We start from the raw sequence: 57,671 nt of genomic DNA, 5'->3' as shown, positions 1-57,671 counted from the left end.
CAACATTATCTTGCATTATTTTTACAGTATTAAGAAATTCAATCATAGTATATTTTCTCTTTTGATGGGCAACATGGTCGCAATCATGACAATCTTTTATGTTGCCGGCAAAGGGATTCCCGTAAAAAGTTCCATATTGCAAGCTATCTGTTTGCTTCATAAACGCAACCGCTTCCGGTATCTTATTTACAAAAGCGGCCCTTACCGCCTGATAATCATTGATATCTTTTAATTGTAAACTATAACTATTTGCGGCTATTTTTTCGATGTCGGATTTATGTTCTTTAGATAAAAAAGCCTTCATCAGTTTTAAATCGGCTTCATTATCGTAAAAATCATTATTTCTGACAAATAGCTCTGCCATAACGATGTTTTTTTCTGACCTGTATAATGCCGATAAATAATTTTTACTCCATTGCGATGCATTTTCGTAACGAAAATTTTCAATATTCTCCCTTGGCAATTCTGTGTACAACCATACCAAATCCTGCAAAATTGTTTTTTCGTTCTTAGGATTCAATTTGTCTATTTTACTTAGATTATTTACAAAACGAAGTAAGCGAAGCTGATTTAATACTAATGGGGTTTTAGGCATCGTGCTTTCAGTTTTATCAAAATAACTGTCCGCCTGATCAAAATTCCCATTGAGGGTCTCTAAATATCCGGCAGCAACATTCCATAAATAAGGCTTTGACGTATTCTCGGATTTTGCAATTCGGCTGACCAAATTAAGTGTCGATAGATGGATACTGTCTCGGGTACTTTTCTTGTTTTCCTGAACTGTTCTATCTTTAAATGACTGATCAATTTTAATTTCCTGATGATTGATTAATCGTGTCAATAGATAATCTAAATGCTCACTTTTAGGTTTCAATCTGTAAATTTCTTCAATGGCTTGCTCTTCATCTCCGTAATACCCCTGCACCGCCCAAAGCGCCGCTTTCTCATCACTATTCTTGGCCATTGCCAGTGATTGCCTCCAGTCTTTCTCTTCTTGCGGGTTAAAACAGTCTGCAGCGACTATTCTCATTTTTGGACATTTATCAAAAACTACCCCATAGAGATAATTAGACTTAGCAAAGTTCTTTTTCTGAAATTCGATTCCCGCCAGATAGGCAACCGCTCTGTAATACAAAGTATTTTTAGGCACTGCTTTTTCGGTTTTATAAAAAAAGCTAATGGCGTTCTGTTTATTATTACTGTAGAAATAAGCTTTTACTGTTTGAAACCAATACCGGTTTTTAAGGAAACTGTCTTTCGTTGTATTGTATTTCTTCTCTATGTTCTTAATCCATTTTAAATCAGTTAAAACATCAGGCTTTACAGCTTCGTCGTAACTCCAATAATCAACTGTTTGCGTAGCATAATATTCTATCGTTTGAGCATCACTCAAGAAACCTACAAAGTCTTTTACTTTATTTTCCTTTAAGTTGATTCTACTTTTCCACCTCTCAGAAGTACGGTTTGGTTTTTTGGTTGTATAAAAAGCATGCAATTCGTCGACATCCAATCTACTGGAGTCCATCAAAAAATACTGCACTTCTTTTTTATCCATTTTCCCATTTAGATATTGCGTCCAGTCCGCAATAATTTCATCATTGAACCGAGAGGTTTGCTCGGTATCGAAACCCAGTCCGTAAAAAACATCTTTAGACAGAAAAAGAGGGGAATACGATTTATCTACAAAAGCTTCCGGAGTAAAATTCGAATCAAAAATCCAACCCCAATCATCCCCGCCTCCGCAGGCATAAATGGTTCCGTAAATAAAAAGAACCGTCGCGCTAAAAACAACTGCTAACTTCTTCAAAAATGTTTTTCTCATATTTCTTTATATTGAACTCATCTAAATCGTAAAAAATAATTTCTTCGGGTTTTTCTTTTGAATTATCGTTTAAATCATCTGCCATCTGCAATAAATCCTTCCCGCTAATTGCTTCCTGTTTTAAGAAATCATTTTTCCGATAGTAAATTCCATTTTTATAATTTGACTTCCGAACTCGCAGCCAATTATTATTTGTAAGAACAAAGCTACTATCTTTTTTTAAATTATCGAAAGTAATTTTATTTCTGAGTCCAATTACTTTTCCCTCCCTGATATGAATTCCCCAAGAATATATTGGCAAAGCAATATTTATTCGTAAAGGATAATGCTTGAGACTTGATACATATTTAAGGGCAATATTTCGGTCATAAATAGAATTGAGTGAATCTGGAGCAATTTTCCCCATGTTGTAATACATCAAAACCCCTTTGTCAACATTTGGGATTTTAGTTTCTTCGAAATATTTTATTTGGTGCAAACGGATAGTTGCAGAAAGTTTTTTTTGAGACACTTTCTTCAAACACTCTATAAATCTTAAATAGTTATCCCTGCTGGATAAGCTCCAATCACAATCTATTTGAATTTCTGAAATTCTAATATGATTCTTTTCATTGATTTGCTGAATTAAATTATTCGTTTTTTTAGCCAAATCCTGAACATCGACATTTTTTTTTAGCAGGACACTATTCGTAATGTAGACTACTGGCACAACTGTAAAATAAGTCGCTTTATGAAGGAACCTTATCGGACTTTTGGGTACTGGCTCTTTAGTTACAAGATGCAAATCAATATCAAAATAACGGATGTAGAGTTTCTTCACCTCATTCTCCTGCAAGATATTTTTCTCTCTTGCAGAAAGAGTAAAGATTGTTTTCCAATAATAAAAAGATATAACGGGTTTTTCCTTTCGCTGACAAGCTGAGAGCAACAGAAATAGAATACTGAGAAGAAAAAAATTTTTCAAACGAAAATATTAATTTATCGTCCAAAAATAAGTTTTTTATTATAAAAACTGAATTTTTTTAGCCCCGATTGCAGCGAAAAGCCTTTGGTTCTGAAAGCTACTTTTTTCATGACTGAAAAGAGCAACCATAGGAAGCTCCTTTGATGTCCAGAAAAAAAGCTTTCAGAGCCGGAGCTTGAAGCAAAAAGCGGGATTAGCTCCTTATTATGAGCACATTATTCAAAAGAACTCTTAGTCAATTTACAGATTTAATGAAATTATAACAAAATAGTACTTTATATTATAAAGTTAAATGTCTAATTTTGAATAAATTTATAAATCATTAAAAAGATATATCATGGCTTTTGAACTACCAAAATTACCTTATGCATACGATGCATTAGAACCTTATATTGATGCAAGAACAATGGAAATTCACCATACAAAACATCACAACGCCTACATTACCAATCTGAATGCTGCGATTGCAGGCACAGATATGGAAGGAAAAACAATTGAGAACATATTAATCAATCTTGATATGAAAAATGCTGCTGTTCGCAATAACGGTGGTGGATATTACAATCATAACTTATATTGGTCAGTTATGTCTCCAAATGGAGGAGGACAACCAACTGGCGAATTGCTAAATGCGATTGAAGCTGCTTTTGGTTCTTTTGAAGAATTTAAAGCTAAGTTCTCTAAAGCTGGTTTGACTCAATTTGGTTCTGGCTGGGCTTGGTTATGTGTACAAAAAGGAGGTAAACTTGATATTTGCGGAACACCAAATCAAGACAACACTTTAATGCCTGGTGTAGGTTGCGGTGGAACTCCAATCTTAGGAATGGACGTTTGGGAACATGCTTATTATTTGCATTACCAAAACAGAAGACCAGATTACATTGAGGCTTTCTTCAATTTAATTAACTGGACAGAAGTAACCAGAAGATACGCTTTAGAAAAATAATTTTTCTCATTATAAAAAAGAGCCGATTTCAGAAATTGAAATCGGCTCTTTTTTTATGACTATATTTTAAAATCCTTGACTTTATTCCAATAAAAAAGGTGGAATTCCTTCCACCCTTTTTGCCCCAAATCTACCATAAACTTAACCTACTAATGTTAATGGTTCACCAAAACTATGGCGGTTATTTCTTAAAAACAAATATTTTGGACGAACGACACAAAAAACCGATTAACGGTATTTTTGACACTTTAATTAGTATGCTCTTGCGTCTTTTCCTTCATAAAAATTCATGAATGCACGATTCACAACACGATTACCACCCGGCGTAGGATAGTCTCCTGTAAAATACCAGTCCCCTAAGTTCTTAGGGCAGGCAACATGTAAATCCTCAACAGTTTGGAAAATAATTTTCACTTCGGCATTAATCTCAGGTGAACTCAACATCTCCGCGATCTTATCTGAAATTTCCTGTGGTTGGAATGGCGCATATATAGCTGTCACATAATTCACAACATCATTATCTTTGAAATTTTCTTGTGCTTTACATTTAGTATACACTTCATCGACGATATGATACAAATTTCTTTCTTTCAATAATTCCAATGCTGCTCTAAACGCCACTAAACCTTCCAGTTTAGCCATATCAATTCCGTAGCAATCAGGATAACGGATTTGCGGCGCCGATGAAACGATAACGATTCTTTTAGGTTTCAGACGATCCATCATTTTGATGATACTCATTTTCAAGGTAGTACCACGAACAATACTATCGTCAATAATTACTAAATTATCCGTTGGTTTTATCACACCATAAGTAACATCATATACGTGGGCAACTAAATCATCACGGCTACTGTCTTCTGTAATGAACGTTCTTAGTTTCGCGTCCTTAATAGCAACTTTTTCGGTACGTATCTTTACTGCAAGCAGTTCCTGTAAGGTCTCTTTAGTTAATGAATTTCTATTTTCGAGTATATAATTATTCTTTCTTTGGTTCAAGAAATCCTGAGCTGCTTCCACCATTCCATAGAATGAAGTTTCGGCCGTGTTTGGAATATAAGAAAACACCGTATTATCAGTATCCTGATCTATCGAATCTAAAACAGCCGGCAAAATTAGCTTTCCTAAATTCTTTCTTTCCTGATAAATCTCAGCATCGCTACCTCTAGAAAAATAGATACGTTCAAAAGAACAAGCTTTTTTAACTGTTGGAGGAAGAATTTCTTCCATCGAAACAGTTCCTGCTTTCTTAATTATCAATGCTTTCCCTGGCTCTATTTCTTGTACTTTCTCAAATGGCACATTGAAAACTGTTTGTATTACCGGTCTTTCAGAAGCAACCACCACCACTTCATCATCCTGATAAAAATATGCCGGACGAATTCCTGCCGGATCTCTAAACACAAATGCATCTCCGTGACCCAGAAGTCCTGCCATAGCATAACCTCCATCTAAATTTTTAGATGAACGTCTTAAAATTTTACCGATATCCAAGCGTTCTGCAATTACCGGAGAAGCTTCTCTTTTGGACAAGCCCATCTCTTTACAGTCCTGATACAATTGCATCACTTCTTTATCAATAAAATGTCCAATTTTCTCCATGATAGTAACTGTATCGGCCATTTCTTTCGGATGTTGCCCCAGTTCTACCAGATTTTCGAAAAGTTCTTTCACATTGGTCATGTTGAAATTCCCTGCCAAAATCAAATTTCGGTGCATCCAATTACTTTGACGTAAAAAAGGATGTACACTTTCAATACTGTTTTTACCAAAAGTACCGTAACGAACATGTCCTAAGAACAATTCTCCCAGATAAGGGATATTCTTTTTCTGTAAAGCGACATCATTAGCATATTCAGGATTTGAAGTCATTTCTTCATTTATTCGCTCATTTATTTGAGCAAAAACATCCTGAATTGGTTGCGCATGATTGGAACGTACACGACTTATGTATCGTTCTCCAGGCTCAACGTCCATTTTTATACTTGCAAAACCTGCCCCATCCTGACCACGATTATGCTGCTTTTCCATGAGGAGATACATTTTTTGTATCCCGTAAAAAGCAGTTCCGTATTTCTCTTTGTAAAATTCAAGCGGTTTTAGAAGCCTAACTAAGGCTATTCCACATTCGTGTTGTAAAGCGTCGCTCATTGTGTTGTTGTGTTGTATGTTGTGTATTGTAATTTTTTTCTAACAAAAGATTCAAATTAACCGATTATCAAAACCTGAAATTTGCACCTGCTTTTAAATAAAAAATGCCTCGGAACTTCGAGGCACAGTTTATTATAATTCTACGTCAAACTGTGTCAAAGACTTAAATTGCTTCAGTCTAGCCATAACTTCACTTTTCTCTAAATCAATCATTCTTTCTGTTCCGAATTTCTCCACACTAAATGAAGCTAAATTAGAACCATATATAACAGCATTTTTCATATTCTCAAAAGAGATGTTTTCACTCTGCGCAATATAACCTGAAAACCCACCTGCAAAGGTATCACCTGCACCAGTTGGATCAAAAACTTCTTCCAACGGTAAAGCTGGAGCAAAAAAGACTTCTTTATCATGGAACAAAAGTGCGCCATGCTCTCCTTTTTTAATCACTACATATTCAGGTCCCATTTTATGAATTTTTGCAGCTGCTTTTACCAAAGAATATTCTCCAGAAAGCTGTCTTGCTTCTTCATCATTAATAGTAATTACGTCGATACGTTTCATTACATCAAGCAATTCAGGTAAAGCGCAATCCATCCAAAAATTCATAGTATCCAAAACCACTAATTTTGGCTTCACTTCCATCTGATCCAAAACACTGCTTTGTACTAACGGATGCAAATTACCTAACATTACTACTTCGGCATCTTTAAAATTTTGAGGCACTTTTGGCTGGAAATCTCCCAAAACATTCAGTTCTGTTACCAAAGTATCTCTTGAATTCAAATCGTTATGATAAAGACCACTCCAAAAAAAAGTTTTCCCTCCCTTAACTACCTCCAGACCAGAAATATCAATATTTCTATCCGTTAATAAATCTAAATATTCTTGTGGAAAATCATCGCCAACAACAGAAACTATGGCAGATTGTAAATTGAAAAAAGAGGCAGAAAGTCCTATATATGGTGCAGCTCCACCTAAAATTTTATTTGTTTTGCCAAACGGGGTCTCTATGGCATCAAAAGCAACGCTTCCAACAATCAATAATTTATTCATTTTTTGAGTTTCGAATTAAGGCGCAAAGATAGTTTATAAGTTACAAAATTGCAATGGGTCAGAATTGTAAAGTTTTCATAATTTACAACACTTGAAATCAACCATTTACAACAACTTATTTTCTTCATTTTCATAAAAAGAATCAACAGAAAGTTGCTTTTGCGTCGAGGCCATAACGGCAAGCTCGTCACATCTTTCATTTTGGGAATGATTATTATGTCCTTTTATCCATTTGAAATCAACCTGGTGTTTTCTGTAAACAACGAGAAAACGTTTCCACAAATCAGAATTTTTTCTATCGGCAAATCCCTTTTTCTCCCAGCCTAAAACCCATTTTTTCACCACAGAATCGACAACATATTTAGAATCTGAGACCACTAAAACTTTTGTGTTTGGGTTTTTAAGCTTTTCGAGACCTACAATAACAGCTAATAATTCCATTCTATTATTAGTAGTATGACGAAAACCTTCATAGAATTCCTTTCTATAAGTCTTCCCCACCCATTCCATCACGACACCATAACCACCAGGTCCCGGATTTCCTTTTGCAGCACCATCTGTGTAAATATGTACGTCGTGTTCCATTTTAGATTTATAGACTCGGAGATCTTTTATATTATAAGATTTTTTGTGATTATATACTTAGTCCTTTAAGAAGTCCTATTTTCTAACAATTTTTCAATTACCTCCGGAAAATACTTCTGTTCCAGTTCATGGATTTTCGCCGCGACATCCTCTGGAGTATCGTTTTCTGTCAAAGCAACCTTTTGTTGAAAAATGATATTCCCTTCATCGTAGTTTTCATTTACATAATGTATCGTAATTCCGGTTTCTTTTTCATTATTTTCAACAACAGCTTTATGTATATGCATACCATACATGCCTTTACCACCATACTTTGGCAACAAAGCAGGATGTATATTTATTACTTTATCAGGATAGGCTTCAATTATATTTTGAGGAAATTTCCATAAAAATCCAGCTAGAACTATCAAATCCGGTTGAATTTCATTAACAGATTGTAGTACTTTGCCTTCAAATAAATCTTGTTTATTGAAAATTTCGGTTGGTATTTGATGATTTTTTGCCCTTTCAATTACTTTTGCATTCGGATTGTTTGTAAAAACATTTGTAACAATTCCAGTTTTTGTTGCAGCAAAATATTTTATGATATTTTCGGCATTAGTCCCCGAACCAGAAGCAAAAACGACTATTTTTTTCATGACACCATCTATTTTTATAGTGCAAAAAAAGGCATAAAAATTGAAAATAAATAACATTCCCAAGTCTTTGTTAAAATAAATTTCATAAATTAGTTGTCACATTTATTAACTAAATAGTTGTTTTAAAATAAAGTTTTTTATTTTTGCCAACAAATTAAATTCTAAAATTAAAGATTATGTCAGACATTGCATCAAGAGTAAAAGCGATTATCGTAGACAAATTAGGTGTTGACGAAAACGAAGTTGTAACAGAAGCAAGCTTCACTAATGATTTAGGAGCTGACTCATTAGACACTGTAGAGCTTATTATGGAATTCGAAAAAGAATTTGATATCCAAATTCCAGACGATCAAGCAGAAAACATTGCTACTGTTGGTCAAGCAATCTCTTATATCGAGGAAGCTAAAAAATAATAAACTCGCACCCGAATACATTCCTGCATTCGGGTGTTATTATTTTTTTTAAAAATTAAATTCGCGATTGAATTTCAATCAAAAAAATATATATAATTCAATGCCCATGGCTCTTTTGTAGGAATACTACAATACAGAAAGCATGGGTTTTATTTGTTTAAAGATAACAAAATATAGAAGTTATGGAATTAAGACGAGTTGTTGTAACAGGTTTAGGTGCGCTTACTCCTATTGGAAATAACATTCAGGAATTTTGGGATGGTCTAATTAACGGAGTTAGTGGAGCTGCACCAATAACTTATTTCGATGCTTCAAAGTTCAGAACCCAGTTTGCCTGTGAAGTAAAAAACTTTAATGTCGAAGATTTTATCGACAGAAAAGAAGCTCGAAAAATGGACCGTTACGCACAATATGCTATGGTAGCCTCAGACGAAGCTGTTAAAGATGCTGGTTTCGATTTAGAAAAATTAGATAGAGACCGCGTAGGTGTTATCTGGGGATCAGGAATTGGCGGATTAGAAACTTTCCAAATAGAAGTTCTTAATTTTGCAGCTGGCGACGGAACACCAAAATTCAATCCTTTCTTTATACCAAAAATGATTGCCGATATAGCTGGTGGTCACATTTCAATGAAATATGGCTTTAGAGGACCAAATTTCACAACCGTTTCCGCTTGTGCCTCTTCAACAAATGCCATTATTGATGCATTCAACTATATTCGACTAGGTCATGCTGATGCAATTGTAACCGGTGGTTCAGAAGCAGCAGTAACTATTGCAGGAATGGGTGGATTTAATGCTATGCACGCGCTTTCAACCAGAAATGACGATCCAAAAACCGCATCCAGACCGATGGACAAAGAAAGAGATGGATTTGTTTTAGGCGAAGGAGCCGGCGCTTTGATACTTGAAGAGTACGAACATGCTGTTGCACGTGGTGCAAAAATCTATTGCGAAATTGGCGGTGGCGGAATGTCTGCTGACGCATACCATATTACTGCTCCACATCCTGAAGGATTGGGTGCTAAAAACGTAATGTTAAACTGCTTAAGAGATGCAGGTTTAAAACCAACTGATGTTGATGGTGTAAACATGCACGGAACTTCAACACCGCTTGGTGATATTGGAGAATCTAAAGCAATTCTACATGTTTTCGGCGAACATGCTTATACCATGAACTTAAATTCAACAAAATCCATGACAGGCCATTTACTTGGCGCGACTGGTGCAGTTGAAGCCATTTCATGTATACTTTCTTTACAACACGGAATTGTTCCTCCTACAATAAATCATTTCACAGATGATGAAAACATTGACCCAAAATTAAACTTCACCTTCAATACTGCTCAAAAAAGAGACGTAAAAGTATTGATGAGTAATACTTTTGGTTTTGGTGGACACAATGCCTGTATATTGGTAAAAAAATTAGACCTATAAGATATCGTCTATGCGTTTAATTAGAAAAATATTTTCGAAATCCCGTTCTCAAGAAGACGGGATTTTTTTTGATTCTATCCAAAAAATTTTGGGTTTTGCCCCAAAAAACATCGATAATTATAAAAAAGCTTTTACGCACAGGTCTTCAAATCGTCTTGACGAAAAAGGAAATCCAATCAATTACGAGCGATTGGAGTTTCTTGGCGACGCGATGCTGAGCTCAGTAATTGCAGCCCATCTTTTTAGTAAAGCCCCTGCAGGAGACGAAGGGTATCTAACAAAAATGCGATCAAAAATAGTTAGCAGGGAACATTTAAACGAATTAGGAAAAGATTTAAATCTGGTTCGGTTTATAGAAAGTAAAGTTCCTGTTCAACATTTTGGAGAAAATATCCACGGAAATATATTTGAGTCCCTTATTGGAGCCATTTATCTAGACCGGGGATACGAATACTGCGAAAAATTTATCCAAAAAAGAGTAATCATCCCTTATGTTGATATAGCCCGACTGGAAGGAAAAGTGATCAGTTATAAAAGTTTGGTTATTGAATGGTGTCAAAAAGAGAAAAAACAATTTCATTACGACATCTTTGAAGATAATGCGATAGACGGACAACGATTATTTGGCGTAAAGCTAAGCATCGATGAAAAAGTAATCGCAAGAGCAAGAGCAACTTCAAAAAAGAAGGCAGAAGAAAAAGCATCTCAAAGGGCTTATTTTGCATTTCAGGAAAAAATGAATAAAAAATAAGGTCCAAATTCTTAAAACTATAACGTTTTCGTTCATAAATTAACAAAAACATACACAAATAGCACCTCTGCGCTTCGATAGAAATGCTATATTTACAACTTATTTTTTCATGAAATGGCTATTCATAAATTGGATCTTGGCGAATTTGACGAAATAGATTACTATCTTATTGCCCTTCACACTTCATTAGAAGATTACAGATTGGCATTTTTTATCAATCAAAGGCTCCCAATAAATTTAAGTAAAAGCAAGAATGAAATTCAAATCCATATAAAAGAAGGTGAAACTCAATTTTCGAGATTTTACTATTATGACGCAGAGAAAACACTTTCCTGGGATTTGATTCAAAATAAAAATGAAGTAATTCAACAAAAAAAAGAAATCAGCGAAAATTTGTTTTCGGACATAGCTTTGGAAGTTTCAACAAAAGTTTATTTACTTCCGGAATTTAAAAAAGTCGATTACTTTTTAAAAATAGAAAATAGCGAAGACACCATAAGTGTTTCAGACATAATAACAAGATTAAATACCATAGAGGGAATATCAACTATATATGAAGTTGATATGAATAAAATAAAATCAAAAAACAATTTAATTTTTTAATACAAATGCTTACAAACAAAAAAACTAAAATTGTAGCCACACTTGGGCCTGCATGTAGTACGAAAGAGATCATAAAGGACATGATTGACGCAGGTGTAAATGTGTTTAGAATAAATTTTTCGCATGCCGATTATGAAGATGTTAAACAAAAAATAAACATTATTCGTGGCCTAAATGATGAATTTGGCTATACTACAGCAATTCTTGGCGATTTACAAGGGCCAAAACTTCGAGTAGGAGTTATGGAAGACGGTGTTGTCGTGAACGACGGTGACTTAATCACTTTTACAACTGCTGAAGATATCCTTGGAACTGCGAAAAAAGTTTTCATGAAATATCAAAACTTTCCAAATGATGTTAATCCTGGAGAAAGAATTTTATTGGATGATGGAAAACTAATTTTCGAGATTGTTGAAACAGACAAAAAGACAGAAGTCGTTGCAAGAGTAATACAAGGTGGAGAGTTAAAATCCAAAAAAGGGGTAAACCTGCCTAATACAAAAATATCGCTTCCTGCCATGACAGAAAAAGATATTGCAGATGCCATTTTTGCTATTGGACAACAAGTAGACTGGATTGCATTATCTTTTGTTAAAACTCCAAGAGACTTACAAGACTTACAGGAATTAATAGCTGAACATTCAGAATACAAAATTCCAATCGTTGCCAAAATAGAAATGCCAGAAGCATTAGAAAATATTGATAAAATCGTTGCATATTGTGACGCTTTGATGGTAGCGCGTGGTGATTTGGGTGTGGAACTTCCTGCACATGAAGTACCTCTTGTTCAAAAAGAGTTAATTCGCAGAGCAAAAACCGCAAGAATCCCAGTTATTGTTGCCACACAAATGATGGAGACAATGATTACCAGCTTGACACCAACACGTGCCGAGGTAAATGACGTTGCCAACTCTGTTATGGACGGTGCTGATGCTGTAATGCTTTCCGGAGAAACTGCTACAGGTAATTACCCAGTACAGGTAATTCAAAAAATGACTCAAATCCTTGAGGCAGTTGAAGATTCTCCACTTATTCAAGTACCTCAAAATACGCCACAAGTTAGAACAAACCGTTTTATTACTAAAACTATTTGTCATCACGCTGCTACAATGGCTAATGTGATCAAAGCTAAAGCAATCTGTACCTTAACAAACAGTGGCTATACAGCTTTTCAAATTTCAGCTTGGAGACCTTCAGCTCATATTTTAGTTTTCACATCAAACAAAAGAATCCTTACACAACTTAATCTATTATGGGGTGTAAAATCATTCTATTATGGAAAATCTGTAAGTACAGATGAGACAGTTACCGATGTAAATGAGATCGCAAGACAAAAAGGTTTCGTAGAAAAAGGAGATTTCCTTATTAACTTGGCTGCAATGCCGATTACTGATAAAGGAATGGTAAACACCTTAAGAGTTTCTGAAATAGAATAGTTAAATCTATTTAAGATATAATTGAATCCGTCTCATTTGATAAAAATGGGGCGGATTTTTTCGTAATAACAATCTAAGATTTGTGGTGTCATTAAAAATTTTTAAGTTATTTTAAACACACTCCTAAAAAATAAAATTTATATTTGACTAATAAAAAAATCATATCCTATGAGTTTCAATTCAAACAACCCCTTTTTAAACAACAAGACTTTTTCGTCAACAGCCGTTTCAAAAAAAGATGAAGTTCATCAAGCGACATTGATTGATTACAATCAAGAAATGACCTTATCCGGTACAATAAACAAAAGCTTAATCTTGTTTTTACTTCTTACAGCGTCAGCTTCTGTTATCTGGTGGATGGCATTTAATGGAACAAACCCAATGGTTCCGGCAATTGGAGGCGCTATTGCAGGACTTGTTTTAGTTTTGATTTCTGCTTTCAAACCACAATATTCACCGATTTTAGCTCCTGGTTATGCCTTATTTGAAGGCTTATTTATTGGAGGTATTTCGGCCATCTTTGAAGCAAAGTATCCTGGGATTGTATTACAGGCTGTAGGTGCCACCTTTGTAACTTTTGTAGTTTGCCTTGGATTGTATAAATATAAAATTGTAAAAGTAACTGAGCAGTTTAAATCAGTTGTTGTCGCGGCTACACTTGCCATCGCCACTTATTATTTAATATCATGGCTGTTTTCTATGTTTACAAGCTTTGTTCCTGTACATTATGACAACTCTATGATGAGTATTGGAATCAGTGTTTTTGTAATTGTTATTGCTGCTTTAAATTTATTTCTGGATTTTGACCGTATAGAAAAAGGAGTAGCAGAAAAAATGCCTAAATTCATGGAATGGTATGGAGCTATGGGCTTAATGATTACCTTGGTTTGGCTATATATTGAGTTTCTGCGATTATTATCAAAATTATCAAGTAAAGACTAGTTCAAACAAAAATATATCAACAAAACCCTTTCTACTGACAGTAGAAAGGGTTTTGTTTTTTACGCTGCTTTTTCAAAAGCAATGAAATGACTAAAATTCCCTTTTGTGTCGAAAATTGGAAAACCTTTGATCAAACAGAGATAAGTCTCTCCATTTTTTTTATAATTCAAGACTGTTTTTTCAAATGGCTGCTGCAATTCAATAGCAGCCCGAATTTCTTTGGAAGTAATTTGGTTTGTTTTTACACCCTGAAACATTTTTGGACTCTTTCCTACAACTTCCTTTTTATCATACCCATTCATTTTCACGATGTTTCTTGAAGCAAAGACAATTCGCAATTGAGAATCAGTTACAATAACTACCTCCTCTTTTAACCGGGCTCTTAAATCAAAATTTTTACAATCCCAATGATTTTTTGAACTAATCGTCATTAGTGAATTCAAATCCAAAAAAGAATCTTTCAACTCTTTTAGAAGTTCTTGATGAAAATCCCAAGAAAAAACAGGAGCTGTTTTTATGCTTAGACCACTGGCATACTTTGCCGCTGCTTCTTCATACTGTTTGAAATTACCCATTATTATCGAATTTTAACTCAAATATAACTGCAATTCAAATCACAACAGACGAATTAACCTGTTTTAACTTTTGTTGAACCTTGACCCTTTAGAATTAAAAAGCAAACTTTAGCTGAACCACGACTGTTTTCTTCTCTTCTTTATTCAAATTACTTAGAGAGATCCCCAATAAACGAACGGAATCTTTCATCCGTTCCTGATACAACAATTCTTTCACACTTTCCAGAATCAATCCTTTATCAGCTATAAAATAAGGCAAGGTTTTGCTACGGGTTTGTTGTGTAAAGTCACTATATTTAATTTTTAACGTAATTGTTTTTCCGGCAATATTGTGTTTCTTCAGTCTGCGAACCAAAGAGTTTGCAATGTTTTCTAGCTGTTCCATCATAAAGATTTCGGAAGAAAGATTGCTGTCGAAAGTATGTTCCGCAGCCACAGATTTTGTAATTCGATCTGATTTGACTTCACTATTATGAATACCGCGCACCACATTATAATAAAAACTTCCCGACTTCCCAAAGTGTTTTTCAAGGAATTCCAACGACTTACTCTTTAATTCCAAACCTGTAAAAATTCCCAACTGGTACATTTTTTCTGTGGTCACTTTCCCTACACCATAAAATTTTCGAATAGGCAATTCTTCCAAAAAAGATATAACTTCATTAGGATTGACCGTTTTTTGACCGTTTGGCTTATTATAATCACTGGCAATTTTAGCCACAAATTTGTTGATTGATATCCCTGCCGATGCCGTAAGCCCCACTTCATTAAAGATGCGCATTCTAATTTCCTGTGCCAATAGGGTTGCGCTCGGATTCCCTTTTTTATTATTAGTAACATCCAAATACGCTTCATCCAAAGAAAGTGGCTCCACTAAATCAGTATATTCGTGAAAAATCTTTTGAATCTTGGAGGAAATCTCCTTGTACCGATCAAATCGAGGCCTCACAAAAATGAGATCTGGACAATTTTTTTTAGCCATAACGCCACTTATAGCACTTCGAACTCCAAATTTTCTAGCCTCATAACTGGCAGCCGCAACTACACCTCTATTTTCTGCCCCTCCCACAGCAATTGGCTTACCTCTCAATTCCGGATTGTCCATTTGCTCTACCGAGGCATAGAAAGCATCCATGTCGATATGTATAATTTTTCTATTGGAAGGCAACTCCTGCATTTTGTATAATTGATATGACCCTACTAATCTAATTATTTTTCAACTCCCGAACTCAGATAATTTTCAACAACAACAGACTTACCATTTTTTTCTGTTGGAAAAAAGAAACTAAAGGGTCTGGACTTGAAATGATTCCAAATGGACACTGCAACAAACCGCAATTCAAATAACGAAATAGCTCTTGACCGTAAGGCTAATCCCAATGACAAACTGAAACTAACCATAAAATTAACTAAACCAATAATACCAATTCCAAGAATTCCCCAAAAAAGCATCGAATTACTAACGGAATAATTGGCTCCATATAAGGCCAAAGCCAAATTCCCGCTAGCGAACGTTATATGGCGTACGTCTAAATTTAACCCCAAAAACAAACCCACTGAAGCAGTACTTCCCATAAAAACACCAAACCAAAAATTAGAGATTATTCCGGCCCATTTTTTTTCGTATAATTCTGATAATTTAAGCGTCCACACTTTGCCAATGCTTCTTTTTAATAAAGGATGTTCCGCGATTCTGTAATAAATTTGATTGTGTTTATCTCTGTTGGCTATACTTCCAGAAATAATTCCGGATAAAAAGAGGAATACTCCAGCAATAGCTGCATGAAAAATGGCAAGCGAATGAACAGGGCTGATATCCGTTAAAAGTGTTTGCCATTTGGCAGCAGCAATATTATAATCCAAAGTATAATCAATCAGCCAGATTCCAAGTAAGGAGATCGGGAAAGCCATAATCACATTTCCCACAAAAGCAATAAATTGAGACCGAAAAACCCTTGCAAAGAGAATCGCAAATGCCTCATACTTTTCAGACTTCTTACCCTGCTTTACCGCACCTTCTTCCAATGATTTAATCAATGCTGACGCAGTCATAGCGGGTTGCTTCGTCGCTAAGGTAAAACCCAAAATATAAATAGCTATAAACCCAAAAGCATAATTCATACTGTACAAAAATGCATGACCAAAAAAACTGGTGTCAATCTTAGACAACAGTATTTTAATTATACATAATATTCCAACAACAAAACCTCCGCCAAGAGCTGTTCGAAACATTTTAAAATACTCTTTCCTATTTTCAGTGATATAATGTTCCCCTGTTTTTGCAGTATGCTGCGTAATTTCGTAAGAAAGCAATTGAATACTTTCAGCCACAAACTTTCGAACATTATTTTTATAACAATTGTATTTTATTAACCGTAAAGCCAATATAATTCCATTGGTATTTTTATCGTTTTCCTTCTCTACAATAAGTAAGGGGAATAAATATTTTAAACGGTCTAATTGCTGGCTTATTTTTAGCAAATTTTGATTCACGCGAAGTGAAATACCATATTTAGAACTGTTATGAAACGCTTTTTTTACAAATTCTTCGCATTGTCTTTTTAAAACTAATAATTGCGCAATCGATAAATCATCCGGAGATAAATAATGGTTTTCAGAACTTCTGATCTGATCCTGAATAAGGTACAGCTCCTTTTCAAAAGCAGCAAAAGGACTATCAAAATCATCAAATTCAGGAACCATTTTAATAACATCCGTTTCCATCGCACGACCACTAATTCGCTGCGAAATAAGCGCCATGGCGGTCAATAATTCAGCCAAACTCGAATTAGGTTCTGCGGTCTCATAAATTGGTTTAAATTGCAAAAGAACATACAACTCTTCCAATTGAGTGATTGGTATCTTTTCAATCCATACAGAATCATCGGCTAAATAAAACACCTGATTGAGAATGAATTCTAAAGTATTTTTCTGAGGCTGGTTCGGCAAAATTTTTGCAAAGAGTCTCTTTTTAACTTCAAAAATAAAATCAGCATCTTGTAAAATAGCAGCATCCGAAAGAATTTTATTAAACTTTTTGCCCTTTAAAATCTCCTTAATGTAAATGGAAAACTGATTACAGATCTCACGATTTTTTTTTAAAAAAGAGATAACTTCCTCTAAATCAACAAGTTCTAAATTTTTAACCTGAAAAGGACGAATGCTTCGAACTAACTCAATCAGAGGTTCTAAATCATCTTCCTTATTTCGCCATGATTGCTGTTCATCAAAATAGCTACTGATAAGTTCTGTTGTCTTTAATCTCTGTTTTCTTTTAAAAAAATACCTCATCATAAAAATCTATTTTTGTAAAAATACTATTTGACAAATCAAATTTTATTAACTTGTTCTTAAAATAAACAATTAAAGATCATGATCGAAATAGAAAGAAAATTTTTAGTCACCGGCAACGCTTTTAAAGAAGAAGCATTTAAATACAGCCGGATTGCACAAGGCTATTTAAGCTCAGTGCCAGAAAGAACAGTCCGTGTACGTATAAAGGATGATAAAGGGTTCCTGACAATAAAAGGGATTGCAGGTGATTCAGGAATGTCCCGTTTTGAGTGGGAAAAAGAAATCCCTGTTTTTGAAGCAAAACAATTATTACTTTTATGTGAAAGAGGTGTTATTGACAAAACACGTTTTGAAATTAAAACGGGCAAACATATATTTGAAGTAGATGAATTTCACGGCGAAAACGAAGGCTTGATTATCGCCGAAGTGGAACTCAACTCAGAAAACGAAACCTTCGAAGAACCTGATTGGATTGGGAAAGAAGTTACTAATGACAATCGTTATTATAATGCCTACTTGAGCAACCATCCGTTTAAAAGTTGGTAATTATTTCTCGAGCACTTCAATGGTCACTTTCATTTGACCACTTCCCTTATTTTGCGCAATTTCCATAAATGCACGTCTGGTCAGATCAATTTCTCTGGTTCTCACAAAAGGACCTCTGTCTATGACTTCAACAACTACAGATTTCCCGTTGGCTTCATTGGTGATCTTTACCTTTGTACCAAAGGGTAATTTTTTATGTGCGGCAGTATATTTATTATTATCAAATCGCTTCCCACTGGCAGTTCTTTTCCCTGTGAATTTATCAGCATAATAAGAAGCATGGGCATTTTTTTTAAAAAACTTATACGTTCCTGTTTCAGCAACAACTGTATCACTTACGATTTCCTGTTGTTCTTCCACGGTTTTATTTTTCTTTATGGTATCTTTAGGTATTGGCGCTTTTTGTTTGACCGCAATTGGATTTTGACCACTTGCCAGTCCAACAACAGCAAATAAAAAAAACAACGTTATTAATTTTTTCATCTATACTTTTTTTAGTTACAACTATTTTACAAAAACCATACCCCGATAAAAAAAGTCCTTTTCAGGACTTTCTTCATTTTTTAAAACCATAAATTCCAAGGAATTCTACTCAAAATAAACACCAATCCTAAACCGTAAAAAACAGCGATGCTTTTAAATTTAGCCTCATTGGAAACTGCTTTTTTATGTTTAGACCATCCTATTGTAATCAATACAATAGCTATTAAGTTAAGTAACGGGTGTTCTAATGATGTTAATCGTAAAGCCGCATCTTTCATTTGCCCTAAAGAGGATAATCCTAATGGAGAAACAAAATACAAAACGAGACCTATAAGAAGCTGTGTATGAGTACCTATTAATGCGAACAACGCAATTTTTTTGTCTTTTGAAGTAAATTCTTTTTTCGAAGTCTTTCCCATAAAGGAATTAACAACTGCAATAACTAATAATAAGAGTGCTAAATAAGCCCACCCAGAGTGAAATTTTTGAATAAATTCGTACATATAATTTGTTTTTTGAAATTCAAATATAATAAAAAAAAGGCATTAAAAAAACGACATTCACATCAAAATGCGAATGTCGTTTGTAATACTTGTCTATTTTTTCTTTAGAAGTTGTAACGCAAACTAAAGTTCCAAGTTCTTCCAAAACCGAAGAAACCGTTATTAGCTACGTTAATTCCTTTATAAGTATCATCAGTTGGACCAGCCGCCTTTGCCGAAGTTAATTCGGACAAATACACTTCATCAAAAACATTATTCACATTAAGTCTTAGCAAAACAGAATTTTTATTTTCTTTCCCTGTCAAGATTTTATATGAAATTCCAGAATCAACTAAATCATAATTTGGCAATTCTATATTATTTTTAATTGCACCTACATTAGCATACAACTTAGCATAGTTTCTCCAATCAGCATCAATAGAAAATCTTTCAAAAATTTCATACTTAAACCCTAGACCTAATGTAGTTTGAGCAGCATCACCAACTTTACCTCCATCTACATCTTCATTTGTTTTGTCTAAAAGATTTAAACTCTCGTCTCTGTAAGACGTTACCACTTCCCCTTTGTATTCATAACTTCCAACAGATGCAAAACCAGTAATATCTAATTTAGCAAAAGGTCTCGCAACAAAATCCAGTTCAAGACCCATATGTACCTGCTCTACACCTTCATTTGTTTTATAAATCAAATCACCAGCCGCAAGCACAGTTGACCCAATCACCTGTCCGGCAGTAGCGGTATTTGAAGAAGTTGTTACTCTATCTTTCCAAGAAGTTCTATATCCATTTAAACTTCCAGTTATTACTTTAGACGAAAACGTATACCCTGCTTCTAACCCTAAAATTTTCTCGTTTTCTGTTAATGGATTTACAGCATTTGTAAAATTAAGATAAATATTATCATGGTACGGTTGACGAGAATAATACCCAGCATTAGCATAAATTGAATGCTGTTCTGCAAATTTATAACTACTTCCTCCTTTTACATTATAACCAACGTTTTCAACTTTTTCTGATTTATTAGCCTCTGGCAAATAATCGTACCTGTCGATTCTATCATGAGATTGATTAGAAACAGATCCTTGAAAAAAAGCAGAAAAATCATTTTTAGAATATTCTAACTGACCAAAAGCTCCTCCATAAGAAATCGTTTCACTATAATCGTAGTCAATTCTTTGATCCTCTCCAATTGTATTAAATGTTGCAGGCCATGGTCTAGGTGACATTGATTCGGTAACCGTATTCGACTCAACAGTACCACTATTCATGTGATCTGCACCTTTTAATGGTCGTGACTCCGTCCAACTGTTTAATCCCAAAAAGTCAGCAACTTGTCTATAATGCGTCCCTTTATAAGTTCTCAAATCCAAACCTACATTTAATGCTAAATTTTCGTTTAATTGATTCTTTAAATTCGAAACAACCCCATACCAGGAATGATTATTTACACCCGATCTTAGTAAATAGGTGTTGTTTCCAAACATCCCTACACCATTAGCCGCTTGGTTATTAGCATATATAGCATCAAAATCAACATGACCATCTGCTGTTGTTTTTTTAGAACCATAACCACCTGTTCCTCCTCCTCTTCCCCAAGAAGCATACAAAACAGTAGATAATTGCGTTTTATCGCTAATATCATAATCCCAGTTTAAGTTCATTACAGGTTTATGATAATAGTTTGTTCTTTCATTCATGTATTCACCATTCAAGGTACCTTCATTATTATTATATTTTCTCCCGTATTTCAAATAGGAGCTTATGGCTTTGGTGAAATTTTGATCGTGCCATTGCGGAGCGCCAGTTAAAATAAAGTTGAAATTATGTTTCTCATTTGCCTTATAACCAATAGATACAAAGTAATTCTGTCCTAAACCTTTTGTCCCATCATTATAACCATCACCTTGCCAATGAGAGAACATAACACTTGTCCCCCAACCGCTTTTACTCATTCCTGTATTGTATGCTAGAGTAGATTTGAAATAATTATCATTAGCCATACCTAACGAAACAAAACCACCTTCTTTTTTATCTGTTGCTTTTGTAATAAAGTTTACAGTTCCACCAACAGATGAAATAGCTAATTTTGATGATCCTAATCCCCTTTGAATCTGAATAGCATTAGCAATATCAGACATTCCTGACCAGTTAGACCAATACATTTTCCCATCTTCCATTCCATTAATCGGCTGTCCATTTAATAGAAAAGCAGTATTATCTTGCGCAAACCCACGAACACTGATTCTTGAATCCCCATAACCTCCAGACTGTCCAGCTACATAAACCGAAGGCGTATTTACAAGTGTTTGCGTAATATCAGATGTTCCCACTTTATTTTGAATTTCTGCCGATTTTATTGTAGAGACTGCAATTGGAGTTTTTCGATCTTTTGCTAAATCAATAATACCTTTACCCATTACGACTATTTCCTCTAATTGATTGGAATCAGAAGTCAAAATAATAGTCCCTAAACTAACAGTTGCACCATTCGAAACATTAAATTTAATAGTCTTGCTATCAAAACCTATAAAAGAAACAACTATTTCTCCAGAACTACTTTCTGTACTAATAGAAAAATTTCCATCAAAATCTGTCGAGGTACTAGTTTTCATACCTTTTAAAGCAACATTTGCTCCAGGTAAAGCCCCTTGACCATCCGTTATAGTTCCCGTAACTTTTCCTTGAGAAAATACTGCAGAAACCATTAAAAACATTAATCCAGTGAGTAACCAATTTTTCATTGTATTCATTGTTATTTAATTTATTAATACATTGGCAAAATTATAACAATTTTGAACCAAAATGTTAATATAATATTATTAAAACAAGGTTTTTACTGGTTATTATATCGAAAAATGATTTCTATAATTATTACGTTAAAAATAAATACGATTGAATATTTAACACGTATTATATTGCTTACTATGTAAAAAAAATAAACTATAACAACTAAAAAAACAGAGAATTAAAGAAAAAAATCCTGCTAAGGACACCTACAACAACAAAAAAGCCTTGATTTATACTATAAATCAAGGCTTTTTTTATTCACTACATTTTCGAAATGTTATCCAAAAAAAAAACTTTTTAAAAAAAGGTCATTAGATCGGGTAAAGTTGAAATATGCTATTTATTCTGTAAAAAATGATTTAACAAAAATGAAGTTGAACTATCGTGATTTTTAATCGTTTTGGTATTAATTTCATCCAAAATAGAATTCGCCAATTGCTTCCCTAATTCAACCCCCCATTGATCAAAACTAAAAATGTTCCAGATAATTCCTTGTACAAAAATCTTGTGTTCATACATAGAAATCAAAGAACCTAATGATTTCGGCGTCAATTTTTGAACCAAGATGGTATTTGTAGGCTTATTTCCAGAGAAAACTTTAAAAGGCAACAGAAAAGCCGCTTGCTCTTTTGATAAACCTTGTTTGTCAAACTCAGCCTGAACTTGCTCTTGCGTTTTTCCGTGCATCAAAGCTTCTGTTTGTGCAAAAAAGTTAGACATCAATTTATCATGATGATTGTCATCTCCATACAATGGCTTCACAAACCCAATAAAATCAGTTGGAATAATTTTAGTCCCTTGATGAATCAATTGAAAAAATGCATGCTGTGCGTTAGTTCCCGGTTCTCCCCAAATAATAGTTCCAGTTTGATAATCCACCGGTTTACCATCACGCCCCACACTTTTACCATTACTTTCCATCGTCCCTTGTTGCAAGTAAGGAGCTAGTTTTTGCAAATATTGTGTATAAGGAATCAACGCTTCGCTTTCGGCACCAAAGAAATTATTGTACCAAACACTTAACAAAGCCAAGATAATAGGTATGTTTTTATCAAAATCAGCAGTTTTAAAATGCTCGTCCATTTCGTTTGCACCGTTCAATAATTCATCAAAATTACCAAAGCCTACTGCTAAACTTATCGAAAGCCCAACGGCACTCCATAATGAAAAACGTCCACCAACCCAATCCCACATCGGAAAAACGTTATCAGGATTAATTCCAAATTCAGTAACTTTTTGAAGATTTGTAGAAACAGCCACAAAATGTTTGGCTACATCGGATTGCGTTGCAGATTTCAAAAACCATTCTCTGATTGTTTCTGAATTAGTTAAAGTTTCCTGTGTCGTAAAAGTCTTTGAAACTATAACAAAAAGAGTTGTCTCAGGATTTAATTTTTTAATGACTTCATTAACATGATCCCCATCGACATTCGAAACAAAATGAACATTTAAGTGATTTTTGTAAAACTGTAATGCTTCGACAGCCATTACAGGTCCTAAATCCGAACCACCTATTCCAATATTTACAACATCAGTAAACGCTTTTCCAGTATAACCAGTTCTTGCACCGGAAACAACCTCGTTTGTAAATGTTTTTATTTTGCTTTTTACTGCGTAAACTTCAGGCACCACATTTTGACCCTCAACATTTATCACAGCAGATTCTTTAGCCCTTAATGCCGTATGAAGTACAGCTCTACCTTCCGTTTGATTGATTATACCACCATTAAAATAGTCAGCTATAGCGCTTTTTAAACCAACTTGATTAGCCAGTTCCAACAACAATGCGATTGTATCTTGGTTGATTCTGTTTTTTGAATAATCAACAAGAAAATCATTCCATTTCAAGTTGAATTTTTCTACTCTTGAAGCATCCGACAGAAACATGTCGTGCATTGATGCTGTTTGCATTTCTTCGTAATGCTTTTGAAGCTTATTCCAAGCCTCAGTACCTGTTGGGTTTATTGTATTTAAAGCCATTTCTATTTAAATTCTAGTATTTAGTTTTTTACAAAAATACTGAAATTAGTTCGAATAGAAATGAGTTTAAAGACATATAACAACTAAAGAAAAAACCGTCATTATCTTAAATTTGAAAGAAAACGATTTCGTAACTACTTATTGCATTACAAATTAGCTACACTGTCCAATTCTCTTTTCAAAGGAGTAATCTGTTGTAAAAATCGTTTTTTATTGGTTGCATTCATCGGTTCGCCATTAGGTAATTTCAACCTTAACGCATCTACCTGAACACCATTTTTCCAAAAACGATAACACACATGTGGCCCTGAAGCCAAACCTGTGCTTCCGACACGTCCAATAACTTGTCCCTGCGTCACATGTTGCCCACGTCTGACCAAAATCCTGGACATATGAAGGTATTGTGTAGAATATGTACTGTTGTGTTTAACTTTTACAAAATTTCCATTTCCTGCTGTAAAACCGGTTTGCTCCACAGTACCGGCCGCTGTAGTAGTAATAGGGGTTCCATAAGGCGCTGCATAATCAGTACCCTTATGTGCTTTCCATGTGTGTTGCACCGGATGAAATCGATTGGTTGAAAAACGAGACGATATTCTACTGAACTTTATAGGAGTTTTAAGAAAGAAATTTTTCAAAGTCTTGCCTTCTTCATCGTAGTATTCCATTTTACTGGAAGAAGGATTCTGTGCAAAAGGAAAAGCATAAACAATCTTTCCTTTATATTCAAAAAATGCCGCCTGAAGACTGTCGACACCATCATAAATAGTATCATTAATATATCTTTCGGTAAATGTGAGCGCAAACCTGTCTCCTTTTTTTAATTTAAAAAAGTCAATGGACCACGCATAAATTTTAGAAATTTTACTTGCCAAAGCACCCTCAACATTAGCGCTTTCCAGGGTTTCAGACAAGGAGCCTTTAAGCACACCCCCAATAGTTCTTCGTTTTATCTTAATTGGTCTCGTCTTTTTGTAGGCAGTAGCTGTAGTATCACGTAAATCAACCACATAATAATTTAACGCATCGGGTTGATAAATAAAAACCTGCAATTTATTTTTTTTGCTTTTTGATCTCAGAAGCACATAAGGTTTATCAAATCGCATTATTCTTACATCAAAAGTATCTTTTACCTTTTCAATAATATCATAGACTTTCTTGTCTCCAATATTTTGCTTATCCAGAATACTCCCAAAAGTATCTCCTTTTTTGATAGTATCATGTATTACATTAAAATCGGCGTACGTAAAACCAAACTCACTCTTTTTCAAGACTGGTTTTGCTATAGCCTCATCTAATTCGTCATTGGTTTTAGTACAAGACAGTATAGACAACAATACTATTAGAATTAAAAAAAATTGCTTCAAACTTTCTGTTTTTTGAAATTAAAATTATTTTTCCTCTCCCCAGTTCGCCAGTTCATCGGCACTCCATAATTCAGGGAAAAATATTCTACGTTGGTATTTTGGGTGCATGTATTTTTTCCAATCACTACCTCCGGTAGCCTCTCCGTTACCTTTTCCGCTTTGGTCGATGTATTTAATAGCAACTTCCAAATGCTGCATCACCCAAGTAATATTTACCGTATGGTCATAATGACGCATGGCCTTTATTAATTCAGCATTTTTTTGATCTTCAACAGGCAATTGTTTGAATTTCTGCCAAATATTAATGGTATTGTATTCCTTCATATGATTCAGGAAAAGACCTTTGTATTTTCTTTCGAATTCTTCGAGCAAAAAAGACTTTTTACCAGTGTGATAATCTTTCCCGGCTGCTTGCCAATAAAGATGTTCAAAAGCAAACTCGAAAGGTGTATTTCTGTCAATCGATGCTCTAAATCTGTAATCGATAAGATTAATTAAATCAGTCGAAGAAAACTCAATTAATCTATATTGTGCACTTTGAAAACCACTTGCGGGTGTTAGTGTGTTTCTAAATTTCATGTATTGCTCTACCTCCATCCCTTCTTCCATAATTCCAAAAGAAGTAGTCAACATATCAAAATAACGACTGATTCGCATTAACCTTTCGGTAAAAAAATCTATCTTAATATCTTGACAATAAGAAATCTGATGCATTTCCCAAAGAATCATTTTAAAGATCAATTCATTGACTTGATGATACATAATAAAAACCATTTCATCAGGAAGTGTGGTTCTTTGTGTTTGAAGACTCAGCAGTGCATCCGTTTGTATATAGTCCCAATAAGTAATGGGTTTTGCCCAAAGCAATCCTTCCAAATGCGTTTCGGTTTTTTGGTTTATTGCCTGGTATTTTAAGTCTATTTCTTTTAAAATAGCTTCTGAATTATCTGTAATATTCATTATAATTTTACTTTAAATGGATTTTTTAATCCTCGGAATGCATCTAAATCGGCTTTTATAGACCCGACCGCCAAACTAGCTTTTATTCTCACAGGTAATTTATTATCATCGTCTGAAATCCAAACAGTTAGACTTTCCTGCTCCTTAAAAACACGTCCAGACTGCACTAAAGGTCTGAATATCATGGTAGAAACGACGCCAAATTTAGTTGTAATATCCTCACGTCCGATGAACTTTAACTTAAACTTTGTAGTTTCATCATCAAAAAACATATCTATAGCAATAGTTTCGCCTTGCTTTATTTTATCAATATTGGGATGATTCCTTAAATAATAAAAGGTAGATATTATGTCTTGTGTATTTTTCGGAATAACAAATGTCTTCTCGGTTTTATGTTTGTAATCTTTCACCACAATTTTATTTGTCGATGGATTAAAAAACCCTTCCTGATTCTTTGTGTATCCACCTTCATCAATTTTCCTCACAAATTGATACGGATTTCTTGTTTCTTTATCTATATAACTCTCATAGAGGTCATCTACCTTGAAAAAAAAACGAGACATTCCCGCTGTATATCCCTTTCCTACAACATGAAAGACTTTTTTATTGTTTATCGAAGCGTCTTTAACCTCTAAGGTCGCATAGCCGGCATTGACAAAACCATAGTGGATTCGAAATTTAAACCATTCGCCCGTCCCAAAAGCATCTTGCTTCTTAGATTCAAAACTTACAGTTGTTATAAATAGTAAGAGAAGTACAATTTTTTTCATCACCCTGTCGTTTATTTTCGGCCCGCAAGTACAAAATTTGTTCCAAATGTATTAAAACAAAAAAACTCAGTCAAATAATGACTGAGTTTTTATGCTATTAACTAACCAAAAAAACTATAAATTATGAAATTTATATCAATTTAGGAAGGAAACCACCCCTTCCCGTTTTGCGAGTGCAAAGGTAGATAACAAATTCATTTTTTCTCAATCAAAAATATACTTTAACACAACATTAGCACACAACCATGTCATTCGTCGGTTATTTTTTCACATTGTTTAAAAAAAAAGCCATTTTACAAAGTTCCTCGTAATTGCTGCTCCCTTTCAATTGACTCAAATAACGCTTTAAAATTACCTGCACCGAAACCTTTAGCACCCATTCGCTGAATAATTTCAAAAAATAGGGTTGGACGGTCTTCAATCGGCTTAGTGAAAATTTGTAATAAATATCCGTCTTCATCCGCATCCACCATAATAGCTAATTTTTCTATTACCGCTAGATCTTCATGCATCATCTTCATGTGTTCCCCCAATCGATTTGGAATATCTTCATAATAGGCACGTGGTGGTGCCGATAGAAATTCAACTCCTCTTGCTTTCAATTCAGACACCGTAGTAATTATATCATCTGTCGCTATAGCAATATGCTGAACTCCGGAACCTTCATAAAAATCTAAATATTCCTCGATTTGAGAACGTTTATTCCCTTTTGCAGGTTCATTTATTGGAAACTTAATACGCCCATTCCCATTGCTCATTACTTTACTCATCAAGGCCGAATACTCGGTATGTATTTGTTTATCATCAAAAGAAAGGAAATTAACAAATCCCATAACATCCTCATACCATTTTACCCATGTATTCATTTGATTCCAACCTACATTCCCCACCATGTGATCAATGTACTTTAACCCAATTGGCTTTGGATTATAATCGGATTTCCATTCCACAAAACCAGGTAAAAATGTTCCTTTATAGTTTTTTCTCTCCACAAACATATGAACCGTTTCTCCATAAGTATAAATTCCCGCGCGAACCACTTCACCAAATTCGTCTTTTTCGACAACTGGCTCCATATATACTTTCGCCCCACGACTGGTAGTTTCTTCAAATGATTTACGGGCATCTTCCACCCAAAGCGCAACCACTTTTACACCGTCTCCATGTTTTTTAACATGTTCCCCAATTGGAGAATCACTTTTTAAAGCGGTTGTCAATACTAATCTAATTTTATCTTGTGCTAAAACATAAGACACTTTATCACGAGAACCCGTTTCTAAGCCTGAATAAGCCAAAGATTGAAAACCAAATGCTGTTTTATAAAAATGTGCCGCTTGTTTTGCATTCCCCACATAGAATTCAACGTAGTCTGTCCCCATTAACGGAAGGAAATCTTGTGCTCCTTCAAATATTTTTTCTAGTCCGTAGTTTACGGAAGTTACTTGTTTGCTCATTGTTTATTATTTTTTTGATACGATAAATCCAGTTTTGAAACACATATTACGTGGATAAAACAGATTTACACGGATTTTTTAAATTTAAAAAGATGTTGTTATTTATACTAAAGCCCTAGCCCTGATTACCTCACGCTGTATCTGTTTTCATAGAAATTCTAAGATTGTAACGGACAGCAGGACATCGAAGATTCGACGAAGCTACATAGCTCCTTATTATTCTACCCAGGACTTATAATATTGACCGTCGTCTAATCCCATAGCTTCTTCGGTAACCATCAAAGGACGAAAGGTATCCACCATTACAGCAAGTTCCTGCGTAACTGTTTGACCAATGCTGCGCTCCATTGCGCCAGGTGCCGGCCCATGAGGAATTCCTTTTGGATGCAAGGTGATATGCCCCTGTTCTATATTATTACGACTCATGAAGTCTCCGTCTACATAATATAACACCTCATCACTATCAATATTACTATGATTATAAGGTGCTGGAATCGCTTTCGGATGGTAATCGTATAATCTTGGCACAAAAGAACAAACTACGAAAGTTGAAGTTTCAAAAGTTTGATGTACCGGTGGCGGCTGATGTACACGCCCCGTAATAGGTTCAAAATTATGAATACTGAATCCATACGGGAAATTATACCCATCCCAACCAACCACATCAAAAGGATGCGTAGCATAAACCAGTTCATGCATCATTCCTTCTTTTTTGATTTTGATTAAAAAATCACCTTTTTCATCATGCGTTTCCAATTCGTTAGGCAAAATAAAATCACGCTCACAAAATGGAGCATGTTCCAAGTGTTGTCCGGATTCATTTTTATACCGTTTCGGAGTATAAAAAGGCGCATAGGATTCTACATAAAACAATCTGTTCTCTGTAGTTTCAAAATCAATTTGGTAAATCATTCCGCGGGGAATAATGAGATAGTCCCCATATTCAAATGGAATATTCCCCATCATCGTTCTCAATTTTCCTTTTCCCTTGTGAATGAAAATCATTTCATCCGCATCGGCATTCTTATAGAAATAGGTACGAAGTGATTGCTTTGGAGCTGCTAACCCAATAATGCAATCTTTATTGACTAACATCGCTTTGCGGCTTTCGAGAAAATCGTCTTCCGGTTTTAGCTCAAAACCTTTCAGCAATAATGATTTTATGTTTTTCCCGATCGCAATTTTAGGCTCGACAGAATAGGATTTCAGTATTTCTTTTACCTGAGTAGGTCTATATTCATGGTACAAAAGTGAGGAATGGCCATGAAAACCCTCTGTACCAAATAGTTGCTCATAATAAAGCCCACCATTTGGCTTTTCGAATTGTATGTGTCTTTTCTCGGGAAAACTTCCCAATTTATGATATAATGGCATTTTGTAAGATTTACGATTAGATATACGACTTTAGACTAAAACTAACGCAATCACTCTGGATTCCTCTTGATAAGGAATTGAAGATACTCTAATAAACCGACCCATTTTGTTTTCATTACAACAAATATCGTAATTTTTTTTATATAAAATAAAATTAAAACCAAAAACCAACACTAAACCAAGTATATCCTTGATTATTTTCCGGCGACCAGGAATGTTTAATTTCTATAGGACCAATTATCGTTTCCATTCCATACCCAATAGCATAACCTGAATATTTTGGAGCAGAAATCTTCTCTACGGAATTGAAGAGATCATCTTCCAAATTAGCAAAATTGGCAGAAAAATTTAAGTGATTTTTCTTTAAAAATTCATAATCTACCGTTGCCGCAACTTTAATATAACTATCTGCCGCAACACTTAAGAAATCATAACCATAAAAATGTCTGAAGTTATTAATCGTATTATAACCATATCCCCCTAAAACAAAATTAAAAAAAGACACACTATCTCCTCCAAAAGCAAAACCACCATCCGCTTGAAATCTCAGAGTCACCTTTTTCACAATTTTGGAAGCAAATCCCAGTTCGGCCTTAACTATCGAAAAAGGATTAAATGTATTGGTATAGTTAGAAGAAAACAGATATGATTGAACATCACCTGAAAAATACCACCCCTTTTTTGGGAAATACTTATTATCAAAGGAATCGTATTTCATGTACCCAAAAACACTTATGTAATTACTATTATCGATGGTAGTATTGGTGTTTGCCAAAGTTTCTGATCTGATTTTCAAAAATTTCAGCTCCGCTCCCGCTCCAACCAAAAACTTATGCATAAATAAGGACTGAAAATAGGCCTGATTACTTAAATCCGAAAAATCAACATTAATAGCGTTTAAACCCAGTGACGCTAAATCCAAAGTACTTATTTCTTTGGCGACATTCCTGTTGAATTGATTAAAAAAGGATTTAAACCCAAAACTGACATTGAATCCATTATCAATGTAATAATCCAAATTATATCTAAAATTATCCCCCAAAACGATGTCTGCCGAGATAATATCATTCTTAAAAAAATTCTTTTTATTGGTTATATTGACTAAAACACCACTTTTATATAACCCATCATAATGCAAACCAAACTTCAAATACGTTTTGGTTGGATTTTCCTCCAACACCAAATTCAAATCATCCTTTCCGGCATTTGGCTCAAATGAATAGTTAATCGCACTGAAATTTCGGGTAGCATTGATCGAATTTATTCCGGTCTGTAAATTGTCGTAACTGATTTTAGCATCTTGTTTAAAACGTAATTTACCTATCACATAATCTTTAGTGTAATTATTCAATTCATTGCAATTGATGTTTGCTATTTCTAAAGAATCAGGAACTAACACCAATTTTGGTTTCTGGTAATAATCCTGTTCGCCGGCAAGTGCTTTCATTTTTTCATAAACGGAAAAAGCCGCTTCTTCCCCTCTTCTTACAATTTCTTTACCTTTATCGAAAGAGATAACTCCAAAGTTCTTAATGTCGGGATTGATATAAATGTCGGTATCTTTTACTTTCGCCTTCATTTTTTGAATCGAATGCAGATTTGTAACCTGAACCAAAATTTTGGTAGCATTTTTTAGTTGATTTCTATCCAATAAATCATCCTGTACATCAACTCCGATAATTATGTCGGCCCCTAATTTCCGAACTTCCTCAATAGGATAATTATTAGCTACACCTCCATCTACCAGCAGTTTTCCATCAACTTCTACAGGCGAAAACAAAGAGGGAAATGCAGCACTGGCCAATATGGCTTGAGCCAAATTCCCTTTATCGAGCACTACCTGTTCTCCCGTTTCAATATTGGTCCCTATACATAAAAAAGGAATTGGCAGTTGATTGAAGTCTCTCACATGCCTCACATTTCTGGTAATTCTGCTTAATAAATTGAAATTATACATCCCTTTGGAAAGCGCTTCTGGGATTCCGACATTAAATTTATTGAAAGGTAAAACCAGGGCATACAATTCATCATTTCTTTTTTCGTAAAAATTCTTGGATGATCTTGGAATGAAATCATTTATTAATTCATCAAAATTGGTAGATTGAAAAATAGAGTCAATTTGCGCCGCATTATATCCTGACGCATACAAGCCGCCAATAACAGCTCCCATGCTGGTTCCTCCTATATAATCAATCTTGATACCGGCATCTTCAATTACTTTTAAAACCCCAATATGTGCAAATCCCTTTGCCCCACCACCGCTTAAGACCAAGCCAATTTTTGGCTTTTTTTGCTCTTGGGCTATCGAATTTTGGGAACTGAACAGAAAATAAAAAAGCAAAAAAACAAAAAGTACTGTCGTAGAAAATCCTCTAAAGCCCCAGATGGCAGTGGAAAGCCTCGATAGCAAAAATGCCGTTTTTTCTTGAAAAAAAAGAGCGCCCATAGAAGCTCCTTTTTTTTTATTAGAAAAAAAGAATTTTTGAAGAGAGCATGAAACGGACAGCTGGAGTAGGCTCATAAAAAACTATTTATTACTGTAAAAGTCGGTTATTTTTTTGGCTTTTGACACACCTATAACGTCAGAAATTTCTTTTTCTGTTGCTAATTTTAATCTTTTAACACTTTTAAAATGCTGAATTAACGCGAGCATAGTCTTTTCACCAATCCCAGGAATGGATTCTACAGAAGAGTTTAGCGCCGCTTTACTCCTTTTATCGCGATGATGTGTTATCCCAAAACGATGCGCTTCATTTCGCAATTGTTGAATCACTTTTAGGGTTTCTGATTTTTTGTCTAAATACAACGGAATGGAATCGCCCGGATAAAATAGTTCTTCGAGTCTTTTGGCAATACCGATTATTGCTATTTTTCCCCGCAAACCTAATTCGTCAATACTTTTCAGGGCAGCCGATAATTGTCCTTTCCCTCCATCAATAATAATCAATTGTGGCAAAGGCTGTCCTTCGTCCAATAGTCTTTTGTACCGACGATAAACCACCTCAGTCATCGATGCAAAATCATCGGGACCTTCGACAGTTTTTATATTAAAATGGCGATAGTCTTTTTTGCTGGGTTTTCCGTCCTTGAAAACCACGCAGGCCGAAACAGGATTCGTTCCCTGAATATTGGAGTTATCAAAACATTCAATATATCTAGGTTCGACAGACAATCGCAAATCTTTTTGCATTTGTGCCATAATCCGATTCGTATGACGGTCCGGATCTACAATTTGCAATTGTTTCAATTGTTCGATTCTGTAAAACTTGGCATTTCTGATGGATAAATCGAGAATTTGTTTTTTATCACCTAATTGCGGCACCGTTATTTTTATGTTCTCGCCCAAATCGACCGGAAACGGAACTATAATTTCTTTAGACAACAATTGAAAGCGTTCTCTGAGTTCAATAATTGCCAGCTCCAACAATTCCTCATCGGTTTCGTCCAATTTCTTTTTGATTTCCATTGTGTGCGAACGGATAATCGAGCCATGGGAAATTTGCAAAAAGTTCACATAGGCCGCACCTTCATCAGAAACAATCGAAAACACATCTATATTGGTAATTTTTGGATTGACGATTGTGGAACGCGATTGGTAATTCTCTAAAACTTCTATCTTCTCTTTTATTTTCTGGGCTTCTTCAAAATGCATATCCCGCGCCAAATCATTCATCAGACGCTTGAAGTCTTTCATACTTTCTTTGAAATTCCCTTTTAGAATCTCGCGAATAGCATCGACCTGTTTCTGATAGTTTTCTAAAGTTTCATATCCTTCGCAAGGTCCTTTGCAATTCCCAATATGATATTCGAGGCAAACCTTGAATTTACCGCTTTCAATATTGCTTTTGCTCAAATCATAATTACAGGTTCTTAGCGGATACAACTCTTTTATTAGTTCTAAAATTGTATTCACCGTTTTGAAACTGGTATAAGGCCCAAAATATTCGGAACCGTCTTTAACCATTCTGCGCGTGGCAAAAATGCGAGGAAAAGGTTCTTTCTTAATACACAACCAAGGGTAACTTTTATCATCGCGCAACAGCACATTGTAACGGGGCTGCAAGGTTTTTATTAAATTGTTTTCCAACAACAGTGCATCCGTTTCCGTAGGAACCACGATATGTTTTATGGTTACAATTTTTTTGACGAGCACATTAGTTTTGGCTGTATCGTGTATTTTGTTAAAATAAGAAGAAACTCTTTTCTTTAAATTCTTGGCTTTTCCAACATACAGTATTTTCCCTTCCTTATCATAATACTGGTAGACTCCAGGATTATCAGGCAGGGTTTGAATTTGTAAAGCTAAAGTAGGTTTGGTCATTTTATTTTTAAAATTGCAATTCGTTTTTGCAACTGACATTGCTGTTTATTTCGCAAAGATTCTCAAAGCATAACGATGTGCACCTTTCTTTTAATTTTCGTCATATGCTCAACAAATTTACAAATAACATCTTTGTAAATCAAAATCGGCTTTACTCTTTTAATCCCAAATAATTATTTCTATATTTAGCTTTTTTATGCTAAATATGAGAAGTTTAAAACCATTAGTGCTTTTTGGAGAAAGTGTTTCTCCCGGAGAAAGCAAAACCATCAATGTAGAAATTGCCCGATTACACACAACAACCAAACTAAACATTCCAATTATTGTTCGGAGATCAAAGATTGAAGGACCAGTTGTTCTTTTTTCGGCAGGAATTCATGGTGATGAAATTAATGGTATCGAAATCGTGCGACAGCTTATCAGTAAGAAAATAAATAAACCCAAAAGAGGAACTATTATCTGTATTCCCATCATTAACATGTATGGTTTTGTCAACAGATCGAGGGAATTTCCTGATGGCAGGGACTTAAATCGAGTATTCCCCGGAAGCAAAAAAGGTTCTTTGGCCAGCAGATTTGCTTTTCACATTCTTACTGAAGTAATGCCTTTTGTACATTATGCCGTTGATTTTCATGCCGGAGGTGCCAGCAGATTCAATGCTCCGCAAATTCGTCTGGCCGAAAATGACCCCGAACTAAAAGTATTAGCCGATGTTTTCAATGCCCCTTTCACATTATATTCCAAAAATATCGCAGGCTCATTCAGAAATTCAAGCACAAAATTGAATGTAAAAATGTTGCTTTTCGAAGGCGGAAAATCGCTTGATATCAACAATGCTGTTTCAGAGGAAGGTGTAAATGGAGTAAAACGTATTTTGAAACATCTCGATATGCTGGATTCAAAACATTCTGCTGAACCTCAAAAATCTTCCACTATTTATATAGAAAAATCAAGCTGGTTGCGAGCTAAATGTTCCGGCATGCTAAATGACAACAATACCGTTGGGAGTTTTGTAAAAAAAGGCACTGTGCTGGGAACAATCACAGATCCTTTTGGCAAATTTGAACGAAAAATAAAAGCGCCCAATGATGGCTATGTCATCAATGCCAATCATTCCCCTATTGTATATGAAGGTGATGCTATTTACCATATTTCCAACACAATTGTAGAGGAAAAAGAAAAAAAGGAAAATAAAATTCCATCTGCAAAAGTTACTACTGCCCTCTATTTCTAAGACTTACCCTAAAACCTAACAATTATCATATTTTATAACGAATAGTAAAAGTAGCTTTACCAAAAATTACAAGCATGATTTATTGGGAAAAATTAGGTCAAAAAGAAAGACAGGAACACATTCAGAAAGCATTAGAAGAAAATGTAAATTTCTCTAAAGACACTTCTCTTGGCTACCCGGCTTCTAAATTAGACGGAAAGGTATTCAATGAAGACGCGCCATTTTTAAAAGATGCGCCTACATTACAAACTTATGTAGCAAACCCCAACCATATTGGTTGCCATACTTTAGGAACTTCTGAAAAAGCATTTAAGGGAACACAGAAAATTGAGCGTGAAGTTTTAAATGTCATTGCAGTCGATATTTTCAAAGGCGAACCCAATTCCTTTGACGGATACATCTCTCCAGGCGGAACAGAAGCCAACATACAAGCTATCTGGATGTACCGTAATTTTTTCATGTATCAAAAAGGCGCGAAATTAGATGAAATTGCCATTTTAGCCTCCGAAGACACTCATTATTCTATTCCAAAAGGAGCTAATCTTTTGATGTTAGATTGGATAAAAATTCCCGTTTCTTTCGAAAAAAGAGAAATAGACACCCTTGCCCTGGAAAACAAAATCATTGAAGCCAAACAAAACGGGAAAAAATATTTTATTGCTGTTGCTAACATGGGTACCACCATGTTTGGTTCGGTTGATAATCCTGAAGATTATATCAGCGCTCTAGAAAAAGAACATCTTGAATACAAACTCCACATAGATGGTGCCTACGGCGGATTTGTTTATCCATTCAGTAATGAAAAATCCACCATTAATTTCAGTAATCCCAAAATAAGTTCCATTACGATTGATGCGCATAAAATGCTACAAGCTCCCTACGGAACAGGAATTTTCATTTGCAGAAAAGGATTAATAGAAAATGTTCTGACCAAAGAAGCAGAATATGTTGAAGGCATGGATCTAACACTGTGTGGCAGTCGTTCCGGTTCTAATGCGGTGGCAGTTTGGATGATTTTGTTCACTTATGGTCCGTTTGGCTGGTTCGAAAAAGTAAGCATCCTGCAAATGCGCACCCAGTTTCTATGCAACGAATTGGACAAACTCAATATAAAATACTTCCGTGAACCTTTCATGAACATTGTGACTATCCACGCAGAAAACATAGAAGAAGAAATTGCTTTACAATTTGATCTAGTGCCGCAACAGCACAATTCAGATAACAAATGGTATAAAATTGTACTTATGGATCACGTAGAAGTCGAACATTTGACTACTTTTATAGACCAATTAAAAGCAAGTATTCATGCTAAAAAAAGAGTTACGGTTAAAATATAAAACATTACGAAAACAACTTTCCGAAAATGAGTCAGAAGAATTGAGCTTGGCTATTGCCAATAAAATTCTGACGCTTCCCCTTTGGAACAAAACTTATTTCCACGTTTTCTTACCCATAACGGAACAAAACGAAGTCAATACCGAGTTCATCCTGCATCTTCTTTCCGGAAAAGACAAAGAAATCATTGTGTCTAAAAGTGATTTTGAAAGCCGGGACATGACGCATTTTTTGTTGACCGACAACACCAAAATAAAGAAAAACGAGTATAATATTCCAGAACCGGTTGAAGGAATAGAAGTTCCCGCAAAGAAGATTGAAGTCGTTTTTGTACCACTTTTAGCCTTTGACAAATTAGGCAATCGTGTAGGTTACGGAAAAGGATTTTATGACAAGTTCCTATCCGAATGCCAGCCGGAAATCATTAAAATAGGGCTTTCCTTTTTTGAGCCCGAAGAACTGATTTCCGATGTTTTTGAAAATGACGTAAAACTGGATTATTGCGTCACACCGAATGAAATTTTCAAATTTTAATATTCTTGTTCAACCCCGACAAACACTTGATTCATTGTACTGTTAATGCTTAAAAAAATGTCAAAATCTAACACTGATATTCTTTTTTTTCATTCCTTTACGCCCTTAAAATAAAAACCTTCAATTAATTTTAATTTCTTAGGATAACTTTGAAATCATTTATATAAGAATCCATTCATGAGAACCGGAAAACAAAAAATAATTCTTGCAGCAAAAATACTTAGCGTTATAGTGGTATGTTTAATGATTGGGTTTTATTTTTTTAGGGATGAATTACTGCAACAAACCTTAGCAAAGGTCTCCAATAAAATGGAAGTCGACTATAACAGTAGCTTTTCAGTAAAAAAAGCCACTTTTGACGGATTTGCCGGTGTGAATTTAAGCGAAGTTATTCTGGCTCCGAAAAATGCTGACACCCTTTTTAAAATTAAAAAAATGAAAACGAGTGTCAGCTTTTGGCATTTACTCGTTGGTGACGTTCAATTAGGTACCTTAGAAATTGAAGATGGCTATGTTCACTTAACCAAAAAAGGCAATGTTAAAAATTTTGCCGCCTTTTTAAAAAGAGACAAAACCGAGAAAGACACAGATCAAAAAAGAGACTATGCGAAATTTGCTTATCGCATCATTTCCAAACTACTCAACTTGGTTCCAACAGACATGAATATCAAAAATTTGGTATTTAAACTCGATGACAATGGGAAGAAAGCAACCATTGATATTAAAAATTTAGTTTTAGACAGCGAAGAACTTGAAACAGCAATCCATGTCCAAACCAATACTTTCACCCAAAGATGGAAAATCAAAGGATATGCGGATCCTAGAGACAAAAAAGCAGATCTTCGTTTCTTTAATATGGATACCGGCGCAATAAAAGTACCTTACCTGGATGAACGTTTCAATCTGGTTTCCAGTTTTGACTCGATTCGATTGAACATTGACAATATCGACAGAGATGGGGATGAATTACATATTGACGGTTTTACTTCAATTGCCAACTTAAAAATAAATCATCCTAAAATTGCCAGTAAAGATGTGGTTATCAAAAATGCGCGTTTCGATTACCGTTTCCTGTTGGGCTCCGATTTTATTTCAGTTGACAGCAGTTCGACGGTTGAATTCAACAAAATAAAATTCCATCCTTATCTGGCTTACGAAACCGAACAAGATACTATTTACAGACTCAAAGTCGCCATTCCGAAAATGAAGGCACAAGATTTCATTACGTCACTTCCTGATGGTTTGTTTACCAATTTTCAAGGAATGCAGGCAAGCGGTAGTTTCGATTACAAACTGGATTTCATGTTCAACAAAAACAAACCAAAAGACATTGTTTTGGATAGTCAGTTAAACAAGGAAAATCTTCGAATCACCAAATTTGGACAAGCGAATCTCAACAAAATAAACGGGGAATTTGTATATAGTGCCATTATAAAAAATGTTCGTCAACGCCCTATTTTAGTGGGCACTGCTAATCCGAACTACACTCCTTTGGACCAAATTTCTCCTTATCTGCGAAAATGTGTATTGACCACCGAAGACCCTTCCTTCTTTTCTCACCGAGGTTTTATCAGCGAAGCGTTTAAACAATCGATTATTAAGAACATTAAAACCAAAAAATTCTCCCGAGGAGGCAGTACTATCAGTATGCAATTGGTGAAGAATGTATTTCTGACCCGTGAGAAAACATTGTCTCGAAAACTCGAAGAAATTTTATTGGTATATATTTTGGAAAACAACCGAATTGCAAGCAAGGAACGCATGCTCGAAGTGTATTTTAACATCATCGAATGGGGACCTAATGTATATGGAATTGGCGAAGCCAGTCATTTTTATTTCCAGAAAAGTCCTTCGAATTTAACCTTCAATGAATGTTTGTTTTTGGCTACTATTATTCCGAGTCCAAAGAAATTCATGTATCAATTTGACGGAAACGGCAATTTGAAAGGATACGCCATTAAAAACCAAAATTACCTCAAAAAATTAATGTTGCGCAGAGGAATTGTAACTGCTGCCGATTCTATACAAAACAACTATATGTATGTTTCCGGAAATGCACGTTCATTCTTGAATATTGTCAAAGCTCATGATTCAACAGCCACTACAGTAGATTCATTGGCCGTTGAAGACGAATTTGATTTTGAATTTTTAAAAACCCCAGAGGAGGAGTAATCTTTTGTGCCAAATAATTATTCTATTCAAAGCATATTATATTGACCGCAAAGCTTATACTTAATGCATTTTTAACCCTATAAGAAATATAAGTTCTTCTAAGAGTGATTGAATTTATCCATTTCACTTGACTTAGCAATTCTTATATTTCTTATAGGGTTAATCTTCCTTTACCGTTGCACATCATTTACGGTGCCGGATCTGGAATTATAGCCTGAACAGCATCAATTTCCTTTAGAATTTCATCTGAAAGGAACACATTAATGGTATCAATGTTTTCTTTTAATTGTTCCAATGTGGTTGCTCCAATAATAGTACTGGTCAAAAACGGTTGTTGTTCAATAAAGGCCAAAGCCAGTTGTGTCAACGTCAATCCATTTTTCTTGGCAACTTCCTGATACAATCGGGTAGCTTCAGTGCTTTGTGCACTGGAATATCTCGAATATTGCGGAAACAATTTAATTCTGGCATTTGGATGACTTTCACCGCTTAGGAATTTTCCAGACAAAACCCCAAAAGCCATTGGAGAATACGCCAACAAACCTACATTTTCTCTCAAGCAAATCTCAGCAGAGCCATTCTCAAAAAGTCTGTTTAACAAGGAATACGGATTTTGAACTGTTTTTATTCTTGGCAAATTATGGTATTTACTTTCTTCCAGAAAACGCATGATTCCCCAAGGATTTTCATTTGAAAGTCCAATATGTTTAATTTTACCTTCTTTGATAAACCCATCTAAAGTCTCTAGAACATTATGGATATTGTCTTCCCAAGCATCATCCTGTACTTTGAATCCACGTTGCCCAAAAAAGTTGGTTTTGCGTTCCGGCCAGTGCAGTTGATACAAATCAATATAATCCGTTTGTAATCGTTGTAAACTCTGATCAAGTGCAAACTTGATGCTTTCAGGAGAAAAATCTAATTTCTCCCTCATGTATCCAAAAATAGGACTTGGACCAGCAATCTTTGAAGCTAAAACCACTTCATCCCGTTTACCGGTTTTCTTAAACCAGCTACCAAGGATTCTCTCCGTGCTGCCATAGGTTTCCTTACGTCCCGGTATGGAATACATTTCGGCAGTATCAAAGAAATTAACGCCGTTATCTAAAGCATAATCCATTTGTTCATGTCCTTCTGCTTCGGTATTTTGTTGTCCAAAAGTCATGGTACCAAGACAAATCTTGCTGACTTTTATATTAGTATTCGGTAAGGTTGTGTATTTCATTTTTTTATTAGAGGCTAAAATTCTAAGGCAAAAAGAGCCTAAGTTTATAAGAGCAAAGATAAAATTAGTTCTTCGTTTTTGGTTTGGTCTTTCCTAATTTTAACAAAAAAGGTTCAACGTTTGCACGCGAACCTTTTTTAAATTTAGAGCTTTATTATCTCAGTATCGTTGTTCATTCTTTCTAAAACTCATTCAACATTTTAGAAATCTCGTCTAATCTTGGTGTCAGGATAATTTCAATTCTACGGTTTTTAGCTTTTCCTTCAGCAGTTGTATTACTAGCCAATGGGGAGAATTCACCTCTACCGGCCGCCGTTAGATTTTGCTTATTGATTTTTTTATTTTCACTCAAAATAGCTACAATAGCAGTCGCTCTTTTAGTAGACAAATCCCAGTTATCAGCGATTGGGCCAGAACCTCCAAAAGGGTCATCATCTGTATGTCCTTCTATCAATACAGAGATATCCGGATTATCACCCAATACTTTCCCCACTTCAACAACCGCTTTTTTCCCTTCAGAACCAACAGCCCAACTGCCGGAATTAAAAAGCAATTTATTCTCCATAGAAACATAAACTTTTCCGTTCTTTTGTTCTACAGTCAATCCTTTTCCTTCAAAACTATTCAAGGCTTTAGACAAAGTTTCTTTCAGTTTTTTCATGCTCGCTTCTTTGGCAGCAATCATATCTTCTAATTCCTGCAAACGTTGTGCACTTTTATTCAAACGCTCTTGTTCTATTGCCAATGCTTTTCCTTTTGCTTCTAATTGCTCCAACAAATCACGATTTTTCTTCATGTTACTTTCCAAAGCATCGTTGCTGTTTTTTTCTAAAGCAGCATAGGAATCCTGCAGTACTTTGAATTTATTTTTAGAAGCCTCATAATCAGAGTTCAGTTTAGCATAATCTGCCTTTGCTTTTTCCAATTCTGATTTTAAAGTGCTATTGTCTAATTCCAATTGGTTTTTGGCTTTTAACAATTCGGCATTCTCATCGGCCATACTTCTGTTTTCTTTTTTCAAATCGGCAAATTTACTTTCTAAATCATTGTAGATTTTTTTGGACACACATGAAGTTGAAAGTGCCAATATCAGCAAACCGACGGAAACTCGTTTTATCATTTTTTGTAGGTATTTATATTATTTTATATGTTTTGAAACTAAAAAATCAATGTTTTATTGCGAGGCCCTAGCCCTGATGGCAGCAAAAATCCTTTTTATTTTTTTCTTTAAAAAATAAAAAGATTGTAGCGTACAGCAGGAACAGCTCCTCATTCAACACTTCTAGAAACGAAGCGCAAACTCTTGACACCAGCTATTCTATTTCGACCAGAATTGGGCAATGATCAGAATGTTTGGCTTCCGGCAGAATTACAGCTCTTTTGATTTTGTCCCTCAAAGGTTCACTCACCAGACAATAATCGATTCGCCATCCTTTGTTATTCGCTCTGGCACCTGGCGCACGTTGGCTCCACCAAGTATAATTATGAGGTTCTTTATTTAAAAATCGGAAGCTGTCTATGAATCCTGTTTTCATGAATCCGTCCAGCCAGGCTCTTTCTTCAGGCAAAAAACCCGAGACTTTCTTATTACGGATTGGATCGTGAATATCAATGGCTTCGTGACAAATATTGTAATCCCCGCAGATAACGAGATTAGGGACTTCTTTTTTTATTTCAGAAACGTAATTTTGAAAATCATCCATATACATGAATTTATGATCCAGTCTTTCGATGTTAGTTCCCGATGGCAAGTACAAACTCATAACCGACACATCTTCAAAATCTACACGTAGGTTTCTGCCTTCAAAATCCATATGATGAATTCCGGTACCAAAAACGATATTTTTTGGTTCTGTTTTAGATATTACAGCCACTCCGCTATATCCTTTTTTTGTGGCCGGATACCAATAGTGATAAGGATAGCCAGCTAATTCAAAATCTAATGTAGGAACCTGATCCTCTGTCGCTTTTATCTCCTGAAGACAAATTACATCAGGATCTGCTTGTTGCAACCAATTGATAAATCCTTTAGAAATAGCCGATCTGATTCCGTTTACGTTGTATGAAATAATTCTCATTTAAAATATTTTTTTTGGGCGCTTCTTCCGGAGAAATTAATGTTCATATGAGACCATCAAAAACTCTCTTTTATCTTTTGCCAGAAGAACCATCCTAATTTTTGTATGCGTTTCAAATGTAATAAAAAAGTATAAGTTTGACTGAGAAAAATGGAGAAAATGGAGTTTTTTGCTATCTTTGTTTCTTGCTCTAAAAAAACAAAAAAATACATGGGTTTAGTAACCGCAAAAGAAGTTTCACAAGCAATAAATACGGATAAGTACGGAATTTTAGGTACTTTTTCCGGATGGTTACTTATGAAGGTTCTAAAAATTTCTACCTTAAACAAAGTATACGACAGAAACAAACATTTGACAGATCTTGCGTTCCTGAATGGAATACTTGATGATCTTCAGATAAAATTCGAAATTCCGGAAGAAGATTTAAAACGTTTACCTAAAGACGGTGCGTATATTACAATTTCAAATCATCCTTTAGGAGGGATTGACGGCGTTTTATTATTGAAATTAATGCTTGAAAGAGAACCAAATTTCAAAATTATCGCCAATTTCCTTTTGCATCGAATTGAGCCTCTCAAAAAATACATCATGCCTGTCAATCCGTTTGAAAATCACAAGGATGTCAAATCAAGCGTGGTCGGAATCAAGGAAACCCTTCGTCATTTGAGTGATGGAAAACCATTAGGTATGTTTCCTGCCGGAGAAGTTTCTACGTACAAAGACGGTAAATTAATGGTTGACAAACCTTGGGAAGAGGGTGCTATAAAAGTAATTCGAAAAGCCCAGGTTCCTGTTGTCCCGATATATTTTCACGCCAAAAACAGCCGATTATTTTATTTACTTTCTAAGATTGACGACACGATGCGTACTGCAAAATTACCATCGGAATTGTTTTCTCAGAAAGACAGGGTAATCAAAGTCCGTATTGGAAAACCTATTTCTGTGGCGGAACAAAACGAATACAAATCTATTGAAGACTATTCGGAGTTTTTGCGAAAAAAAACCTATATGTTAGCCAATCCTTTCGAGAAAGAAAGCAAGTTATTGGCTGCTCCAAACTTAAAAATACCTAAAAGTCCAAAGAAAATTGTTACTCCTGCCAGTACAGAAAAAATGATTGCCGAAGTGGATGCTCTGCGAAGTACTGATTGCCGACTTTTACAAAGTAAAAATTACGAAGTTTTCTTTACCGAAGCTTCTAAAATCCCTAATATTCTTCACGAAATTGGGCGACTTCGCGAAATTACTTTCAGAGAAGTAGGCGAAGGCACCAATGAACCTATTGATTTGGACTCTTTTGATGAATATTATCATCATATGTTTTTATGGGATGATGATGCCAAGAAAATTGCCGGTGCTTACCGAATGGGTTTAGGATCTGAAATTTATCCAAAATACGGAATGGATGGCTTTTACCTCAACGACCTTTTCCGATTTGAACCTGAATTGCATGAAATGATGCATAAATCCATCGAAATGGGGCGCGCTTTCATCATCAAAGAATACCAACAAAAACCGATGCCGCTTTTCTTACTTTGGAAAGGAATTATTCACACGACCTTGCGTTACCCGGAACATAAATTTTTATTGGGCGGCGTGAGCATCAGCAATCAATTTTCTGATTTTTCAAAATCGCTGATGATCGAATTCATGAAATCGAATTATTACGATCCTTATATCGCACAGTATGTACACCCAAAGAAAGCGTATAAAGTAAAACTAAAAGATGCCGACAAGGATTTCATATTTGACGAAGCCGAATCGGATTTGAACAAGTTCGATAAAATTATCGATGAATTGGAGCCGGGAAGTTTGCGCTTACCTGTTTTGATTAAAAAATACATCAAGCAAAATGCACGGGTAGTTGCTTTTAATGTGGACCCATTGTTTAACAATGCGGTTGACGGATTAATGTACATCCGAATTGCTGATATTCCCGAAAGCACCATGAAACCCGTAATGGAAGAATTTCAGGCAGAACTGGAACGCAAACTGAGCGACAAAGAAGATTAATTTCAAATTGAATCATAAAAAAATCCCGAATACTCGGGATTTTTTATTTTTTAGAACCAGCCTTTTTTGCCTACCTGATAGGTTTGATAAAATTCTTCATCAGTTTTAGTAAGATAAATAATCCCTTCAATAAGACCTATTAACCCTCCAACTACACCACAGCTGATAATACTTATAATAAGCATAATGATTCCCTCCTGCGTGTATCCTAAGACGAATTTATGAACACCCAATCCTCCTAAAAGAATAGCTAAAACTCCCGAAACTATTTTCTTGTTTTCTTGTTGAACCGGCTGGGGGTTATTCCATGCCTCATGTTTTGAATTTTCCATAGTATTACATTTTAAAGAAACAAGTCATTAATTAACTTCGGTTTCTCCAATTTCATTAATTTCATCGAATTCGTTTTTTGGATCTGCCCCATATTGATTTGTTCCACTTTCACCTTCGGTACACAACAAAACCAACAACCATATTGAACCAATAATAGGAATAAGGATAATAAAGAAAAACCAACCGCTTTTACCCACATCATGAAGACGTCTCACCAATACTGCGAGTCCCGGAATGATGGTGCCTAAAGCAATTACGCTATAAAGAGGACCGTATCCGATATTTCCAAAAGCCAAACCTGCAACATTATCTAAAATCATTGCAAGGATAGCAAGAATAGTATTAGCTAAAGTATAATACCAATACTCACTGCGTCTGGCACGCCCGCTAAAATTTGCATAATTTTCAAAAACAACTTTTTTGTACCATTCAATCATAATTAATAAAATTAGTTTGTTAGTTCCTACTCTTTGGATTTTCGGTTACTCCTTTTTAATTCTGCAACGATTAATTCACTAAGAATCAATAACAATATTAAAAAAAAATAATTCGAGAAACTAATTCTATTGTCAAATATTTACAGAAAACCCTTATTATTAAATTGTGAAAGCCCACGCAATTTACCCTGACACCAGCAATAATAAGGATTGCATTCCAATTTATTGAACGGAATACTTTGCTTTAATTTTATCGACTATGACCTGCGCCAAGCGTTCATGACTTTCGAATGTCCAACCGGCAATATGAGGAGTAAGAATTACATTCTGTGCCTGCAATAAATACTGAAACGCTTCCGGAGTATTTTTGTCCTGAAAAAGGGTTTCAAAAGATAATTTTTCATATTCCAACACATCCAATCCTGCTCCCAATATTTTTCCGGACTGTAGTGCATCAACCAAATCAGCCGTTACAATATTCTTGCCTCGGGAGGTATTGATAATCCAAAAAGATTTTGCGAATCCCTTTATAAAATCAGCATCTACCATTTTGTCCGTTTCTGGAGTCCACGGAATATGCAAACTCAACACATCCGCTTTTTGTTGTAATTCTTGCAATGACACTTGTTTGGCATTAGCATCTTCCACATTTTCCAGAATATCATAACACAGTACTTCGACATCAAATCCACGAAGTTTTTTGGCAAGTGATTTTCCCATATTACCGTAACCAATAATCCCAACCGTTTTCCCGTCCAATTCATGACCGCGATTGCTTTCCCTATTCCAGTGACCCGATCTGATTTCCTGATCTGCTTTGTTCAGATTATTAAAAAGAGATAAAATCATTCCCAAGCTATGTTCAGCAACAGCATTTCGGTTACCTTCCGGTGCTGCAATAAGCGTGATGTTTTTTGACAAAGCATAGTCGCAGTCTATACTTTCCAGACCCGCGCCCACTCGTGCTATAAATTGCAAGTTAGTGGCTTTGTCTAAAAAGGTCTTATCGATTTTGAATCGGCTACGAATGACGATGCCATGATAGTCTTTAATTTTAGCTTCTATTTCTTCCTTAGACGATTTAAAATCCTCGAAATTAAGGAAGCCCGCTTCCTGCAATTGCCCCCAAAGCAAAGGGTGATTACCGTCTATATGAAGGATTTTGATATCCATAAAAAATACATTTATTTGTACCTCAAATTAACAAAAAAAATACGGTTTTTTGTTTTAGGAAAACGAAATTGGCAAGAAATGTCTAAATTAGCGTTCTTATAGTTTTCAACACAAACAATCCCTTTTTCTTATAATAAAAAAACCAGAATAAAAATGACCAAAACATTCAAAGTCTTTTTTGAAAGTGAAAAAGCAGGGGGACTTATATTACTTTTTGCAACTCTCCTTTCTCTTTATCTGGCCAATTCTTCCATTCAAACGGAATATATTGCTTTCTGGGAAACACATCTTGGTCACCATTCTATTACCCACTGGATTAATGATGGACTGATGGCCATTTTCTTCCTTATGATTGGTTTAGAACTAGAGCGTGAAATGTACGATGGGGAATTATCCAATATTAAAAATGCTGCTTTACCTATTTTTGGTGCCTTAGGCGGGATGGTTGTTCCAGCTGGTATCTTTTTATTGCTAAATTTTGGAACCAGCACACAAAATGGAGCCGGAATTCCAATGGCAACTGATATTGCATTTGCCATAGGCATTTTGTCTTTACTAGGAAGTCGCGTTCCGAGTTCGCTAAAAATATTCCTGACGGCTCTCGCGGTAATAGATGATCTGGGCGCTATCATCGTTATTGCAGTATTTTACACAGACAACATCAACTTTATCAACTTATTGATTGCTTTTGCCATCATGGGAGTTTTATTCATCCTGAACAGAAGAAAAGTCCATAGCCTTATCCCTTACCTGATTGGAGGTCTGGGAATGTGGTATTTCATGTTGAATTCGGGGGTTCATGCAACGATAACCGGGGTTTTATTGGCTTTTGTGATTCCGTTTGGAGACGGAGGAAAAAACACCTCTTCGTATCGCTTACAGCATTTTTTACACAAACCAGTCTCGTTTATCATCCTCCCTTTGTTTGCGATAGCCAATACCTGCATTGCAATAGATTCGAACTGGAATCAAGAGTTAAATCATCCCAATACAATTGGAATAATCGCGGGCCTTGTCATTGGCAAACCATTAGGCATCTGGCTTTTCTCATTGCTTGCCGTAAGCCTTGGTATTTGCAGCCTGCCGAACGATTTAAAATGGAAAAACATCATAGGAGCAGGAATGCTAGGGGGAATTGGTTTCACCATGTCAATTTTCATTACATTGCTTGCGTTTAAAAATGATGGTGAAGAAGTGATTACCTATTCTAAAATTGCTATTCTGATTGCTTCTTTTATAGCGGGCACCGTTGGTTTTTTATGGCTAAAATTCACATTAAAAAGTTCAAAGTATAAAGAGCCCGAAACTAATTAATTATTCCTAACCGTATAAAAAAGGGTGTTTAGCTAACAACTAAACACCCTTTTTATTTTTTTAAAGATTCTGTACAGCAACTATTTTATAAAAAACCAACCGTGGCTCCCCGCAACAGCTCCGGCTGTCGTCAACAAACTTAATAGCAACAATATCCAATGTGCTTTGTGCATAAATGAAAATGTTTTTTCGGGATTCTTCTCAGCATATTGCTTAAATAACTTATGCAGCAGCAAAGGTTCTAACACATATAAAATCAGAGAAAACAAAATCCAAACTAAAGTCATCGCATGGATCCACCAAAATCTATAATCAAAATACCGGTCCCAACCGTCAAGCACATACAACATGTAAAAACCGCTTATTCCAGTGAGCAAAGTTGTGATTTTAGCTTGAATGGCAAATCGTCCTTCGATTTCTTCAAAGGTTCTTATCTGGTCTTCTTTTGATTTTAGTTTTTTAACTGCAGGAATAATGACGGTTGTCACCATAGCTACACCGCCTATCCATAAAATTACGGCAATAACATGTATTACTCTCGCTAAAGTAAAGGTTTCCATTTCTCTTTAATATTTGATATTAGTACCGCTAAACGACTTATTATTATTAACTAGCATGTAAATATATGTGATTTAAACTACACAAAATTTGGTTTTTCGAAAAAAGAGATCGCACTAATTCCGTTCAAAATACAGACAAAAAAACTTAAAAAAAATGTGTAACTCTTCCGACTTTGTAACCCTCTATATTCCATAACAAATTCTGGCATCCGCAATTTTATGCCTCATTTTTAAAAATGACTTTTTACGAGCTAAAAATGGCCTTTTCAAGCTTCCGCTCTATTGTAAGCCAAAACATCAATCCAAAAATAAACCCCGCTTAAATCATATTAAACGAGGTTATAATCTATAAATATTTTAAAAATTAAATTTTCAAATCGGTTGTGCAACAGCTATCTTCTGTTATGGGCTGTTTTTAAAACATCGAATATCCAAATATTACTAACAACTTACTATAGTTAGAATCCCAAGATACATAATCTCCCAGCAAATTTCTACTAGTTTGATATCTCATTTCCAAGCTGTATTTATCCTTGAATTTATAACCTATACCAAATCCCAAATTATTTCCTGTTTTTATGCCTAGTGTATTATAATTAGAATTGTCTGCTCTTTTAAACTCGATTGCTGATTTTGAACTAAAATCAAATATATAGGAAGCATTAATAAAAATTTTAGAATTCTTATTAAGAAAAAAATAATGTCTTACGCTTAAAGGGAGTTCAATTGAACTGTAATCAACTGTTGCTATTAGTTTCCCTCCTGCAACATTACTTACGTTAGTAGTTTTTTCTGATTTAAAATATTGAAAAGTGGGCTCTACTGAAATTGACCATTTGTTTTTATTATACGGGAGTATATATTCTGCCTCAACTCCAAAACCCAAGCTTGATTCATTCCCAAAATCCATATTAAGAATATAATTCGATCTAGAATTTTCTATTGATAAAGAAGAGTTGTTTAAATGCATTCTAAACGTTAAATTGAATAAATCTTTTTTCTCTTTTCCTTCGTAATTTATGAAGTCTAAATTATCACATTTATTATATTCAATAAAAAAATCAATTAAGCTCCTTTTTTTATATTCCAAATGTTCCACTTTATTCATTTCAATTGTTGGACACTTTAAATCAATCCACAATTGCTGTTTAAACAGATTATTCGCTCTTACTTCATTGTTAGCATCGAGGTATTTTTTGTATACTAGTTGTTCTATATTAGAGTTCTCTTTATTATAAAAAAACCTTTGCAACTCATCGTTTTTATAGAGGTATAAATTTGATTTCCCTTCAATTAATACTTTTAAAAAAAGTACTTCTTCTAGAAAAACTGGATTTACGTCGCTACTCAAACTATTGATATTCCTACTAGATCTATCTATTTTGACTGTCCTTCTAATATATTTTGAGTTATTATAAATCCCAAATTCTTTTACAAATTTTATGTCGGCATTTATGGACTCACTATTTTCCGATAATTTATATTCAAAATGTGTTGGATTATTATTCCAATCGAGATTTTTAATTAGACAGTCGATTTTTTGTTCAGTATTATTAATGTAGTACCCTTTTTCGAATGAAATTTGAGAATATCCGTTAAGACTTAAGATTACGGTTAAAAATAAAAGTAGTTGTTTTTTCATTTTAATTATTTAATATTTGATTTAGTTAAATTCTGCCGTAAATAGCCCATAACCCAGTTTGTCTAAAAACCTCTAGACGAATAGTTTTTTTTTAATTTATCGGCAAATATATATGATTTAAACTACAAAAAGATTGATTTTTTTAAAAAAGAAAGCGAACGAATACCGCTAAAAACAAATATAAGAAAGCCCTAGAAAGGTTACACAAACTCTTCTGATTTTGTATCTATATGCCGTAACAACTCTAAGTATCCTCTTTTATGCACCGTATTAATGCTTGCGGCAGTTACCTATTGTAATGGCTTCGAAGTCGGGAGACTTCGCAGAGCTAAGAATCGAACCTGTGCAACGCACGTTTACCTCATTAATTTTATTTATGATGACGTTTAGTGATTGCGATTCATTGCCGCAACGAAACCTTCATTATTTCACATAGTTCTTATTTTAAATAATGCATAGCAGATTTTAGTTCTTCAGCGCTATTGACAACTTTGAGTATTTTTCCTTTCCCAATAATAAAGTGAGTTGGAAAACTATTAATGTTTAGGCTGTCGGAGAAATATTCATTGCTAACAGAAACTACTGGATATTTGAATTCTCTTTTAAGTAAAAATCTTTGTAAACTCTCTGATGAATCCGACGCTAATATAAGATGTTTCATTTAGGATATTTATTTAGAATTTTATACAAAGTACTTCTGCAAGAACAGGTTTGGAACTAAATTAAGCCAATATTCGGATTTGACGAATCATCCCCCAAATACAGACTCAACTTTCCATAAAGCCAACTAATTAAACCCGTTGTACTAGCTGTTAGCTGCTGTATCTTTTCGTCATCTTATAATGCAAATTCAAAAATGGAATCCCATAAAATTTCAAATTATGATCAGCTCTCAGTACATTTTCATTGTCAACATAGACTTTAATCCATTCGTGCATTGATTTTACAAACTTAGCCCAATGATTACCTCTGTGGTCAGTTAAAGTAAAATAAAAACCATTGTCACCGAAAACTTTGCCGTCCGAACTTAACAATAACGAACCATCTAAAAGTACTTTTTTTGTCATTACAACTGAAGCATTACCATTTGGTAAAGGAAAAACAACTTTTAGTAATGACTTGTTATATTTTGGAACAAAAGTGGTAGTATAAATTCCAGCATAAATCACATCATTTGAGCTTTTAAGTTTTCTATACCATATAGTCCATTTTACTAAACCTTCATTTGACAATTTGATGATCTCACTTTTTATGCCTTTTGAAGAATCAAGAGAATTCAGTGGTAAGTTTAGTTGTTGCAGTCTTTTGCTAAAAATTATTGATAAAGCTTTTCCAAAAGGTTTGAAAAAACTTTTCCATTCGCTCCAAATTTCAAAATCATAATTTGAAGTATTAACATAAAAGTCTACGACTTGTTTGTTCAGTGTATCCAATTCATTTTGGGTAAAATCTAAATCTGAAATATTTTCTAATAGTCCCGCATTAGGAGTATTAGAACTATAATTTAAATTCTCATTTTTTACTAGATTTCGAATAAATTTGTCACCAATAATATCTTCATCACCAATTGGACCAATTAACCACTTGTCCGTTTCAGGATTAATTTTTCTACCAGTTGTTTTTACCCAATATTGTGTTATTTTATCCTGTATCATTTTATTCTATGGTTCTTAAATCCTCCTCTTTTTGGTGATATAGCAGCCAACGTTCTGGTGCTTTGAGATGGTGGGAATTTCGTAAACGAGTATTTTCTGTTTAAAGAAAACGTGCTGCGAAACTGTAATTCCACTAAAGTCCCACTATATCAAAACGCCTGTTGTGCTTAGCTTTTTATTTCGTTTCGTATTGATATTTTTTCATTTCGTAATCACGAAATTCTTGTTCTGTCATTTTCAAAAGTATCATGGAATAAGTTTTATAGTTTTCAAAATCTTTATCTTTAAAAAAATCTGTTATCTTGTAATGAGTAAAAGTCTGCTCCAAATCCTCAAGTTTTAGTTTTGAAAATCGTCTTCTTGATTTCGGATATTGATTCCAGAATCGTTTGTAGGTATCATACTGTGAATCAGTAATTATATCAACTAGTCCCCCTATTAAATCAACTGGAATTTTATTTTCTGATAACTCGTTAAAATATTTTTCAATTTGGCTGTGAAATTTCTTTTTTGGTTCAAGTTTATTTTTAGTTTTCCACTTGGTCAAAACTAATGAAGATAAGAATCCACATAGAGCGAGTATAATTAAAAGTAAACTTCTCAATGGTCTATAATCCAAAGCTAATAATGGAAAAACACTGTTAACTGTCAAGAGAGCAAGAGCAATCAGATAAATATTTCTTTTAAAAAAATCCAGATATAAGTTAAACGCAAGAATTGAAATAATAAAAATAATTACTGTGTAAAAAATAGTCAATCCAAATCCAACTGACTTGTGGTACATTGGATAAAAATAATACAAACTATGATGGATAATTGCTAATCCGACAATTTGAATTATTGAAATCAATATTGGTCTTAGAACCTTTTTAGTCATTTTTTAGCTATCTATTTGTCGGTTTGGTAGGTCTCTTAAAATTGAGCACAACGTTATGGTATTACAGCGGGTTTGGGATCAAATTAAGCCATTATCTGGATTTAGCTATTAGCAACTAGTCTTAATAAGCTAATTCTGTTATTATTCTATCACCTAAGAAACCTTTTACGAGATTAATTATTCTCTCAGCCTCCCAAGATGGAATATTTTTTCCAAATCTAAATTTTTCATTTGAAGTAATTATTTCCATAGTTCCTTCGTCGATTAGAAACTGTAATTCTTTTTCGGTAGTTGCTAAACCTGTAATATCTACAATATCATTTTTTAATGGATGTTCAGTATATTCAGTTGCTCCAATAAATGCTAATTTAACTATTTGATCAATTTCAAATACTTTCCTTTTTACGTTACCATGTCCGATTTGATTCATCACAGTAAGAGTTTGTGTGTTGACAATTATAAATTCTTGATAAAGCGCATTTGAATGATATTTTTTAGCAACAATAAAAGTAAATATCAGCGCAATAAATAAAATTATTGTGGAAATTGGAGAATCTTTCCAAGTTTGAGAAATGACAAATAGAATTAATGGAATAGAACAAAACATTAAACAACCATTAAATAAAAAAATATTTTTTAAAATTGGTTTTATTGTTTTTTGAAAATCAATTTTAAGTTCTACAGGATTTTGTTTTTCTATAGTTTCTTCCATTTTGAGTTTTTTTGTTGGGTAGTTGCTGGTCACTTCTATACGCAAGCCATAAAATAGCTTTAATATGCCCTATTTGACTTGACTTTACCATAAAATTTAATAGTGTTTATTTTGCTAATATAGAGAAAAATTTTACAAATAATCAAAGGAGCTTTTAATTTACCGCATGCCTTTTGCCTTTACAAGAGTTTAAATCTCAGTTTCTTCTACTGCAATTCCTCACCATTCGGGTAGTGATATTTCCTTGTACGTCCATGACCTGTACGTTATTCGAGTGTCCGCGTGACGGACAGAAGCAAACTACCAAAGTAGTGCGGATGGCCAGACCGCATTACAAAAAAGGGTCCTCTCAACAGTTACGCTGAGAAGACCCTTTTTTTAATGGGGGCACGCCCAAATGAGGCTTATCCCTTGATTTGTTTCAAAGAAGTTTTGATTCCTTTAATTAAGGATGAACTGAATCCGTGCAATTCCATTTCGTTTAATCCCGCAATGGTACAGCCTTGTGGCGTTGTAACACGATCAATTAATTGTTCCGGATGACCTTTTTCTTCTAAAAGCATTTCGGCAGCTCCTTTTACAGTCTGGGCAGAAATGGCTAAGGCAGTTTGCCAGTCAAAACCAATTTCGATTCCGGCTTGCATCGAAGCACGGATGTAACGCAACGCAAAAGCAGTTCCACTGGCCGCAAGAACAGTGGCTGCATCCATCAATTTCTCATCAATGATGGGAGCGGTTCCTAAATCCTGAAAAAGAGCGACAACACCTTGCGCTTTCTCTTTGTCTTTTTCATTAAAAGCGATACAAGTAGCCGATGCGCCAAATTGAGCCGCAATATTAGGCATGATTCGGATGGCACTGTTGGCAGAACCTATTTTGTTTTGTAAATTTTCGATGGATAATCCGCTTACCGCCGAAGCGATTACTTTATTGGAAATCACTGGAAGAATTTCGGCCAAAACAGTATCTACCTGATACGGTTTTATAGTCAAAATAATAACGTCTGCATCTTGAATTTGATGAATATTATTCGTGGTAACTGTTGCTCCTAATTTTTCAAGGTAAAGAATACTGGCCGTATTTCTTCTGGTAATGGTCACTTGATTGTCTTGTGAAAATTTTGACAATCCTAATGCGATAGAAACACCTAAGTTTCCGCCGCCAATAATGTGTACTTTCATTCTGTTTTTAGTTTATAGTTTTTTTGGTTTTTTAGCTAGTTTTTTTTTCGAGACAACTATCCAATGCAGAACTAAATACCAGGTAACGACTTGATATTTAAAACCCTAAAATCATTTTTGCAATCGAAAAATAAATCAGAATTCCGCAAATATCATTACTGGTCGTTATAAATGGCCCTGTGGCCAATGCGGGGTCAATCCCGAATTTATCCAACAATAAGGGAATAAAGGTTCCGATAAGCGAGGCGATTATAATTACCGATACTAATGCTATGGTTACGATGATTCCGATGATAATTTCAACATTCAAAAGAAAATGACTTCCGAGGAATAATATAGAGGCCAGAATCACGCCGTTTAATAAACTTAGTGAAACCTCTTTGATTAATCGGTTAAACAAGGATCCGCTCAAGGTATTATTGGCCAAACCCTGAACAATAATTGCCGAAGATTGCACACCGACATTCCCTGCCATCGCCGCAATAAGTGGGGTAAAAAAGAATAAATTCCCATGTTCTGCCATGGCTCCTTCAAACAAACCTAGTACTCTTACGGTGATAAAACCACCCAAAAGTGCCAGAACCAGCCAAGGCAAACGCGCTTTGGTCAACTCCATAATGCTGTCATCTGCTTCAACGTCTTGTGAGATACCTGCAGCCAATTGGTAATCCTGATCAGCTTCATCCTTGATTACGTCCACGATATCATCAATGGTGATTCGACCCACCAAACGACCCAATTCATCCACCACCGGAATGGCTTCCAAATCGTATTTCTGCATGATTCGCGCCACCTCAACATCTTCGGTATCTACTTTTACCGAATTCAGTTTTCGGATATACACATCACTGATGGGTGTTCTGGACGAAGTAGTCAATAAATCTTTGAGTGATAATCGGCCTTTCAATCGGTCTTCGTCATCGACTACATAAATCGAATGGACTCTGGAAATATTTTCAGCCTGAATACGCATTTCTTTGACACAGGTTAATACATTCCAATTTTCATTGACTTTAACCAGCTCCTTGTGCATGATTCCCCCGGCAGTATCCTCATCATAACGCAACAAGTCCACAATATCCTTGGCATGCTCAACATCCTGCAATTCCGAGATTACTTCGGCTTTGATATCTTGCGAAAGTTCTGCAATAATATCGGCCGCGTCATTGGTTTCAAGTTCATCTAACTCTTCCGCAATCTCTTTTGGCGAAAGCCTGCTCAATATATTTTCACGCAAATCATCTTCTAATTCCAGAAGAATCTCTGCGGTTTTATCACTGTCTAATACCCTAAAAATGTAGGTCGCCTCTTCAAAATCAAGCTCATCAAGAATTTCCGCAATATCAGCATGGTGCATATCATTCAGTAAAGCTTCCAATTGATGGTCGTTTTTGTTTTGAATGAGTTGCTCTAATTCATGGATTAATTCTTTGCTGATTTTAAACTCCATCGGCTTCTATTTTTTGGGTAAGTTCAATAAACTGTTCTACGCTAAGTTGCTCCGGACGAAGGTCAAATACCGGATCTTCTCTTAAATTATCGGACAAATTTAAGGTTTTTAAACTGTTTCGCAAGGTTTTTCTACGTTGCTGAAAAGCAGTTTTCACGACTGTAAAAAACAATTTTTCACCACAAGGCAAACTGTAATTTTCCTTACGACGCATTCTCATGACTCCCGATTTTACTTTTGGCGGCGGATTGAAAACATGTTCATCTACTGTAAATAAATATTCGGTATCATAAAATGCCTGAGCTAAAACCGACAATATTCCGTAAGTTTTACTTCCCTTTTTCTCGCAAATACGTTCGGCCACTTCTTTCTGGAACATCCCAGCAAATTCCGGAATCTGGTTTCTCAATTCTAATGTTCTAAACACGATCTGTGTTGAGATATTATAAGGAAAGTTTCCGATTATTGCGAATTGTTTGCCTTCAAAAACTTCGTTGATATTGTATTTCAGAAAATCTTTTGAAATGATTCTGTCTTTCAGTTTTGGATAATTGGCATCCAGATACTCCACCGATTCGGTATCGATTTCAATCACGTAGGTATTGATTGGTTTGTCTAACAAATATTTTGTCAAAACACCCATTCCCGGACCAATTTCTAACACATCATCGTATCCTTTTAAGTTCAAAGTGTCGGCAATGTCTTTAGCGATGCTTTCGTCTTTAAGGAAGTGTTGTCCGAGGTGTTTTTTTGCTTTTACTTTTTCCATGATTTTTCTTTAACCGCAAAGACGCAACGTTTTTTTTCTAACCGCAAAGGTACGAAGGCGATACGTTTGTTTGTTTTTTCTAAAAAGCAACGAATTACTTTTGTTTTTTAACCGCAAAGACGCCAAGGCGCTAGCTTAGTTTTGTTTTTAAAATTGGGAACCAGAACTTGCAATAAAACTAATGTTCTGAAATCAATTCCAATTCCGTTCTAAAAGTCAGCATTCTGTCACCAAAAAGCTTGGTTCCTTCTTCACGCAAAGCCGGTGCATCTTCCTGGTAATATTTCTCCAAAGTTTCTTTACTATCTGTAGTATATTGCACCGAATAGGTTACTCCGCCCATTTCTTCTTCAACTAAAACGCGCACCATTCTGGCAGAAGAAAATTTTCCTGTAGCCAAAACTTCCGGAATGTGCTTGTGCTGCATCCAAATCATCCATTGATCATGAACGCTTTCGTGTATGTTTGTGGTAACGTTATATATTATCATTACTTATTGTTTAATCGGTTATTTGTTTAATTGGTTAAACGGTTAAACAAATAACCGATTAAACATAAACTTATAAATTATTATCTCCTCTCAGCTCCCTGAATTTTCTTCGGGCATCTACAAAATAAATACTGTCCTGATGATTGAATAATATCTTTTCGTACAATAGCTTTGCTTTGTCTGGCATTTGCAATTCTTTGTTATAAAGTTCCGCCGAAAAATATAAGGCTTCGTCTATATAAATTCCGTCACTGTGCTGATCAATAATGCTTTGGTATTGGCTTAAAGCCAAAGTAAAATCACCTTGTTTTTCATAGATTTTACCCAAAC

50 protein-coding genes (2 of these 50 cut by a window edge) are annotated in these 57,671 nt (G+C 34.9%); 14 read left to right on the top strand and 36 right to left on the bottom strand.

Going from position 1 to position 57,671, the window contains the following annotated elements:
* Both ABEB23_RS09315 and ABEB23_RS09310 read right to left on the bottom strand, forming a co-directional pair.
* Nucleotides 1-1,822, bottom strand: partial view of a hypothetical protein gene (locus tag ABEB23_RS09315; protein ID WP_348812313.1) — the 5' portion only. Its footprint begins 440 nt before the window's first position; 1,822 of the gene's 2,262 nt are visible here — the first part of the coding sequence; the start codon lies at nucleotides 1,820-1,822; its stop codon lies beyond the left edge, outside the window.
* Nucleotides 1,782-2,786 (bottom strand): hypothetical protein, encoded by a 1,005-nt coding sequence (locus ABEB23_RS09310; RefSeq protein WP_348812312.1) that lies wholly within the window; start codon nucleotides 2,784-2,786, stop codon nucleotides 1,782-1,784. Before ABEB23_RS09310 ends, ABEB23_RS09315 begins: the two co-directional genes overlap by 41 nt.
* Nucleotides 2,787-3,123: 337 nt before the next feature.
* Between ABEB23_RS09310 and ABEB23_RS09305 the strand changes: the two genes are divergently transcribed.
* On the top strand, nucleotides 3,124-3,732 hold the full coding sequence (locus tag ABEB23_RS09305; RefSeq protein ID WP_348812311.1) for a superoxide dismutase: 609 nt from the start codon (nucleotides 3,124-3,126) through the stop codon (nucleotides 3,730-3,732).
* A 252-nt stretch (nucleotides 3,733-3,984) separates the two neighbouring features.
* Here the strand turns inward: ABEB23_RS09305 and ABEB23_RS09300 are convergent, their stop codons facing one another.
* The 4 genes from ABEB23_RS09300 to purN all read right to left on the bottom strand — a co-directional run bounded on the left by ABEB23_RS09300 (nucleotide 3,985) and on the right by purN (nucleotide 8,162).
* Nucleotides 3,985-5,883 (bottom strand): amidophosphoribosyltransferase, encoded by a 1,899-nt coding sequence (locus tag ABEB23_RS09300; protein WP_348812310.1) that lies wholly within the window; start codon nucleotides 5,881-5,883, stop codon nucleotides 3,985-3,987.
* Between the two features lie 132 nt (nucleotides 5,884-6,015).
* Nucleotides 6,016-6,939, bottom strand: a complete 924-nt coding sequence (locus tag ABEB23_RS09295; protein ID WP_348812308.1) for a PfkB family carbohydrate kinase — start codon at nucleotides 6,937-6,939, stop codon at nucleotides 6,016-6,018.
* A 105-nt stretch (nucleotides 6,940-7,044) separates the two neighbouring features.
* Nucleotides 7,045-7,524 (bottom strand): ribonuclease HI, encoded by a 480-nt coding sequence (rnhA, locus tag ABEB23_RS09290; RefSeq protein WP_348812307.1) that lies wholly within the window; start codon nucleotides 7,522-7,524, stop codon nucleotides 7,045-7,047.
* Nucleotides 7,525-7,589: 65 nt separating this feature from the next.
* Nucleotides 7,590-8,162: a phosphoribosylglycinamide formyltransferase gene (purN, locus tag ABEB23_RS09285; protein WP_348812306.1), complete on the bottom strand. Its 573-nt coding sequence runs from the start codon at nucleotides 8,160-8,162 to the stop codon at nucleotides 7,590-7,592.
* A 176-nt stretch (nucleotides 8,163-8,338) separates the two neighbouring features.
* Between purN and ABEB23_RS09280 the strand changes: the two genes are divergently transcribed.
* The 6 genes from ABEB23_RS09280 to ABEB23_RS09255 all read left to right on the top strand — a co-directional run bounded on the left by ABEB23_RS09280 (nucleotide 8,339) and on the right by ABEB23_RS09255 (nucleotide 13,743).
* Complete coding sequence (locus ABEB23_RS09280) at nucleotides 8,339-8,575, top strand: acyl carrier protein (RefSeq protein ID WP_007137004.1); 237 nt, start codon at nucleotides 8,339-8,341, stop codon at nucleotides 8,573-8,575.
* A gap of 182 nt (nucleotides 8,576-8,757) precedes the next feature.
* Nucleotides 8,758-10,011 carry a beta-ketoacyl-ACP synthase II gene (gene fabF, locus ABEB23_RS09275; protein WP_348812304.1) on the top strand — a complete coding sequence of 418 codons (1,254 nt, stop codon included), beginning with the start codon at nucleotides 8,758-8,760 and terminating at the stop codon, nucleotides 10,009-10,011.
* A gap of 10 nt (nucleotides 10,012-10,021) precedes the next feature.
* Nucleotides 10,022-10,762, top strand: coding sequence for a ribonuclease III (gene rnc / locus ABEB23_RS09270; RefSeq protein WP_348812303.1), 741 nt, complete (start codon nucleotides 10,022-10,024; stop codon nucleotides 10,760-10,762).
* 114 nt (nucleotides 10,763-10,876) lie between these two features.
* Nucleotides 10,877-11,365: an IPExxxVDY family protein gene (locus tag ABEB23_RS09265; protein WP_348812302.1), complete on the top strand. Its 489-nt coding sequence runs from the start codon at nucleotides 10,877-10,879 to the stop codon at nucleotides 11,363-11,365.
* A 5-nt stretch (nucleotides 11,366-11,370) separates the two neighbouring features.
* The gene (gene pyk, locus ABEB23_RS09260) at nucleotides 11,371-12,801 is read left to right on the top strand and encodes a pyruvate kinase (protein ID WP_348812301.1); all 1,431 of its coding nucleotides are present in this window, start codon (nucleotides 11,371-11,373) and stop codon (nucleotides 12,799-12,801) included.
* 168 nt (nucleotides 12,802-12,969) lie between these two features.
* On the top strand, nucleotides 12,970-13,743 hold the full coding sequence (locus ABEB23_RS09255; RefSeq protein WP_348812300.1) for a Bax inhibitor-1/YccA family protein: 774 nt from the start codon (nucleotides 12,970-12,972) through the stop codon (nucleotides 13,741-13,743).
* A 59-nt stretch (nucleotides 13,744-13,802) separates the two neighbouring features.
* On the opposite strand, the gene ABEB23_RS09250 is transcribed toward ABEB23_RS09255, so the two are convergent.
* The 3 genes from ABEB23_RS09250 to ABEB23_RS09240 form a co-directional block, all read right to left on the bottom strand.
* A complete protein-coding gene (locus tag ABEB23_RS09250; protein WP_348812299.1) occupies nucleotides 13,803-14,318 on the bottom strand; it encodes a PAS domain-containing protein in 516 nt (171 codons plus the stop codon).
* Between the two features lie 94 nt (nucleotides 14,319-14,412).
* Nucleotides 14,413-15,495: a DNA polymerase IV gene (gene dinB / locus ABEB23_RS09245; RefSeq protein ID WP_348812298.1), complete on the bottom strand. Its 1,083-nt coding sequence runs from the start codon at nucleotides 15,493-15,495 to the stop codon at nucleotides 14,413-14,415.
* Between the two features lie 32 nt (nucleotides 15,496-15,527).
* Nucleotides 15,528-17,612 carry a transporter-like protein gene (locus tag ABEB23_RS09240; RefSeq protein WP_348812297.1) on the bottom strand — a complete coding sequence of 695 codons (2,085 nt, stop codon included), beginning with the start codon at nucleotides 17,610-17,612 and terminating at the stop codon, nucleotides 15,528-15,530.
* Nucleotides 17,613-17,690: 78 nt separating this feature from the next.
* Between ABEB23_RS09240 and ABEB23_RS09235 the strand changes: the two genes are divergently transcribed.
* Nucleotides 17,691-18,158 (top strand): CYTH domain-containing protein, encoded by a 468-nt coding sequence (locus ABEB23_RS09235; protein WP_348812296.1) that lies wholly within the window; start codon nucleotides 17,691-17,693, stop codon nucleotides 18,156-18,158.
* On the opposite strand, the gene ABEB23_RS09230 is transcribed toward ABEB23_RS09235, so the two are convergent.
* From ABEB23_RS09230 to uvrC, 11 genes are all read right to left on the bottom strand, one after another.
* Entirely contained in the window at nucleotides 18,159-18,641 is a 483-nt protein-coding gene (locus ABEB23_RS09230) for a septal ring lytic transglycosylase RlpA family protein (protein WP_348812295.1), read from the bottom strand. It lies immediately after the preceding gene.
* Nucleotides 18,642-18,721: 80 nt separating this feature from the next.
* Nucleotides 18,722-19,144: a hypothetical protein gene (locus tag ABEB23_RS09225; protein WP_348812293.1), complete on the bottom strand. Its 423-nt coding sequence runs from the start codon at nucleotides 19,142-19,144 to the stop codon at nucleotides 18,722-18,724.
* 104 nt (nucleotides 19,145-19,248) lie between these two features.
* Complete coding sequence (locus ABEB23_RS09220; RefSeq protein WP_348812291.1) at nucleotides 19,249-21,894, bottom strand: TonB-dependent receptor; 2,646 nt, start codon at nucleotides 21,892-21,894, stop codon at nucleotides 19,249-19,251.
* Nucleotides 21,895-22,267: 373 nt separating this feature from the next.
* Nucleotides 22,268-23,911, bottom strand: coding sequence for a glucose-6-phosphate isomerase (gene pgi / locus ABEB23_RS09215; protein ID WP_348812290.1), 1,644 nt, complete (start codon nucleotides 23,909-23,911; stop codon nucleotides 22,268-22,270).
* Nucleotides 23,912-24,057: 146 nt separating this feature from the next.
* On the bottom strand, nucleotides 24,058-25,278 hold the full coding sequence (locus ABEB23_RS09210) for a M23 family metallopeptidase (RefSeq protein WP_348812289.1): 1,221 nt from the start codon (nucleotides 25,276-25,278) through the stop codon (nucleotides 24,058-24,060).
* Between the two features lie 24 nt (nucleotides 25,279-25,302).
* Entirely contained in the window at nucleotides 25,303-26,238 is a 936-nt protein-coding gene (locus ABEB23_RS09205) for a tryptophan 2,3-dioxygenase family protein (RefSeq protein ID WP_348812287.1), read from the bottom strand.
* Nucleotides 26,238-27,008, bottom strand: coding sequence for a DUF3108 domain-containing protein (locus ABEB23_RS09200; protein WP_348812286.1), 771 nt, complete (start codon nucleotides 27,006-27,008; stop codon nucleotides 26,238-26,240). The genes ABEB23_RS09205 and ABEB23_RS09200 overlap by 1 nt, the downstream gene beginning before the upstream one ends.
* 293 nt (nucleotides 27,009-27,301) lie before the next feature.
* The gene (hppD, locus tag ABEB23_RS09195; RefSeq protein ID WP_348812285.1) at nucleotides 27,302-28,462 is read right to left on the bottom strand and encodes a 4-hydroxyphenylpyruvate dioxygenase; all 1,161 of its coding nucleotides are present in this window, start codon (nucleotides 28,460-28,462) and stop codon (nucleotides 27,302-27,304) included.
* A 216-nt stretch (nucleotides 28,463-28,678) separates the two neighbouring features.
* Entirely contained in the window at nucleotides 28,679-29,836 is a 1,158-nt protein-coding gene (locus tag ABEB23_RS09190; RefSeq protein WP_348812284.1) for a homogentisate 1,2-dioxygenase, read from the bottom strand.
* Nucleotides 29,837-29,990: 154 nt separating this feature from the next.
* Entirely contained in the window at nucleotides 29,991-32,357 is a 2,367-nt protein-coding gene (locus tag ABEB23_RS09185; protein ID WP_348812283.1) for a patatin-like phospholipase family protein, read from the bottom strand.
* Between the two features lie 6 nt (nucleotides 32,358-32,363).
* A complete protein-coding gene (gene uvrC, locus ABEB23_RS09180; RefSeq protein WP_348812281.1) occupies nucleotides 32,364-34,157 on the bottom strand; it encodes an excinuclease ABC subunit UvrC in 1,794 nt (597 codons plus the stop codon).
* Between the two features lie 205 nt (nucleotides 34,158-34,362).
* Between uvrC and ABEB23_RS09175 the strand changes: the two genes are divergently transcribed.
* From ABEB23_RS09175 to ABEB23_RS09160, 4 genes are all read left to right on the top strand, one after another.
* On the top strand, nucleotides 34,363-35,391 hold the full coding sequence (locus tag ABEB23_RS09175; protein WP_348812280.1) for a succinylglutamate desuccinylase/aspartoacylase family protein: 1,029 nt from the start codon (nucleotides 34,363-34,365) through the stop codon (nucleotides 35,389-35,391).
* Between the two features lie 74 nt (nucleotides 35,392-35,465).
* Complete coding sequence (locus ABEB23_RS09170; RefSeq protein WP_348812279.1) at nucleotides 35,466-36,728, top strand: pyridoxal-dependent decarboxylase; 1,263 nt, start codon at nucleotides 35,466-35,468, stop codon at nucleotides 36,726-36,728.
* Nucleotides 36,697-37,260, top strand: coding sequence for a 5-formyltetrahydrofolate cyclo-ligase (locus ABEB23_RS09165; protein ID WP_348812277.1), 564 nt, complete (start codon nucleotides 36,697-36,699; stop codon nucleotides 37,258-37,260). The genes ABEB23_RS09170 and ABEB23_RS09165 overlap by 32 nt, the downstream gene beginning before the upstream one ends.
* 177 nt (nucleotides 37,261-37,437) lie before the next feature.
* Nucleotides 37,438-39,432 carry a transglycosylase domain-containing protein gene (locus ABEB23_RS09160; protein ID WP_348812276.1) on the top strand — a complete coding sequence of 665 codons (1,995 nt, stop codon included), beginning with the start codon at nucleotides 37,438-37,440 and terminating at the stop codon, nucleotides 39,430-39,432.
* 187 nt (nucleotides 39,433-39,619) lie between these two features.
* On the opposite strand, the gene ABEB23_RS09155 is transcribed toward ABEB23_RS09160, so the two are convergent.
* From ABEB23_RS09155 to ABEB23_RS09145, 3 genes are all read right to left on the bottom strand, one after another.
* Entirely contained in the window at nucleotides 39,620-40,657 is a 1,038-nt protein-coding gene (locus tag ABEB23_RS09155) for an aldo/keto reductase (protein WP_348812274.1), read from the bottom strand.
* Between the two features lie 181 nt (nucleotides 40,658-40,838).
* The gene (locus tag ABEB23_RS09150) at nucleotides 40,839-41,777 is read right to left on the bottom strand and encodes an OmpA family protein (RefSeq protein ID WP_348812273.1); all 939 of its coding nucleotides are present in this window, start codon (nucleotides 41,775-41,777) and stop codon (nucleotides 40,839-40,841) included.
* 193 nt (nucleotides 41,778-41,970) lie between these two features.
* Entirely contained in the window at nucleotides 41,971-42,735 is a 765-nt protein-coding gene (locus ABEB23_RS09145; protein WP_348812271.1) for an exodeoxyribonuclease III, read from the bottom strand.
* Between the two features lie 210 nt (nucleotides 42,736-42,945).
* Between ABEB23_RS09145 and ABEB23_RS09140 the strand changes: the two genes are divergently transcribed.
* A complete protein-coding gene (locus ABEB23_RS09140) occupies nucleotides 42,946-44,748 on the top strand; it encodes a GNAT family N-acyltransferase (RefSeq protein ID WP_348812270.1) in 1,803 nt (600 codons plus the stop codon).
* A 50-nt stretch (nucleotides 44,749-44,798) separates the two neighbouring features.
* On the opposite strand, the gene ABEB23_RS09135 is transcribed toward ABEB23_RS09140, so the two are convergent.
* The 3 genes from ABEB23_RS09135 to ABEB23_RS09125 form a co-directional block, all read right to left on the bottom strand.
* Nucleotides 44,799-45,080 (bottom strand): TM2 domain-containing protein, encoded by a 282-nt coding sequence (locus ABEB23_RS09135; protein WP_348812269.1) that lies wholly within the window; start codon nucleotides 45,078-45,080, stop codon nucleotides 44,799-44,801.
* Nucleotides 45,081-45,107: 27 nt separating this feature from the next.
* Nucleotides 45,108-45,518 carry a DUF805 domain-containing protein gene (locus ABEB23_RS09130; RefSeq protein WP_348812268.1) on the bottom strand — a complete coding sequence of 137 codons (411 nt, stop codon included), beginning with the start codon at nucleotides 45,516-45,518 and terminating at the stop codon, nucleotides 45,108-45,110.
* Between the two features lie 222 nt (nucleotides 45,519-45,740).
* Nucleotides 45,741-46,691: a 2-hydroxyacid dehydrogenase gene (locus tag ABEB23_RS09125; protein WP_348812267.1), complete on the bottom strand. Its 951-nt coding sequence runs from the start codon at nucleotides 46,689-46,691 to the stop codon at nucleotides 45,741-45,743.
* Nucleotides 46,692-46,838: 147 nt separating this feature from the next.
* On the opposite strand from ABEB23_RS09125, the gene nhaA reads away from it, so the two are divergent.
* Complete coding sequence (nhaA, locus tag ABEB23_RS09120) at nucleotides 46,839-48,005, top strand: Na+/H+ antiporter NhaA (RefSeq protein WP_348812335.1); 1,167 nt, start codon at nucleotides 46,839-46,841, stop codon at nucleotides 48,003-48,005.
* Nucleotides 48,006-48,085: 80 nt separating this feature from the next.
* Here the strand turns inward: nhaA and ABEB23_RS09115 are convergent, their stop codons facing one another.
* From ABEB23_RS09115 to ABEB23_RS09070, 10 genes are all read right to left on the bottom strand, one after another.
* Nucleotides 48,086-48,565, bottom strand: a complete 480-nt coding sequence (locus ABEB23_RS09115; protein ID WP_348812266.1) for a hypothetical protein — start codon at nucleotides 48,563-48,565, stop codon at nucleotides 48,086-48,088.
* A gap of 415 nt (nucleotides 48,566-48,980) precedes the next feature.
* A complete protein-coding gene (locus ABEB23_RS09110) occupies nucleotides 48,981-50,207 on the bottom strand; it encodes an autotransporter outer membrane beta-barrel domain-containing protein (protein WP_348812265.1) in 1,227 nt (408 codons plus the stop codon).
* A gap of 812 nt (nucleotides 50,208-51,019) precedes the next feature.
* Nucleotides 51,020-51,862, bottom strand: a complete 843-nt coding sequence (locus tag ABEB23_RS09105) for a hypothetical protein (RefSeq protein WP_348812263.1) — start codon at nucleotides 51,860-51,862, stop codon at nucleotides 51,020-51,022.
* Between the two features lie 175 nt (nucleotides 51,863-52,037).
* Nucleotides 52,038-52,739, bottom strand: a complete 702-nt coding sequence (locus tag ABEB23_RS09100; protein WP_348812262.1) for an MFS transporter — start codon at nucleotides 52,737-52,739, stop codon at nucleotides 52,038-52,040.
* A gap of 121 nt (nucleotides 52,740-52,860) precedes the next feature.
* Nucleotides 52,861-53,451, bottom strand: a complete 591-nt coding sequence (locus ABEB23_RS09095; protein WP_348812260.1) for a hypothetical protein — start codon at nucleotides 53,449-53,451, stop codon at nucleotides 52,861-52,863.
* Nucleotides 53,452-53,855: 404 nt separating this feature from the next.
* A complete protein-coding gene (gene proC, locus ABEB23_RS09090) occupies nucleotides 53,856-54,632 on the bottom strand; it encodes a pyrroline-5-carboxylate reductase (RefSeq protein ID WP_348812259.1) in 777 nt (258 codons plus the stop codon).
* Between the two features lie 97 nt (nucleotides 54,633-54,729).
* Nucleotides 54,730-56,082, bottom strand: a complete 1,353-nt coding sequence (gene mgtE / locus ABEB23_RS09085; RefSeq protein ID WP_348812258.1) for a magnesium transporter — start codon at nucleotides 56,080-56,082, stop codon at nucleotides 54,730-54,732.
* A complete protein-coding gene (rsmA, locus tag ABEB23_RS09080) occupies nucleotides 56,072-56,851 on the bottom strand; it encodes a 16S rRNA (adenine(1518)-N(6)/adenine(1519)-N(6))-dimethyltransferase RsmA (RefSeq protein WP_348812257.1) in 780 nt (259 codons plus the stop codon). The genes mgtE and rsmA overlap by 11 nt, the downstream gene beginning before the upstream one ends.
* Nucleotides 56,852-57,029: 178 nt before the next feature.
* Entirely contained in the window at nucleotides 57,030-57,341 is a 312-nt protein-coding gene (locus tag ABEB23_RS09075; protein WP_315165212.1) for a DUF4286 family protein, read from the bottom strand.
* Between the two features lie 70 nt (nucleotides 57,342-57,411).
* On the bottom strand, nucleotides 57,412-57,671 hold the 3' portion of the coding sequence (locus ABEB23_RS09070) for a tetratricopeptide repeat protein (RefSeq protein ID WP_348812255.1). It continues 1,519 nt past the right edge of the window; only the last 260 of its 1,779 coding nucleotides appear in the window; its start codon lies beyond the right edge, outside the window — the gene reads right to left on this strand; its stop codon occupies nucleotides 57,412-57,414.

The organism is Flavobacterium maritimum, from assembly GCF_040049085.1.
GTDB classification, from domain to species: Bacteria; Bacteroidota; Bacteroidia; order Flavobacteriales; family Flavobacteriaceae; genus Flavobacterium; species Flavobacterium maritimum.
The sequence above is the reverse complement of the archived record's forward strand: the minus strand, read 5'-3'. Positions and strand labels throughout refer to the sequence as shown.

Bases quoted from the DNA above. Each gene is read 5' to 3' on its own strand.
- ABEB23_RS09305 (WP_348812311.1), top strand. From the start codon at position 3,124: ATGGCTTTTGAACTACCAAAATTACCTTATGCATACGATGCATTAGAA.
- ABEB23_RS09300 (WP_348812310.1), bottom strand. From the start codon at position 5,883: ATGAGCGACGCTTTACAACACGAATGTGGAATAGCCTTAGTTAGGCTT.
- ABEB23_RS09295 (WP_348812308.1), bottom strand. From the start codon at position 6,939: ATGAATAAATTATTGATTGTTGGAAGCGTTGCTTTTGATGCCATAGAG.
- rnhA (WP_348812307.1), bottom strand. From the start codon at position 7,524: ATGGAACACGACGTACATATTTACACAGATGGTGCTGCAAAAGGAAAT.
- purN (WP_348812306.1), bottom strand. From the start codon at position 8,162: ATGAAAAAAATAGTCGTTTTTGCTTCTGGTTCGGGGACTAATGCCGAA.
- ABEB23_RS09280 (WP_007137004.1), top strand. From the start codon at position 8,339: ATGTCAGACATTGCATCAAGAGTAAAAGCGATTATCGTAGACAAATTA.
- fabF (WP_348812304.1), top strand. From the start codon at position 8,758: ATGGAATTAAGACGAGTTGTTGTAACAGGTTTAGGTGCGCTTACTCCT.
- rnc (WP_348812303.1), top strand. From the start codon at position 10,022: ATGCGTTTAATTAGAAAAATATTTTCGAAATCCCGTTCTCAAGAAGAC.
- ABEB23_RS09265 (WP_348812302.1), top strand. From the start codon at position 10,877: ATGGCTATTCATAAATTGGATCTTGGCGAATTTGACGAAATAGATTAC.
- pyk (WP_348812301.1), top strand. From the start codon at position 11,371: ATGCTTACAAACAAAAAAACTAAAATTGTAGCCACACTTGGGCCTGCA.
- ABEB23_RS09255 (WP_348812300.1), top strand. From the start codon at position 12,970: ATGAGTTTCAATTCAAACAACCCCTTTTTAAACAACAAGACTTTTTCG.
- ABEB23_RS09250 (WP_348812299.1), bottom strand. From the start codon at position 14,318: ATGGGTAATTTCAAACAGTATGAAGAAGCAGCGGCAAAGTATGCCAGT.
- dinB (WP_348812298.1), bottom strand. From the start codon at position 15,495: ATGCAGGAGTTGCCTTCCAATAGAAAAATTATACATATCGACATGGAT.
- ABEB23_RS09240 (WP_348812297.1), bottom strand. From the start codon at position 17,612: ATGATGAGGTATTTTTTTAAAAGAAAACAGAGATTAAAGACAACAGAA.
- ABEB23_RS09235 (WP_348812296.1), top strand. From the start codon at position 17,691: ATGATCGAAATAGAAAGAAAATTTTTAGTCACCGGCAACGCTTTTAAA.
- ABEB23_RS09230 (WP_348812295.1), bottom strand. From the start codon at position 18,641: ATGAAAAAATTAATAACGTTGTTTTTTTTATTTGCTGTTGTTGGACTG.
- ABEB23_RS09225 (WP_348812293.1), bottom strand. From the start codon at position 19,144: ATGTACGAATTTATTCAAAAATTTCACTCTGGGTGGGCTTATTTAGCA.
- ABEB23_RS09220 (WP_348812291.1), bottom strand. From the start codon at position 21,894: ATGAATACAATGAAAAATTGGTTACTCACTGGATTAATGTTTTTAATG.
- pgi (WP_348812290.1), bottom strand. From the start codon at position 23,911: ATGGCTTTAAATACAATAAACCCAACAGGTACTGAGGCTTGGAATAAG.
- ABEB23_RS09205 (WP_348812287.1), bottom strand. From the start codon at position 26,238: ATGAATATTACAGATAATTCAGAAGCTATTTTAAAAGAAATAGACTTA.
- ABEB23_RS09200 (WP_348812286.1), bottom strand. From the start codon at position 27,008: ATGAAAAAAATTGTACTTCTCTTACTATTTATAACAACTGTAAGTTTT.
- hppD (WP_348812285.1), bottom strand. From the start codon at position 28,462: ATGAGCAAACAAGTAACTTCCGTAAACTACGGACTAGAAAAAATATTT.
- ABEB23_RS09190 (WP_348812284.1), bottom strand. From the start codon at position 29,836: ATGCCATTATATCATAAATTGGGAAGTTTTCCCGAGAAAAGACACATA.
- ABEB23_RS09185 (WP_348812283.1), bottom strand. From the start codon at position 32,357: ATGAGCCTACTCCAGCTGTCCGTTTCATGCTCTCTTCAAAAATTCTTT.
- uvrC (WP_348812281.1), bottom strand. From the start codon at position 34,157: ATGACCAAACCTACTTTAGCTTTACAAATTCAAACCCTGCCTGATAAT.
- ABEB23_RS09175 (WP_348812280.1), top strand. From the start codon at position 34,363: ATGAGAAGTTTAAAACCATTAGTGCTTTTTGGAGAAAGTGTTTCTCCC.
- ABEB23_RS09170 (WP_348812279.1), top strand. From the start codon at position 35,466: ATGATTTATTGGGAAAAATTAGGTCAAAAAGAAAGACAGGAACACATT.
- ABEB23_RS09165 (WP_348812277.1), top strand. From the start codon at position 36,697: ATGCTAAAAAAAGAGTTACGGTTAAAATATAAAACATTACGAAAACAA.
- ABEB23_RS09160 (WP_348812276.1), top strand. From the start codon at position 37,438: ATGAGAACCGGAAAACAAAAAATAATTCTTGCAGCAAAAATACTTAGC.
- ABEB23_RS09155 (WP_348812274.1), bottom strand. From the start codon at position 40,657: ATGAAATACACAACCTTACCGAATACTAATATAAAAGTCAGCAAGATT.
- ABEB23_RS09150 (WP_348812273.1), bottom strand. From the start codon at position 41,777: ATGATAAAACGAGTTTCCGTCGGTTTGCTGATATTGGCACTTTCAACT.
- ABEB23_RS09145 (WP_348812271.1), bottom strand. From the start codon at position 42,735: ATGAGAATTATTTCATACAACGTAAACGGAATCAGATCGGCTATTTCT.
- ABEB23_RS09140 (WP_348812270.1), top strand. From the start codon at position 42,946: ATGGGTTTAGTAACCGCAAAAGAAGTTTCACAAGCAATAAATACGGAT.
- ABEB23_RS09135 (WP_348812269.1), bottom strand. From the start codon at position 45,080: ATGGAAAATTCAAAACATGAGGCATGGAATAACCCCCAGCCGGTTCAA.
- ABEB23_RS09130 (WP_348812268.1), bottom strand. From the start codon at position 45,518: ATGATTGAATGGTACAAAAAAGTTGTTTTTGAAAATTATGCAAATTTT.
- ABEB23_RS09125 (WP_348812267.1), bottom strand. From the start codon at position 46,691: ATGGATATCAAAATCCTTCATATAGACGGTAATCACCCTTTGCTTTGG.
- ABEB23_RS09115 (WP_348812266.1), bottom strand. From the start codon at position 48,565: ATGGAAACCTTTACTTTAGCGAGAGTAATACATGTTATTGCCGTAATT.
- ABEB23_RS09110 (WP_348812265.1), bottom strand. From the start codon at position 50,207: ATGAAAAAACAACTACTTTTATTTTTAACCGTAATCTTAAGTCTTAAC.
- ABEB23_RS09105 (WP_348812263.1), bottom strand. From the start codon at position 51,862: ATGATACAGGATAAAATAACACAATATTGGGTAAAAACAACTGGTAGA.
- ABEB23_RS09100 (WP_348812262.1), bottom strand. From the start codon at position 52,739: ATGACTAAAAAGGTTCTAAGACCAATATTGATTTCAATAATTCAAATT.
- ABEB23_RS09095 (WP_348812260.1), bottom strand. From the start codon at position 53,451: ATGGAAGAAACTATAGAAAAACAAAATCCTGTAGAACTTAAAATTGAT.
- proC (WP_348812259.1), bottom strand. From the start codon at position 54,632: ATGAAAGTACACATTATTGGCGGCGGAAACTTAGGTGTTTCTATCGCA.
- mgtE (WP_348812258.1), bottom strand. From the start codon at position 56,082: ATGGAGTTTAAAATCAGCAAAGAATTAATCCATGAATTAGAGCAACTC.
- rsmA (WP_348812257.1), bottom strand. From the start codon at position 56,851: ATGGAAAAAGTAAAAGCAAAAAAACACCTCGGACAACACTTCCTTAAA.
- ABEB23_RS09075 (WP_315165212.1), bottom strand. From the start codon at position 57,341: ATGATAATATATAACGTTACCACAAACATACACGAAAGCGTTCATGAT.